53 protein-coding genes and 1 pseudogene (1 of these 54 only partly in view) are annotated in these 56,775 nt (G+C 65.5%); 33 read left to right on the top strand and 21 right to left on the bottom strand.

The features are described from left to right. The 9 genes from gcvP to purU form a co-directional block, all read left to right on the top strand. Positions 1-1,333, top strand: the final stretch of a protein-coding gene (gcvP, locus tag AC1DXI_RS11195; protein ID WP_476938672.1) for an aminomethyl-transferring glycine dehydrogenase. 1,532 nt of this gene lie to the left of the window's left edge; only the last 1,333 of its 2,865 coding nucleotides appear in the window; the start codon falls outside the window, past its left edge; its stop codon occupies positions 1,331-1,333. 9 nt (positions 1,334-1,342) lie between these two features. After that, on the top strand, positions 1,343-2,479 hold the full coding sequence (gene gcvT, locus AC1DXI_RS11190; RefSeq protein ID WP_476938671.1) for a glycine cleavage system aminomethyltransferase GcvT: 1,137 nt from the start codon (positions 1,343-1,345) through the stop codon (positions 2,477-2,479). Between the two features lie 57 nt (positions 2,480-2,536). Further along, positions 2,537-2,920, top strand: a complete 384-nt coding sequence (gcvH, locus tag AC1DXI_RS11185) for a glycine cleavage system protein GcvH (RefSeq protein ID WP_476874398.1) — start codon at positions 2,537-2,539, stop codon at positions 2,918-2,920. Next, entirely contained in the window at positions 2,917-4,239 is a 1,323-nt protein-coding gene (gene glyA / locus AC1DXI_RS11180; protein WP_476938670.1) for a serine hydroxymethyltransferase, read from the top strand. The genes gcvH and glyA overlap by 4 nt, the downstream gene beginning before the upstream one ends. 117 nt (positions 4,240-4,356) lie before the next feature. Next, the gene (locus tag AC1DXI_RS11175) at positions 4,357-5,769 is read left to right on the top strand and encodes an L-serine ammonia-lyase (protein WP_476938669.1); all 1,413 of its coding nucleotides are present in this window, start codon (positions 4,357-4,359) and stop codon (positions 5,767-5,769) included. Between the two features lie 14 nt (positions 5,770-5,783). Next, positions 5,784-6,791, top strand: a complete 1,008-nt coding sequence (gene lipA / locus AC1DXI_RS11170) for a lipoyl synthase (protein WP_476938668.1) — start codon at positions 5,784-5,786, stop codon at positions 6,789-6,791. Positions 6,792-6,853: 62 nt separating this feature from the next. Beyond that, positions 6,854-7,690, top strand: coding sequence for a methylenetetrahydrofolate reductase (locus AC1DXI_RS11165; RefSeq protein WP_476938667.1), 837 nt, complete (start codon positions 6,854-6,856; stop codon positions 7,688-7,690). Further along, on the top strand, positions 7,680-9,146 hold the full coding sequence (gene cycA / locus AC1DXI_RS11160; RefSeq protein WP_476938666.1) for a D-serine/D-alanine/glycine transporter: 1,467 nt from the start codon (positions 7,680-7,682) through the stop codon (positions 9,144-9,146). Before AC1DXI_RS11165 ends, cycA begins: the two co-directional genes overlap by 11 nt. Next, complete coding sequence (gene purU, locus AC1DXI_RS11155) at positions 9,143-10,072, top strand: formyltetrahydrofolate deformylase (RefSeq protein ID WP_476938665.1); 930 nt, start codon at positions 9,143-9,145, stop codon at positions 10,070-10,072. Before cycA ends, purU begins: the two co-directional genes overlap by 4 nt. A gap of 342 nt (positions 10,073-10,414) precedes the next feature. On the opposite strand, the gene AC1DXI_RS11150 is transcribed toward purU, so the two are convergent. The 3 genes from AC1DXI_RS11150 to AC1DXI_RS11140 all read right to left on the bottom strand — a co-directional run bounded on the left by AC1DXI_RS11150 (position 10,415) and on the right by AC1DXI_RS11140 (position 12,575). Beyond that, entirely contained in the window at positions 10,415-10,984 is a 570-nt protein-coding gene (locus AC1DXI_RS11150; protein WP_476938664.1) for an amidohydrolase family protein, read from the bottom strand. Between the two features lie 163 nt (positions 10,985-11,147). Next, positions 11,148-11,849, bottom strand: a complete 702-nt coding sequence (locus AC1DXI_RS11145; RefSeq protein WP_476938663.1) for an SCO1664 family protein — start codon at positions 11,847-11,849, stop codon at positions 11,148-11,150. A 42-nt stretch (positions 11,850-11,891) separates the two neighbouring features. After that, positions 11,892-12,575, bottom strand: coding sequence for an MSMEG_4193 family putative phosphomutase (locus AC1DXI_RS11140; RefSeq protein WP_476938662.1), 684 nt, complete (start codon positions 12,573-12,575; stop codon positions 11,892-11,894). Between the two features lie 87 nt (positions 12,576-12,662). Between AC1DXI_RS11140 and AC1DXI_RS11135 the strand changes: the two genes are divergently transcribed. From AC1DXI_RS11135 to AC1DXI_RS11125, 3 genes are read left to right on the top strand one after another with little or no spacing between them, the layout of a single operon-like run. Further along, a complete protein-coding gene (locus AC1DXI_RS11135; protein WP_476938661.1) occupies positions 12,663-14,051 on the top strand; it encodes a sigma 54-interacting transcriptional regulator in 1,389 nt (462 codons plus the stop codon). A gap of 25 nt (positions 14,052-14,076) precedes the next feature. After that, positions 14,077-16,080 (top strand): vWA domain-containing protein, encoded by a 2,004-nt coding sequence (locus AC1DXI_RS11130; RefSeq protein ID WP_476938660.1) that lies wholly within the window; start codon positions 14,077-14,079, stop codon positions 16,078-16,080. Between the two features lie 32 nt (positions 16,081-16,112). After that, on the top strand, positions 16,113-17,516 hold the full coding sequence (locus AC1DXI_RS11125) for an MFS transporter (protein WP_476938659.1): 1,404 nt from the start codon (positions 16,113-16,115) through the stop codon (positions 17,514-17,516). Here the strand turns inward: AC1DXI_RS11125 and AC1DXI_RS11120 are convergent. After that, positions 17,480-18,166 carry a DUF2848 domain-containing protein gene (locus tag AC1DXI_RS11120; protein WP_476938658.1) on the bottom strand — a complete coding sequence of 229 codons (687 nt, stop codon included), beginning with the start codon at positions 18,164-18,166 and terminating at the stop codon, positions 17,480-17,482. The two genes, AC1DXI_RS11125 and AC1DXI_RS11120, sit on opposite strands and share 37 nt — an antisense overlap. A 148-nt stretch (positions 18,167-18,314) precedes the next feature. Between AC1DXI_RS11120 and AC1DXI_RS11115 the strand changes: the two genes are divergently transcribed. Continuing rightward, positions 18,315-19,721 carry an MFS transporter gene (locus AC1DXI_RS11115; RefSeq protein WP_476938657.1) on the top strand — a complete coding sequence of 469 codons (1,407 nt, stop codon included), beginning with the start codon at positions 18,315-18,317 and terminating at the stop codon, positions 19,719-19,721. Here AC1DXI_RS11115 and AC1DXI_RS11110 read toward each other — a convergent pair. Continuing rightward, entirely contained in the window at positions 19,718-20,374 is a 657-nt protein-coding gene (locus AC1DXI_RS11110; RefSeq protein WP_476938656.1) for a GntR family transcriptional regulator, read from the bottom strand. The genes AC1DXI_RS11115 and AC1DXI_RS11110 overlap by 4 nt on opposite strands. A gap of 32 nt (positions 20,375-20,406) precedes the next feature. On the opposite strand from AC1DXI_RS11110, the gene AC1DXI_RS11105 reads away from it, so the two are divergent. After that, positions 20,407-21,201 (top strand): carbon-nitrogen hydrolase family protein, encoded by a 795-nt coding sequence (locus tag AC1DXI_RS11105; protein ID WP_476938655.1) that lies wholly within the window; start codon positions 20,407-20,409, stop codon positions 21,199-21,201. Positions 21,202-21,307: 106 nt separating this feature from the next. Here AC1DXI_RS11105 and AC1DXI_RS11100 read toward each other — a convergent pair whose 3' ends face one another. From AC1DXI_RS11100 to AC1DXI_RS11075, 6 genes are all read right to left on the bottom strand, one after another. Next, positions 21,308-22,315 carry a DUF6454 family protein gene (locus AC1DXI_RS11100; protein WP_476938654.1) on the bottom strand — a complete coding sequence of 336 codons (1,008 nt, stop codon included), beginning with the start codon at positions 22,313-22,315 and terminating at the stop codon, positions 21,308-21,310. A gap of 166 nt (positions 22,316-22,481) precedes the next feature. Next, on the bottom strand, positions 22,482-24,023 hold the full coding sequence (locus AC1DXI_RS11095; protein WP_476938653.1) for a glycoside hydrolase family 32 protein: 1,542 nt from the start codon (positions 24,021-24,023) through the stop codon (positions 22,482-22,484). Between the two features lie 36 nt (positions 24,024-24,059). After that, entirely contained in the window at positions 24,060-24,947 is an 888-nt protein-coding gene (locus AC1DXI_RS11090; RefSeq protein WP_476938652.1) for a carbohydrate ABC transporter permease, read from the bottom strand. 1 nt (position 24,948) lies between these two features. Continuing rightward, positions 24,949-25,908: a carbohydrate ABC transporter permease gene (locus AC1DXI_RS11085; RefSeq protein ID WP_476938651.1), complete on the bottom strand. Its 960-nt coding sequence runs from the start codon at positions 25,906-25,908 to the stop codon at positions 24,949-24,951. Between the two features lie 84 nt (positions 25,909-25,992). Next, positions 25,993-27,288 (bottom strand): sugar ABC transporter substrate-binding protein, encoded by a 1,296-nt coding sequence (locus AC1DXI_RS11080; RefSeq protein ID WP_476938650.1) that lies wholly within the window; start codon positions 27,286-27,288, stop codon positions 25,993-25,995. Between the two features lie 160 nt (positions 27,289-27,448). Beyond that, positions 27,449-28,471 carry a LacI family DNA-binding transcriptional regulator gene (locus AC1DXI_RS11075; RefSeq protein WP_476938649.1) on the bottom strand — a complete coding sequence of 341 codons (1,023 nt, stop codon included), beginning with the start codon at positions 28,469-28,471 and terminating at the stop codon, positions 27,449-27,451. A gap of 226 nt (positions 28,472-28,697) precedes the next feature. Here AC1DXI_RS11075 and AC1DXI_RS11070 point away from each other — a divergent pair, with 226 nt between their 5' ends. From AC1DXI_RS11070 to AC1DXI_RS11060, 3 genes are all read left to right on the top strand, one after another. Further along, positions 28,698-29,474: an electron transfer flavoprotein subunit beta/FixA family protein gene (locus AC1DXI_RS11070; protein WP_476938648.1), complete on the top strand. Its 777-nt coding sequence runs from the start codon at positions 28,698-28,700 to the stop codon at positions 29,472-29,474. An 11-nt stretch (positions 29,475-29,485) separates the two neighbouring features. Further along, a complete protein-coding gene (locus AC1DXI_RS11065; protein WP_476938647.1) occupies positions 29,486-30,469 on the top strand; it encodes an electron transfer flavoprotein subunit alpha/FixB family protein in 984 nt (327 codons plus the stop codon). A 731-nt stretch (positions 30,470-31,200) separates the two neighbouring features. Beyond that, positions 31,201-32,340: a cytochrome b/b6 domain-containing protein gene (locus AC1DXI_RS11060; RefSeq protein WP_476938646.1), complete on the top strand. Its 1,140-nt coding sequence runs from the start codon at positions 31,201-31,203 to the stop codon at positions 32,338-32,340. 16 nt (positions 32,341-32,356) lie between these two features. On the opposite strand, the gene AC1DXI_RS11055 is transcribed toward AC1DXI_RS11060, so the two are convergent. Next, complete coding sequence (locus AC1DXI_RS11055) at positions 32,357-33,025, bottom strand: alpha/beta fold hydrolase (protein ID WP_476938645.1); 669 nt, start codon at positions 33,023-33,025, stop codon at positions 32,357-32,359. Positions 33,026-33,127: 102 nt separating this feature from the next. Further along, positions 33,128-33,745 (bottom strand): TetR family transcriptional regulator, encoded by a 618-nt coding sequence (locus AC1DXI_RS11050; protein ID WP_476938644.1) that lies wholly within the window; start codon positions 33,743-33,745, stop codon positions 33,128-33,130. 83 nt (positions 33,746-33,828) lie between these two features. On the opposite strand from AC1DXI_RS11050, the gene AC1DXI_RS11045 reads away from it, so the two are divergent. Together AC1DXI_RS11045 and AC1DXI_RS11040 are read left to right on the top strand one after the other, a co-directional pair. Next, positions 33,829-34,608, top strand: coding sequence for an SDR family NAD(P)-dependent oxidoreductase (locus AC1DXI_RS11045; RefSeq protein WP_476938837.1), 780 nt, complete (start codon positions 33,829-33,831; stop codon positions 34,606-34,608). 73 nt (positions 34,609-34,681) lie between these two features. Then, positions 34,682-34,861, top strand: a pseudogene (locus tag AC1DXI_RS11040) (ABC transporter ATP-binding protein); the annotation flags it as partial. Positions 34,862-34,890: 29 nt separating this feature from the next. On the opposite strand, the gene AC1DXI_RS11035 reads toward AC1DXI_RS11040, so the two are convergent. Further along, positions 34,891-35,646 (bottom strand): DeoR/GlpR family DNA-binding transcription regulator, encoded by a 756-nt coding sequence (locus AC1DXI_RS11035; protein WP_476938643.1) that lies wholly within the window; start codon positions 35,644-35,646, stop codon positions 34,891-34,893. A 191-nt stretch (positions 35,647-35,837) separates the two neighbouring features. On the opposite strand from AC1DXI_RS11035, the gene AC1DXI_RS11030 reads away from it, so the two are divergent. From AC1DXI_RS11030 to AC1DXI_RS10985, 10 genes are all read left to right on the top strand, one after another. Next, positions 35,838-36,878, top strand: a complete 1,041-nt coding sequence (locus tag AC1DXI_RS11030) for a substrate-binding domain-containing protein (protein WP_476938642.1) — start codon at positions 35,838-35,840, stop codon at positions 36,876-36,878. A gap of 59 nt (positions 36,879-36,937) precedes the next feature. After that, entirely contained in the window at positions 36,938-38,452 is a 1,515-nt protein-coding gene (locus AC1DXI_RS11025) for a sugar ABC transporter ATP-binding protein (protein WP_476938641.1), read from the top strand. Next, positions 38,449-39,504, top strand: a complete 1,056-nt coding sequence (locus AC1DXI_RS11020) for an ABC transporter permease (RefSeq protein WP_476938640.1) — start codon at positions 38,449-38,451, stop codon at positions 39,502-39,504. Before AC1DXI_RS11025 ends, AC1DXI_RS11020 begins: the two co-directional genes overlap by 4 nt. Further along, positions 39,501-40,574 carry an ABC transporter permease gene (locus AC1DXI_RS11015; protein ID WP_476938639.1) on the top strand — a complete coding sequence of 358 codons (1,074 nt, stop codon included), beginning with the start codon at positions 39,501-39,503 and terminating at the stop codon, positions 40,572-40,574. The genes AC1DXI_RS11020 and AC1DXI_RS11015 overlap by 4 nt, the downstream gene beginning before the upstream one ends. Positions 40,575-40,655: 81 nt before the next feature. Then, the gene (locus AC1DXI_RS11010; RefSeq protein WP_476938638.1) at positions 40,656-41,657 is read left to right on the top strand and encodes a dihydroxyacetone kinase subunit DhaK; all 1,002 of its coding nucleotides are present in this window, start codon (positions 40,656-40,658) and stop codon (positions 41,655-41,657) included. A gap of 3 nt (positions 41,658-41,660) precedes the next feature. Further along, positions 41,661-42,287 (top strand): dihydroxyacetone kinase subunit L, encoded by a 627-nt coding sequence (locus AC1DXI_RS11005; RefSeq protein ID WP_476938637.1) that lies wholly within the window; start codon positions 41,661-41,663, stop codon positions 42,285-42,287. Positions 42,288-42,427: 140 nt separating this feature from the next. Beyond that, a complete protein-coding gene (locus AC1DXI_RS11000) occupies positions 42,428-43,312 on the top strand; it encodes an NAD-dependent epimerase/dehydratase family protein (RefSeq protein WP_476938636.1) in 885 nt (294 codons plus the stop codon). A 105-nt stretch (positions 43,313-43,417) separates the two neighbouring features. Continuing rightward, entirely contained in the window at positions 43,418-44,893 is a 1,476-nt protein-coding gene (locus AC1DXI_RS10995) for an FGGY-family carbohydrate kinase (RefSeq protein ID WP_476938635.1), read from the top strand. 229 nt (positions 44,894-45,122) lie between these two features. Beyond that, complete coding sequence (locus AC1DXI_RS10990) at positions 45,123-46,025, top strand: aminoglycoside phosphotransferase family protein (protein WP_476938634.1); 903 nt, start codon at positions 45,123-45,125, stop codon at positions 46,023-46,025. Between the two features lie 76 nt (positions 46,026-46,101). Further along, entirely contained in the window at positions 46,102-47,544 is a 1,443-nt protein-coding gene (locus AC1DXI_RS10985) for an HNH endonuclease signature motif containing protein (protein ID WP_476938836.1), read from the top strand. Here the strand turns inward: AC1DXI_RS10985 and AC1DXI_RS10980 are convergent. Together AC1DXI_RS10980 and AC1DXI_RS10975 are read right to left on the bottom strand one after the other, a co-directional pair. Then, complete coding sequence (locus tag AC1DXI_RS10980; RefSeq protein WP_476938633.1) at positions 47,531-48,454, bottom strand: RNA polymerase sigma-70 factor; 924 nt, start codon at positions 48,452-48,454, stop codon at positions 47,531-47,533. The two genes, AC1DXI_RS10985 and AC1DXI_RS10980, sit on opposite strands and share 14 nt — an antisense overlap. 4 nt (positions 48,455-48,458) lie before the next feature. Then, positions 48,459-49,694 (bottom strand): NAD(P)/FAD-dependent oxidoreductase, encoded by a 1,236-nt coding sequence (locus AC1DXI_RS10975; RefSeq protein WP_476938835.1) that lies wholly within the window; start codon positions 49,692-49,694, stop codon positions 48,459-48,461. 238 nt (positions 49,695-49,932) lie between these two features. On the opposite strand from AC1DXI_RS10975, the gene AC1DXI_RS10970 reads away from it, so the two are divergent. The 4 genes from AC1DXI_RS10970 (at position 49,933) to AC1DXI_RS10955 (ending at position 52,714) form a co-directional block, all read left to right on the top strand. Further along, entirely contained in the window at positions 49,933-50,898 is a 966-nt protein-coding gene (locus tag AC1DXI_RS10970) for a phosphatidylinositol-specific phospholipase C/glycerophosphodiester phosphodiesterase family protein (protein ID WP_476938632.1), read from the top strand. Further along, positions 50,895-51,686: a GOLPH3/VPS74 family protein gene (locus AC1DXI_RS10965; RefSeq protein ID WP_476938631.1), complete on the top strand. Its 792-nt coding sequence runs from the start codon at positions 50,895-50,897 to the stop codon at positions 51,684-51,686. Before AC1DXI_RS10970 ends, AC1DXI_RS10965 begins: the two co-directional genes overlap by 4 nt. Positions 51,687-51,884: 198 nt before the next feature. Then, entirely contained in the window at positions 51,885-52,367 is a 483-nt protein-coding gene (locus AC1DXI_RS10960) for a hypothetical protein (RefSeq protein ID WP_476938630.1), read from the top strand. Between the two features lie 32 nt (positions 52,368-52,399). Next, a complete protein-coding gene (locus tag AC1DXI_RS10955; protein WP_476938629.1) occupies positions 52,400-52,714 on the top strand; it encodes a hypothetical protein in 315 nt (104 codons plus the stop codon). Between the two features lie 81 nt (positions 52,715-52,795). Here the strand turns inward: AC1DXI_RS10955 and AC1DXI_RS10950 are convergent, their stop codons facing one another. The 5 genes from AC1DXI_RS10950 to AC1DXI_RS10930 all read right to left on the bottom strand — a co-directional run. After that, complete coding sequence (locus AC1DXI_RS10950) at positions 52,796-52,945, bottom strand: VOC family protein (protein ID WP_476938628.1); 150 nt, start codon at positions 52,943-52,945, stop codon at positions 52,796-52,798. Positions 52,946-53,041: 96 nt separating this feature from the next. Then, entirely contained in the window at positions 53,042-54,304 is a 1,263-nt protein-coding gene (locus AC1DXI_RS10945; protein ID WP_476938627.1) for an NYN domain-containing protein, read from the bottom strand. A gap of 129 nt (positions 54,305-54,433) precedes the next feature. After that, positions 54,434-54,853: a DUF3040 domain-containing protein gene (locus AC1DXI_RS10940; RefSeq protein WP_476938626.1), complete on the bottom strand. Its 420-nt coding sequence runs from the start codon at positions 54,851-54,853 to the stop codon at positions 54,434-54,436. Between the two features lie 218 nt (positions 54,854-55,071). Further along, complete coding sequence (locus tag AC1DXI_RS10935) at positions 55,072-56,508, bottom strand: dihydrolipoyl dehydrogenase family protein (protein ID WP_476938625.1); 1,437 nt, start codon at positions 56,506-56,508, stop codon at positions 55,072-55,074. Continuing rightward, a partial coding sequence (locus tag AC1DXI_RS10930; protein ID WP_476938624.1) for a VOC family protein occupies positions 56,505-56,775 on the bottom strand: 271 nt, incomplete at its 5' end. The genes AC1DXI_RS10930 and AC1DXI_RS10935, both read right to left, overlap by 4 nt.

Here is a 56,775-nt window from a genome sequence, read left to right as displayed (position 1 = left end):
GATGGAAGCCATCTCCTGGCCGGAGTTCGCCTCGATCCACCCGTTCGCCCCGGAATCCCAGACCGAGGGCTGGCGGGAACTCATCGGCGGTCTCGAGGCTGACCTCGCCGAAATCACGGGCTACGACCAGGTCTCCATCCAGCCCAACGCCGGCTCGCAGGGCGAGCTCGCCGGCCTGCTGGCGATCCGCGGCTACCACCTCTCCCGCGGGGACGCCCAGCGCAACGTCTGCCTCATCCCGGCTTCGGCCCACGGCACCAACGCGGCCTCAGCGGTGCTGGCCGGCATGAAGGTGGTTGTGGTGGCCACCGCCTCCGACGGCACGATCGACCACGCCGATCTTCAGGCGAAGATCGAGGCCAACAAGGACGCCCTGTCCTGCATCATGATCACCTACCCGTCTACCCACGGGGTGTACGACGCCGACGTCCGCGAGGTCTGCGACTCCGTGCATGCGGCCGGCGGGCAGGTCTACGTCGACGGCGCCAACCTCAACGCCCTCGTCGGGCTGGCCCAGCCGGGCAAGTTCGGCGGCGACGTTTCGCACCTGAACCTGCACAAGACCTTCTGCATCCCGCACGGTGGCGGCGGACCGGGCGTCGGCCCGGTTGCCGCTAAAGCGCACCTGGCGCCGTTTATGCCGGGGGACGCGAACAAGGCGCACGACGCCGGCGCTATCGAACCAGGAACTGGAGTTGCGATCTCCGCTTCACGTTACGGCTCGGCCGGCGTCTTGCCGATCTCCTGGGCCTACGTGAAGCTCATGGGCGGCCAGGGCCTCACCGAGGCCACCAAGTCCGCGCTGCTGGCGGCGAACTACATCGCATCCCGGCTGGATGAGCACTTCCCGGTGCTCTACACGGGGGAGAGCGGTCTGGTGGCCCACGAATGCATCCTGGATTTGCGGGGACTCACCGCCAGGACCGGCGTCACCGCCGAGGACGTGGCCAAGCGCCTCATCGACTTCGGCTTCCACGCCCCCACGCTGTCCTTCCCCGTGGCGGGCACCCTGATGGTGGAGCCCACCGAGTCCGAGGACCTGGCGGAGATCGACCGCTTCATCGAGGCGATGATCAGCATCCGCCGGGAGATCGACCAGGTCGCCCACGGCGATTTCACGGTGGAGAACTCCCCGCTGCGCAACGCACCCCACACGGCCGCCGCCGTCGTATCTTCCGACTGGGAGCGGGAGTACCCGCGCGAGCAGGCCGCATTCCCGGTCCACACACTCAGGCAGGACAAGTACTTCCCGCCGGTCGGGCGCATCGACGGCGCCGCCGGGGACCGCAACCTGGTCTGCTCCTGCCCGCCGCTTTCCGAATTCGAGAACTAAGGATCCCTGATGAGTGAGAATTACACCGCTCTCTACGAGCAGCACAAAAAAGCCGGCGCCTCCTTCACGGACTTCGGCGGCTGGCAGATGCCGCTCAAGTACGAATCGGAACTGGCCGAGCACCACGCCGTCCGCAACGCCGCGGGCCTGTTCGACCTCTCCCACATGGGCGAAGTCTGGGTCAGCGGCCCGGATGCCGCAGCGTTCCTGGACTACGCCCTGGCCGGGAAGCTCTCGGCGGTGGCCATAGGCAAAGCGAAGTACTCGCTGATCTGCCACGAGGACGGCGGCATCATCGATGACCTCATCTCTTACCGCCGTGGCGAGGACAAGTACCTCGTGGTCCCCAACGCCGGCAACGCTGCGGTGGTTACCGCGGCGCTGGCCGAACGGGCCGGTTCTGCCCAAGAAGGCCGGTTCGACGTGACGGTGGAGGATGTTTCCGCCGCGACCTCGCTGATCGCCGTCCAGGGCCCGAACGCAGAGGCCATTCTGCTGACCCTTGTCCCAGCCGAGCAACACTCGCTGGTCACCGAACTGAAGTACTACGCTGCGGTTGAAGTGCAGATCAACGGACAGGACCTGCTCCTCGCCCGCACCGGCTACACCGGCGAGGACGGCTTCGAAATTTACATTCCCAACGGGGACGCCGCCAGCCTCTGGGAAGCACTGCTGGAAACCGGCGCCAGCCACGGGCTCATCCCCGCCGGCCTGGCCTGCCGTGACTCGCTGCGTCTGGAAGCCGGCATGCCGCTCTATGGCAACGAACTCTCCCGCGAAGGCAACCCGTACGCGGCAGGCCTGGGCCCGGTCGTCTCGCTCGCCAAGGAGTCGGACTTCGTCGGCAAGGCCGCCCTGAGCGAGCTCAAGGCAGCCGGCGCAGGCTCCACGACGGGCCGCAAGCTCGTCGGGCTCAAGGGCCTGGGCCGCCGCGCCGCCCGCAGCCACTACCCGGTCCTCAAGGACGGCAACGTGGTGGGCGAAGTGACCTCCGGACAGCCCTCACCCACTTTGGGCTACCCCGTCGCCATGGCCTATGTCGACGTCGAACACGCCGCACCGGGCACAGCCCTGGACATTGACCTCCGCGGCAAGGCGGAGCCGTTCGAAGTCGTCGCGCTGCCGTTCTACAAGCGCCAAAAGTAGCCGGTCGCTGCTGGCTGAGCCTGCCGAAACCACATACGAACTTAAGGATTGAGATCAATGAGCAAAGTTGTAGCCGAACTGAAGTACTCCGCTGAACACGAGTGGGTTGCTGCCGACGGATCGGGCCCTGCAGGAATTGGGATTTCGGCCGTGGCCGCCGACGCCCTGGGCGACATCGTCTACGTGGACCTGCCCGAGGTCGGCTCCGCGGTGACCGCGGGGGAGACCTGCGGTGAGGTCGAATCGACCAAGTCCGTCTCGGACCTCTACGCCCCCGTCACCGGCGAGGTGGTGGAGATCAATGACGCCGTCGTTTCCGATCCGGCGCTGATCAACAGCGACCCGTACGGGGCCGGCTGGCTGTTCAAGGTCGCCGTGACCGAAGAAGGCCCACTGATGTCGGCCCAGGAGTACGCGTCCAAGAACGGCGGCGAACTGTGAGCGCCGCGACGGGTACCGTCGCGTTTGAGCAGGTCGTCTCCGCGAGCCTGGACGCGGACCTGTCCGCCCTGGATCCGGAGATCGCCGCGAAGATCGACGCCGAACTCACCCGGCAGCGGGACGGTTTGGAGATGATCGCCTCGGAGAACCACACCGCCAAAGCCGTGATGCAGGCGCAGGGTTCGGTGCTGACGAATAAGTACGCCGAGGGTTACCCGGGCAAGCGCTACTACGGCGGCTGTGAGCATGTTGACGTGGTGGAGCAGCTCGCGATCGACCGGGTCAAGGCCCTGTTCGGCGCGGAGTACGCCAACGTGCAGCCGCACTCGGGCGCGCAGGCGAACGCTTCGGTGATGCATGCCCTGATCCGGCCCGGGGACACCATCATGGGCCTGAACCTGGCGCACGGCGGGCACCTCACCCACGGGATGCGGATCAACTTCTCCGGCCGGCTCTACAACGTCATCCCGTACCAGGTCCGCGAGGAGGACCACCGGATCGACATGGCCGAGGTCGAGCGCCTGGCCCAGGAGCACAAGCCGGCGCTGATCGTTGCCGGCTGGTCCGCCTACGCCCGCCAGCTCGACTTCGCCGAGTTCCGCCGGATCGCGGACTCCGTCGGCGCGTACCTGATGGTGGACATGGCGCACTTCGCCGGCCTCGTCGCGGCCGGGCTGCACCCGTCCCCGGTCCCGCACGCCCACGTCACCACCTCCACCACGCACAAGACCCTCGCCGGTCCGCGCGGCGGCATCATCCTCTCCAACGACGCCGACATCGCCAAGAAGATCAACTCGGCGGTGTTCCCCGGGCAGCAGGGCGGCCCGCTGGAGCACGTGATCGCCGGCAAGGCCGTGGCCTTCAAGATCGCCGCGTCCGAAGAGTTCAAGGAGCGCCAGGAGCGGGTGCTGGCCGGCGCCCGGATCCTGGCCGAGCGGCTGGTCCAGCCGGATGTGACCGCGAAGGGGATCAACGTGATCTCCGGCGGCACCGACGTGCACCTGGTCCTGGTGGACCTGCGCAACTGCGAGCTCAACGGGCAGGAAGCCGAGGACCGCCTCGCGGAAATCGACATCACGGTCAACCGCAACGCCGTCCCGTTCGATCCGCGCCCGCCGATGGTCACCTCCGGGTTGCGGATCGGCACCCCGGCGCTGGCCACCCGCGGCTTCGGCGAGGCCGCCTTCGCCGAGGTGGCGGACATCATTGCTGAGGCTTTGACCGCCGACGCCGGCGCGGACCTGTCCGGGCTCCGCTCCCGGGTGGAGGCCCTCGCCGCCGCCCACCCGCTCTACCCCTCGGTTGCTAACCTCGCCTAGCGCTCAATGGGCGCATCATCGCACCGGTCCAGGGTCATTGGGGGGCCGGGACCGGTGCGGTGAGCCCCGCCTCTAGTCATTGACCATCATTCTCTTTCTCCGCGGAAGGTACGCATCATGGCAGTTGGAGTCTTCGACCTCTTTTCCATCGGGATAGGGCCGTCCAGTTCGCACACCGTTGGCCCCATGCGGGCCGCCGCCGTGTTTGCTGAAGAACTCAAGTCCCTCGGCAGGCTGGCGGAGGTGGCGTCGCTGCGGGTGGACCTTTACGGCTCGCTCGCTGCCACGGGCCACGGCCACGGCACGATGACCGCGATCCTGCTGGGCCTGGAGGGCTTCCACCCCGAGCAGATCCTCCCCGAGGAAGTGGAGGAGCGGCTGGCCGCGATCGCCGGGACCGGCACGCTGCAGTTGGGCGGGGCTGTGTCCCTGCCGTATGGGGTGAAGGACATCGTCCTGCGGCCGCTGACCATCCTGCCCCGGCACACCAACGGCATGACGTTCACGGTTTCCGGTGCCGACGGCGAGGCGCTGCACCAGGCCACGTTCTTCTCCGTCGGCGGCGGCTTCATTGTCCGTGAAGGCGAGGAGGACGCGGCGCAGCAGGAGCTCGACGAATCCAAGAAGGAACTGCCGTTGCCGTTCCGCACGGCCGCCGAACTGCTGGAACACTGCCGGAAGACCTCGCTGAGCATCAGCGAGGTGATGCGGATCAACGAAGAGGACAGCCGGACCGAGGCGGAGATCCGGGAAGGGCTGCTGCACATCTACTCGGTGATGGAAGGCTGCGTCGAGGTCAGCCTCAAACGTGAAGGGCTGCTGCCCGGCGGGCTCAAGGTCCGCCGCCGCGCCCCGGACTGGCACAAACGGCTCATGAAGGAAACCCTCGGCCAGGACCCCGACTACCGGGACCCGAAGTACTGGCAGGAATGGGTCAACCTGATCGCGCTGGCCGTGAACGAGGAAAACGCCTCGGGCGGGCGCGTGGTCACCGCCCCCACCAACGGCGCCGCCGGCATCATCCCGGCCGTGCTCTACTACGCGCTGCACTTCGCCCCCGGCATGGACAAGGCCACCCAGGCCGACCGCGACGAGACGATCGTCAAGTTCCTGTTGACCGCCGGCGCGATCGGGGTGCTGTACAAGGAGCAGGCCTCGATTTCCGGTGCGGAGGTCGGCTGCCAGGGCGAGGTCGGCTCGGCGTCCTCGATGGCCGCCGCGGCCCTGGCCGAAGTCATGGGCGGCACGCCCCAGCAGGTGGAGAACGCCGCGGAAATCGCGATGGAGCACAACCTGGGCCTGACCTGCGATCCGATTGGCGGGCTCGTCCAGGTCCCGTGCATCGAACGCAACGCGATCGCCGCCGCCAAAGCCATCAACGCCGCCAAAATGGCCCTCTGGGGCGACGGCACGCACCGGGTCTCCCTCGACGAGGTCATCGTGACCATGCGCGAAACCGGCAAGGACATGAGCTCCAAATACAAGGAAACGGCCATGGGCGGCCTCGCCGTCAACGTCGTCGAATGCTGAAGGAAAGAGAACTAATGACACTGGCACCAGAAGGCCGGAAGATGCTGCGCATTGAGCAGCGAAACGCGGCCACACCGGTGGAACGGAAGCCGGAATGGATCAAGGCCAAGGTCCAGATGGGCCCCGAGTTCGTCCAGCTCAAGAACCTCGTCAAGAAGGAGGGCCTCCACACGGTGTGTGAGGAGGCCGGCTGCCCGAACATCTTCGAATGCTGGGAGGACAAGGAAGCCACGTTCCTGATCGGCGGCTCCGAATGCACCCGGCGCTGCGACTTCTGCCAGATCGACACCGGCAAGCCCTCCCCCGTGGACATGTTCGAGCCCACCAAGGTGGCCCGCTCGGTCCAGGCCATGGCCCTGCGCTACGCCACCGTCACCGGCGTGGCCCGCGACGACCTCGCCGATGAGGGCGTCTGGCTCTACGCCGAGACGGTCCGCAAGATCCACGAACTGAACCCGGGCACCGGCGTCGAACTGCTGATCCCGGACTTCTCCGGCAAGCCCGAGCACATCGAGGCGATCTGCGACTCCAGGCCCGAGGTCTTCGCCCACAACGTCGAAACCGTGCCCCGGATCTTCAAGCGGATCCGCCCGGCGTTCCGTTACGACCGCTCCCTGGACGTCATCACCCAGGGCCGCAAGCTCGGCATGGTGACCAAGTCCAACCTGATCCTGGGCATGGGCGAGACCCGCGAGGAAATCTCCGAGGCGCTGCGGGACCTGCACGAGGCCGGCTGCGACCTGATCACCATCACCCAGTACCTGCGCCCCTCCGAACGGCACCTGCCGGTGGACCGCTGGGTCAAGCCGCAGGAATTCGTGGACCTGCAGAACGAAGCGGACCAGATCGGCTTCCTCGGCGTCATGTCCGGACCCCTGGTCCGTTCCTCCTACCGCGCCGGCCGGCTCTGGGCCACCGCGATGCGTAAGAAAGGCCGGGAAATCCCGGCCCAGCTCGCGCACATCGAAAGCTCCGGAAGCACCCGCCAGGAAGCCAGCACCCTGCTCGCGGCTACGGCCTGAACAACCCAACCCTGATGCCCAAAAACCTGATGCCCAAAAAATCTGATGTTCAGAGAGGACCAATGATGTTCCCCATCAGAATAGAAATCATCCCTTCCGCGGGGATCGTTGAGCGCGTCACGGACCTGGTGCCGTTGACCACGACGCTCACGGTGACGTGCCTGCCCCATCACGGCATCGAGCGGACCATGCGCACTGCCGTGCAGCTTGGTGTGCTGGGCTACACCGTCATCCCGCATCTCGCCGCGCGGACCCTGCATGACCGGGCCGAGCTGACCGGAATCCTCCGCGACTGCGATGCCGCCGGCATCCGCGAGGTGTTTGTCATCGGCGGGGACCGGAAGCAGCCGGCCGGCCCGTATGAGTCCGCCCTTCCTCTGCTGGAGGACATCGCGCAGTACTCCGGCGGGTTGATGCGGGCAGGCATTGCGGGCTACCCGGAGGGCCACCCCTTCGCCGGGCCCGTGGACGTGCTGGATGCGCTCCTGGCAAAGCAGCACCTGGCCTCGCACGTTGTGACCCAGATGTGCTTCGCTCCGGAGAAAATCCTTGATTATGCGGCGCTCCTGCGCCGCGAAGGCGTTGAGCTGCCCGTCTGGGCTGGGGTGGCAGGGTCCGTGCCCCGGACCAAGCTGGTCTCCCTGGCGACGCAGATCGGCGTCGGAAGTTCCCTGAAGTTCCTGAGCCGGAAGGGTCCGCTGGCCCGCAAACTCCTGAGCGGCGACCTCTACTCGCCGCAAAGCCTGGTGTCCAGGCTGGAAAGCCAGCCTGGCAACCTCGCGGGCATCCATCTCTACAGCTTCAACAGCCTTGACTCTGTTCCCGGCGGACCGGGTCAGGCGCCCACCTCAGCAGCACTCCAGACAGCATTGATTCGAGGAGCAGCACGTGACAACTGAAACCGTAACTTCCCACCAGGAACCGCATCTTGAGCGGCAGCTCAGCAACAGGCACATCCAGCTGATCGCCATTGGCGGCGCCATCGGCACCGGCCTGTTCATGGGCTCGGGCAAAACCATCTCCGCGGCCGGACCCTCCGTCATCTTCGTCTACATGATCATCGGCTTCATGCTGTTCTTCGTGATGCGGGCCATGGGCGAGCTCCTGCTGAGCAACCTGAACTACAAATCCTTCAGCGACTTCGCAGCGGACCTCCTCGGGCCCTGGGCCGGCTTCTTCACCGGATGGACGTACTGGTTCTGCTGGGTGATCACGGGAATCGCGGACGTCATCGCCATTGCCGGCTACTCCAAGGAACTCTGGCCGGGACTGCCGCTGTGGATCCCGGGCCTGGCCACCGTGGCCATCCTCCTGCTCCTGAACCTCACCACGGTGAAGGCGTTCGGCGAGACGGAGTTCTGGTTCGCGCTGATCAAGATCGTCGCTATCGTGGCGCTGATCGTGGTGGGCCTGTTCATGATCTTCAGCGGCTTCCAGTCCGACGCCGGCCCTGCCAGCTTCACGAATCTGTGGAGCCACGGCGGTTTCTTCCCGAACGAGTTCATGGGTTTTGTGGCCGGCTTCCAGATCGCAGTGTTCGCCTTTGTGGGCATTGAGCTGGTGGGCACCACCGCCGCGGAGGCCAAGGACCCGGACAAGAGCCTGCCGAAGGCCATCAACTCCATCCCCATCCGCGTGCTGCTCTTCTACGTGGGCGCACTGATCATCCTGATGTCTGTCACTCCCTGGACCCAGTTCCAGGCTGGCCACAGCCCGTTCATCGCCATGTTCTCCCTGGCAGGGCTCGGAGCTGCGGCAACGATCGTGAACCTCGTGGTGCTCAGCTCGGCCATGTCCTCGGCCAACTCCGGCATTTACTCCACGTCGCGCATGGTCTACGGGCTGGCCCAGGAGGGCGACGCGCCGTCAGTGTTCAGCAGCCTGTCCCGGCGTAAGGTCCCGCAGAACGCGCTGTTCCTGTCCTGCGTTCTCCTGCTCTCCGGCGTGGTGCTGATGTACGCGGGACAGGACATCGGCAAGGCCTTCGACATGGTGACCACCGTGTCGGCCGTCTGCTTCGTGTTCGTGTGGTCCATCATCCTGGCCAGTTACCTGGCCTTCCGCCGTCGCCGCCCGCACCTGCATGACGCGTCCAAGTTCCAGATGCCCGGCGGAATCCCCATGGTCTGCGTGGTCTTCGCGTTCTTCGCCTTCGTCCTCTGGGCGTTGACCACGCAGCCGGACACACTTCTGGCACTCCTGGTCACGCCGGTCTGGTTCATCCTGCTCGGCGCCGCGTGGTTCGTGCTGCGCCGGCGCCCCGCGCACCTGGCCCGTTATTCACGGTTCCAGGCTGAGCTCGCGCAGGAAGAGGCATCAGCTGTTGCGCGAGAGTTTGAGAAGGTGAAGAAATGACCGCAGAGACCCCAAACAGCTCCGAGCCTGCAGCTGTGGAAACCGGTGCCACGGCAGAGCATGTACTGACCGTCGACTGTGCGGAGTCGCCGGGCATCGTCCACGCGGTCTCGGGATTCTTGCTCGACCACGGCTCCGACATCCTGGACATCAAGCAGTACGGGGACAAGGGGCAACGGCACTTCTTTATGCGCGTCCACTTTTCCTCGGGTTCCTCCTCCGACTCCTCCTCAGGGCAGGATTCCTTCAGCACCGAGGACCTGCGCCGCGACTTCACGCCTGTGGCCGAAAAGTGGGAGATGAATTGGCAGCTGGAACCGCACGGCCGCAAACGCCGTGTCCTGGTGATGGTGTCCAAAATGGGCCACTGCCTCAACGATCTACTCTTCCGGGCACGCACCGGCGACATTCCGGTGGAAATCGTGGCGGTGGTGTCCAACCACCGCGACCAGGAGGGCCTGGTCCAGTGGCACGGCATCCCGTTCTTCCACCTGCCAGTCACCAAGGACACCAAGCCCGAGGCGGAGGCCCGGCTAATGGAGCTGGTGGACGCCTTCGACGTGGAACTCGTGGTCCTGGCCCGTTACATGCAGGTCCTGAGCGATGAGCTCTCGGCTCAGCTGGCAGGAAGGACCATCAACATCCACCACTCGTTCCTGCCCAGCTTCAAAGGCGCAAAGCCGTACCACCAGGCCTACGACCGCGGCGTCAAGACCGTGGGCGCCACGGCTCACTACGTCAACGCCGAACTCGACGAGGGCCCGATCATTTCCCAGCAGGTCATCGATGTGGACCACACGTACACCGCTGATGACCTGGTGGCGGTGGGCCGGGATGCCGAATGCGCGGCCCTCCGCAACGCCGTCCGCTGGCATTGTGAAGGCAGGATCCTGCTGCTCGGCAACCGCACCGTCATCTTGCGGTAGGCCATGAAACCGACAAATGTGCCACGCGGGCGCCGCGTGTCTTGGAACGCCTTGCCCGTCGGACAATCAGTGAGGCTCTCGAAGCCCCGGAAGCGCGCTGATCGGCGGTTGCGCAGGGAAACCTGGGCTGTCATTCTCGCGGCCGGTGCCCTGTTGGCAGTGATCCTGTGGCAGGCACTGTCCTATGGAAACTGACAAAACGCCAGCGGACGACGCCGACTGGGCTCCATAGAAGGTCAAGACGACGGCATCAGAGTCCGTCGAATTCAGACTGGTTCGATTTTGCTGGGCCGGGGTTCAACATGATGTCCGTTTTGTTTGCTCGGGATCTCGGGCCGGCGCTCAGGGGACCGCGTACACACGGCGGGCGTTGTCGCGTGCGACGAGTTGCACGATCCTGCGGGCATCCGCCTCGGAACAGTTGTCGTCGTCGATCCATCCGCCGACTACCTTGGTGATGGCGTTGCGCCACAGTCTCGCTCCGAGGTAGTGGAGTTCGGCCGGGCCGAATGCGTCGGAGGAGTAAAGAATCTTCGTGAAGGGAGCCAGTTCGAATGAGCGGGCCACCAGATCACGGCTCCGCGACCCGGTGGAGTTCACGGCAAGGCCCACATCGATGTAGACGTTTTCAAAGGCGTGGGCCAAATAGCCGGCTTCGCGCTCGAACGGATAGCAGTGAAGCAGCATGATTGGTATGTCCCGGACATCGGGGGACCGGAGAAAGTCCAAGAGGTACAGGGGATTGGTTTTGTGGAGGTCCAGGTCGCGGTCACCGAATCCAACATGGAACTGCAGCGGAAGGCTCATCGACACCGCCGTATGAATCCCGTGGGCAATGAGAGTCACGTCGGTGAGCTTCGCGTTGGTGTCGGTGCGGGGGTTCTCCTGCCAGCGGCGGGCTGCTTCAACCACCGCAGTCGGGGTGGGCCGACGCCAAATTCCTACTGGACGGCCAACGAGTCACCGCGTGAGATCTGTGAGACATCCGAAGACCCGGGTCTTTGCGGGTCCTGCGAGACGGGAAGGCAGCCCGTGGACGGCACCAAAGCAAGCGGACACCCGAACGAGTGGGCTCCTACACGAGCGGCCACGGGTAACGCATGCCGGTGCGGTCAACCGGCAGCACCCGTGCGCGCAGCAAGCGCTGCACGCGGTGCTGCAGGGCGGTGACCTCGTCGTCGTCGAGGAGCTCCGCCACCTCGGCAGGCGCGGCCTCGGCGAGCGGTGCGATGTCCTCAAGCAGCGCGTCGGGGATGGGGTCGCCGGCGAAGTCCCAGATCACGGTGCGCAGCTTGAAAGGCGCCGAGAAGCACAGCCCGTGGTCGATGCCCCACACCCGTCCGTCGTCGCCGCGAAGCACATGCCCGCTTTTGCGGTCGGTGTTGTTGGCGACGTAGTCGAACAGGGCGATCCGCGCCAGCTCGCGGTGGGTCTCGGGGGCGTTCTCGTGCAGTGTGAAGTAATGCTCTTGGAAGTCGCATTCGATGAACCATTGCAGCGAACCGATTCCCAACGGGGCGTCATCGCGAATGACCGTCAGAGGCACCAGTCCCCAGCCCAGGGACTCGCTGAGCAGGTAGGCGGCGCGTTCCCGCCGGTAGAGCCCGGGCTCGAAATCAGACAGCGGCCGTTCCCCGGCCTCCGGCTTGTAGACCGCATACGCTGACTCGTCCCCGCAGGAGACACTGACCAGGAACGTCTCGTTGCTGCTGCCCGGGATACGTCCGAGCAGTTCGACGCTGCCCTCGGTGAGCAGGGTCAGCTCCCGGCCGGACACCGTCTGCCCCGTTTCACCGTTTGTCCCACCGTAAGTCCCCGCTCACTGCGCCCTCAGCCCACTGAGCGGCTCTGACGTCGAATTCACCATGAGCACCGCTGGGTCCTGGCCCTCCACAAACGAGATGGCCGACACCGAACCCGGGCTGATGAGAATGCGCTGGAACAGGTCCAGATGCGTGCCCAGGGCGTGGGCGACGGCGGCCTTAATGGGGTCGGCGTGGGAGAAGCACACGATGACGCCCCCGGCGTGGGCTGTTCGCAACACTTCCAGTGCTCCGACGATCCGCGCCTGCATTTCCGTGAAGCTCTCGCCGCTCGGGAAGCGGAACGCTGACGGGCTGTGCTGTACCGTCTGCCACTCCGGCAGGGCCGCCAGGTCGGCGATCGCGGCGCCGGTCCACTCGCCGAAGTCGCACTCGAGCAGCCCGTCGTCGTGTTTCACGGCCAGCCCCGTGCGGGCCGCCGTCGGCTCTGCCGTTTCGCAGGCGCGCTCCAGCGGGGACGAATAGAGGGCGTCGACCGATAGACCAGAGAGCCGTTCCGCGACCCGTTCGGCCTGGGCCCCGCCACGGGCGGACAGATGCAGTCCCGGGGCCCGCCCGGGCAGCACCATGCCCGTCGTCGGCGTCTCCCCGTGGCGCACCAGAAGCAGGAGCGTGCCCTGCCGCTCAGGTGAAGTCGCGGGTGCCGGCGATGCCGGCGGCGGTGCTGCAGTCATCAGCATCCAGCGTATGACGCACTCGACCCCAAAGCGCAGGGAATCTGAACAAATCCCTCGATTCCCCGCACGGTAGAGGTCTACGGTGGAGGAGTGAGTGATCGCCCCGATATCTTCACTGTTGGTGAACTGCGTGCCTCCGGCCACGTCCACAAAGACCTGCGCCGCGAAATCCGCGACAACCTGCTCGCCGCGCTCGCCGCTGGACGCGATCCCTGGCCCGGGATGTACGGGTTCAGCCGGACCGTGCTGCCCCAGCTCGAGCGGGCCCTGCTCGCCGGGCACGACGTCGTCCTGCTCGGCGAACGCGGACAGGGCAAGACCCGGCTCCTGCGCACCCTGGCCGGGCTGCTGGACGAATGGTCGCCGGTGATCGAGGACTCGGAACTGAACGAACACCCGTACGACCCCATCACCGAACACTCCCGCGCCCTGGCCCTCACCGAGGGGGACCGGCTGCGGGTGGCGTGGCGGCACCGCTCGGAACGGTACGTCGAAAAGCTCGCGACGCCGGACACCTCCGTCGCGGACCTGATCGGCGACGTCGACCCGATGCGGGTGGCCGAGGGCCGCCGTCTCGGGGACCCGGAAACCATCCACTACGGCCTGGTCCCGCGCTCCAACCGCGGCATCATCGCCATCAACGAGTTGCCCGACCTCGCCGAGCGGATCCAGGTCTCGATGCTCAACGTGATGGAGGAACGCGACATCCAGATCCGCGGGTATGTGCTGCGGCTGCCCCTGGACGTCCTGGTGGTCGCGTCCGCCAACCCGGAGGACTACACGAACCGCGGCCGGATCATCACCCCGCTGCGGGACCGCTTCGGCGCCGAGATCCGCACCCACTACCCGATCGAGCTCGACGACGAGGTGGCCGTCATCCGGCAGGAGGGGCAGCTGGTGGCCGGCGTCCCGCCCGTTATCCTCGAGATCCTGGCCCGCTACACCCGGGCACTGCGGCAGTCGCCGGCGGTCAACCAGACCTCCGGGGTTTCCGCGCGGTTCGCCATCGCCGGTGCCGAAACCGTCGCCGCGGCGGCCCTGCGCCGGGCCAGCGTGCGCGGCGAGGACGAGGCCGTCGCCCGGATCATCGACCTGGACGCCGCCGTGGACGTCCTGGCCGGGAAGATCGAGTTCGAATCCGGTGAGGAAGGCCGGGAACAGGACGTCCTGGACCACCTCCTGCGCATGGCCACCGCGGAAGCCGTGCGGGCGCACTTCCACGGCCTCGACATGGGTCCGCTCGTGGCCGCGCTCGACGGCCACGCCACGGTGACCACCGGGGAACTGGTCACCGCGCGGGAGTTCCTCCACAACCTCCCGTCCCTCAACGGATCCAGCCTCTACGACGACATCAGTGAGCGCCTGGGCGCGACAAACGACGGGCAGCGCGCCGCCGCCGTCGAACTTGCACTGGAAGGGCTCTACCTCGCCCGGCGGATCTCCAAGGAGTCCGACGACGAGGAGACGATCTACGGGTAGGCAGCTTTACGGCTAAGGAGGCCTCATGACCGCTCACAACCGGTCCAGGTACGGCCGGTACACGGGAGGACCGGATCCGCTCACCCCGCCGGTGGACCTGGCGGAGGCGCTGGACGCCGTCGCCGAGGACGTCATGGCCGGCTACTCGCCCCGGCACGCCCTGCAGGAGTTCCTGCGGCGCGGCGGCCGGAGCCGGGAAGGGCTCGACGACCTCGCCGGCCGCGTCCAGCAGCGGCGCAGTGAACTGCTGGGCCGGCACAACCTGGACGGCACCCTCAGCGAAGTCCAGAAACTGCTAGACACCGCGGTGCTGGAGGAGCGCAAGCAACTCGCCCGCGACGCCATGATGGACAACACCGACCGCGCCTTCCGGGAGATGCAGCTGCAGAACCTGCCGCGCTCCACGGCGGCAGCGGTCAACGAGCTCGCCTCCTATGACTGGCAGTCCAGCACCGCCCGGGAGGCCTACGAGCGGATCAAGGACCTGCTGGGCCGCGAAATCCTGGACCAGCGGTTCGCCGGCATGAAGGAGGCGCTCGAGGGCGCCACCGAAGAGGACCGTGCCGCCGTGGCCGAGATGCTGCAGGACCTCAACGAACTCCTCGGCAAACACCGGCGCGGCGAGGACCCCGCCGCGGACTTCCAGGAATTCATGGCCAAGCACGGCCAGTTCTTCCCGGAGAACCCGCAATCGGTCGAGGAGCTGGTGGACGCGCTCGCCCAGCGCGCGGCCGCCGCCCAGCGGCTGCTGCAATCCATGTCCGCCGAGCAGCGCGAGGAGCTGATGCGGCTCTCCGCCCAGGCGTTCGGCTCGCCCGAGCTTATGGCACAGCTGGGCCAACTCGATTCCAACCTGCAGGCCTTGCGTCCCGGCGAGGACTGGGCCGGTTCCGAACGCTTCGAGGGCGAGGAAGGGTTGGGGCTCGGCGACGGCACCGGCGTGCTCCAGGACATCGCCGAACTGGACGAGCTGGCCGAACAGCTCTCCCAGGCCTACAGCGGGTCACGCCTCGATGACCTGGACCTGGACGCCCTCGCCCGCCAGCTGGGACAGAATGCCGCCGTGTCGGCCCGCACCCTCGCGGAGATCGAGCGGGCCATGCAGGACGGCGGCTTCCTCCAGCGCGGGGCCGACGGCGATCTCCGGCTGTCCCCGCAGGCCATGCGGCGGCTTGGCAGGTCGCTGCTGCGGGACACCGCCAAGCAACTCTCCGGCCGGCAGGGGCGCCGGGACACGCGCGTCGCCGGGGCGGCCGGGGAGCAGACCGGCTCCAGCCGGCAGTGGGAGTTCGGCGACGCCGAACCGTGGGACGTCACCCGCACCATCACCAACGCGATCCGCCGCACGATCGCCGACGGCGGTGACCCGGGCCGCGGACTGCGCCTCGCCGTGGGCGACATCGAAGTCACGGAGACGGAGGCGCGCACGCAGGCCGCCGTCGTCCTGCTCGCGGACGTGTCCTTCTCGATGGCCGCCGAGGGGCGCTGGGTGCCCATGAAACGCACCGCCCTCGCCCTGCACCACCTCGTCTCAACCCGGTTTCGCGGCGACCGGCTGCAGCTGATCACGTTCGGCCGCTACGCGCAGACCATGGACATTGGCGAGCTCACGGCCCTGCCGGCCCTCCGGGAGCAGGGAACCAACCTGCACCACGGCCTGCTGCTGGCCGGCCGGTTCTTCCGCCAGCACCCGTCGATGCAGCCCGTCCTCCTCGTGGTGACCGACGGCGAACCCACCGCGCACCTGCTGGCCGACGGCGAGTCGTGGTTCTGCTGGCCGCCGGACCCGGAGACCATCCGCGTGACGGTCGCCGAACTGGACCGCCTTGCCCGGGCCGGCACGCAGGCCACGTTCTTCCGGCTCGGCGACGACCCGTCCCTGGAACGCTTCGTCCAGCGGATGGCCCGCCGCATCGACGGCCGGGTGGTGGCGCCCGAAGCCGGGGACCTGGGCGCCGCCGTGGTGGGCGAATACCTCCGCGCCCACTTCCGCGGACGCCCCTACGACGACGCCGACTGGGCCCAATAGACGCTGCTCAATAGACCATCGCACCGGGAGTGATGCACGTGACCACCATGCCTGCCGAGGGAGTCGGTTTCCGCTCCAAACGCGGACCTGTCCTCATCGCCCTGATGCTCTCCACCGGCCTGGTGGCGATCGACGCGACCGTGGTGGCGACAGCCGTGCCTGCGATCGTGCATGACATTGGCGGGTTCACGTCGTTCCCCTGGCTGTTCTCCGCCTATCTGCTGGCGCAGGCCGTGTCCGTCCCGGTCTACGCGAAGCTCTCCGACACCATCGGCCGCAAGCCGATCATGCTGATCGGAATCGGCCTGTTCCTGCTCGGCTCGATCCTGTGCGGACTCGCCTGGAGCATGCCGGTCCTCATCGCCTTCCGCGTGGTGCAGGGCCTGGGCGCCGGCGCGGTCCAGCCGATGGCCATCACCATCGCCGGCGATATCTACACCCTGGCCGAACGGGCAAAAGTGCAGGGCTACCTGGCGAGCGTGTGGGCGGTTTCCTCGGTGGTGGGCCCGACGCTCGGGGGAGTGTTTGCCTCACTCGGCATCTGGCGCGGCATCTTCCTCGTGAACATCCCGCTGTGCCTGGTGGCAGGCTGGATGCTGGTCCGGTCGTTCCACGAAAACATCGAGCCCGTAAAGCACCGGGTCGACTATCTGGGCGCGGGGCTGCTCACGGTCTCGCTCACCCTGCTCATTCTCGGGGCCCTCGAGGGCGGCCAGGCCTGGGCCTGGGACTCCGCCATCAGCGACGCAGTGTTCGCCGGCGGCGCCCTCCTGTTCGTCGCGTTCATCCTCGTCGAACGGAGGGCGGCGGAGCCGGTCCTGCCGCCGTGGGTGGTGTCCCGGCGGCTGCTGGCGACGACGGCGATGGTCGCCTTCGGTGTGGGAGCGGTCATGCTGGGCATCACTTCGTACGTTCCGACGTTCCTGGTCGGAGCCCTCTCGACCTCCCCGATCGTGGCCGGGCTCGCCCTGGCGGCGCTGACCATCGGCTGGCCGATCAGTGCGTCCCAGTCGGGGCGCCTGTATCTGCGCATCGGGTTCCGGAACACTGCCCTGATCGGCATCACGGTCACCGTCATCGGCACGGCGGTCCTGGCCGTCACCGCCTCCGTCCCCAACGTGGCGCTGGTCGCCGTCAGCTGCTTCATCGTCGGGCTCGGACTCGGGCTGGTCGCGACGCCCACCCTGATCGCCGCCCAGACGAGCGTCGAATGGAACGAGCGCGGCGTGGTCACCGGAACCAACCTTTTCGCCCGATCGATCGGCAGCTCCATCGGCGTCGCCGTCTTCGGCGCGATAGCGAACGCTGTCTACGCCGGCACCCCGCACGGCGACACGGATCCCCACACAGGGCATCCGCGATCGCCGCATCCGCGGATGCCCCACCCGACTGGCGGCGCTCAGCCGATGGGTTCCGCCATTTTTTCCACGACGTAGGCCGCATCGATCGAGTGGCCGGTCACGGGATCCGCCATCTCCACCTTCCAGCTGCGGGCAAACTGGTCCACGCCGCTGGTCATGGCCACCGTGCCGGAGATCAGGACGGTGCCGGGCTGGTTCAGACCGCGCTCCGAAAGGACTTCCAGCCAGTAATCCGGGGTCAGCAAGGCCCCCAGGGTGCTGTCCTGGATCAGGGTGTCAGCTTCATCCCCCTCGCCGACCCACCCCTTCAGCGTGATCCGGTCCAGGTGGTCGCGGACGTCATCAAGCCGCCATGCCTTGCGGCCCAGCACGTCCGGGCTGGCATTCTTGCTCCAGGCCACGCCGTGCACCTCGAGGTCGCGGTCCGTGTGGTCGCAGGCGACTGTCAGCAGCACGCCGTCGTCGGTGATCACCATCGCCCACTCTGCCTCGCCCGAGGTCTTTCCGTGCTGCACCCGCACCTCCGAGGCCTGCTGCGCAAGATACGGTGACACCGGATACAGCGCCGGGGTCGTGGCGGGTCCGGGGACGCCCAGCAGGGCAAGTTCCTCGATGTGGGCCTGCACTTCATCCTGCTCGCGGCCTGCGTAGCCGGCATTGAGCAGGTGGGTGACCTCCACGTTTCGGGTGCTGCCGTCGGGGAGTTCGAAGCTCAGCGTAGCCATGTGAGTACATCCTTCGTGTGGTGGATCTGGGGAAAATTTACAAACCGGAAACCGTAAACGGTGGCCGATGTACATCCAGTATGCGTAATGTATACATTTAACGCCAGCGTGACAGGCGTCACCCGCAAAGATCTCGTGGAGGAACAATATGGCCAACGCCCCCGTACAGGCACCCGGCGCGGCAGCGCGCCCGGATGCGCCGATCCGGCCCCAAGGCCTATACAAGGCCTTTGCCGCCAGCCTCACCGGCACGGCGCTCGAATGGTACGACTTCGCGGTCTACTCGGCCGCGGCCGCCGTCGTTTTCCCGATCGTTTTCTTCCCGTCGTCGGATCCCATGACGGGGACGATCCTGGCGTTCTCGACCTACGCCGTGGGCTACATCTCCCGCCCCGTGGGTGGAATTGTCTTCGGCCGTCTCGGCGACCGCATCGGACGCAAGAAAGTCCTTGTCGCGACCCTGATGATCATCGGCGTCGCCACCGTCCTGATCGGCGTGCTGCCGGGCTACGCCACCATCGGCATCGCGGCCCCGATCATCCTGGTGCTGCTCCGCTTCGCACAGGGCGTGGGCGTCGGCGGCGAATGGGGCGGGGCCGTCCTGCTCTCCAGCGAATACGGCGACCCGCATCGCCGCGGTTTCTGGGCGTCTGCCGCCCAGGTGGGTCCGCCCGCCGGCAACCTGCTGGCCAACGGCGCCCTCGCCGTCCTGACCCTGGCGCTCACCGAGGAACAGTTCCTCAGCTTTGGCTGGCGCCTCGCATTCCTGCTGTCGGCGCTGCTCGTGGGCTTCGGCCTGTGGATCCGCCTCAAGCTTGAGGACACCCCGGTCTTCAAGGCCATCGAAGCGCACGGCCAGCAGCCTGATGCCCCCATCCGGGAGGTCTTCAGCACGGAGCTGCGCCCGCTGATCGCCGCCGTCCTGTGCCGCGTGGGACCCGACGTCCTCTACGCGCTGTTCACCGTCTTCACCCTCACCTACGGCATCCAGGTCCTCGGCTACCAGCGGAACCAGGTGCTCACCGCGGTCCTTATCGGATCCGCCTTCCAGCTGTTCATGATTCCCCTGGCCGGCGCGGTCTCGGACCGGATCAACCGCCGGCTGGTCTATGGCACCGCCGCCGTGGTGGGGGCCGTGTGGACCTTCGTATTCTTCGGGATCCTGGGCGGCAAGAACGAGCCCATGCTGATCATCGGCATCGTGTTCGGCCTGATGGCGCACTCGTTCATGTACGGCCCGCAGGCGGCCTTCATTGTGGAGCAGTTCTCGCCCCGGCTGCGCTCCACCGGCAGCTCGCTGGCCTACACCTTCGCCGGTGTGATCGGCGGCGCCATCGCCCCGCTGATGTTCACCCTGCTGCTGGCCCAGTTCGGCACCTGGGTGCCGGTGGCGATCTACGTCGCCGTCGCCGCCGTCGTAACGCTGATCGGGCTGGCCCTGGGCCGGAACTCCAACACCACCGAAGACGACGACTACAAGCTGCTCCTCGAAGGCGCCACCGGCGAACGCCCGGCCGCCGTCGTTGGTGGAGACAAGATCAGTGCCAACAGCTAACTGCGGAGCAGGATGTCCCGCGTGACAGCCAGATGATGTTCGATTGCCTGCTCCGCTCTCGCGGCGTCGCCGGACACCAGGGCATCCAGGATGCCCTGGTGTTCGGCGCAGACGTCGTGGCGGCGCCCGGTTGTACCGAACAAGGCGGAGATTCCTACCAGGATCTGCCGGACGTGAAGCTTGCTGTACGTCCGGGAGATCAGCGCATTGCCCGCGGCGTCGATTAGCTGCTGGTGGAACAGCGTGTCCAGCCGGATGAACTCCCTGGCGGACTCGGGTGCGAGGGTGTCCGGCAGGGCAACCTGAAGGGCCAGGGTCTCCTGCATCTGCGCGGCCGGCACCCGTCCCTCGGCAATGACCAGCCGGGCCGCGTGGCGCTCAAGGACGCCGCGGAGCTCCATCAGTTCGGAGACCTCGCGGCCGGTGACCAGCGGCACGTAGGCCCCGCGCTGGGGGATCAGCTCCACCAGGCCGTCGGCGACCAGCAACAGCAGCGCCTCGCGCACCGGCGTGCGGGAGACCCCGATGTCCGCCGCGAGTTCCTGTTCGTTGAGGAACTTGCCCTGCACGTCCGGGTCGGTCAGAACGTTCTCACGCAAATACGCGTAGGCCTTTTCCCGGCCTGAAGCGGCCGGCCCCGAAATTTTTCGCATACATTATGTATACAACACACTGGAGTAAACCCATGCGCATAGCAGTCGCCCAAATCATCACCGGCGCCGATCCGGCGGCCAACCTTGAGCTGATCCGAGACTACGCCACCCGTGCCCAGGCCGCGGGCGCCGATCTTGTCGTGTTCCCGGAAGCCGCCATGCGGGCCTTCGGGAATCCCCTGGCCGACATTGCCGAGCCGCTCGATGGCCCGTGGGCCGCCGCCGTCCGTGGAATCGCCGCGGAGCTGGGCCTCACGATTGTGGCCGGTATGTTCACCCCGGGGCGGGACGGCCGGGTGCGGAACACCTTGCTGGTGACCGGCCCGGGCACCGACACCTCCTACGACAAGATCCACCTCTTTGACGCCTTCGGGTTCGCGGAGTCGGATTCGGTCGACGCCGGCACGTCCCCCGTGACGTTCGAGGTGAACGGGACGGTCATCGGCCTGGCCACCTGCTACGACGTGCGCTTCCCCGCCCTGTTCAGCGCCAACGCCAGGGCCGGGGCGCAGATCAACATCGTCTGCGCGTCCTGGGGATCCGGTGAAGGAAAGGCGGAGCAGTGGGATCTCCTGGTCCGCGCCCGCGCAGTGGACAGCACCACCTTCGTGGTGGCGTGCGGGCAGGGAGATCCCTCCAGCATCGGCCAGGAGCCGGCGGGTTCAGCCCCCACCGGGATCGGCCACAGCGCCGTGGTGTCACCCCTCGGCACGCCACTCGTCACCCTCGGCCGCGAACCGGAACTGGTGATGATCGACGTCGACCCTTCCGAAGTAGCGGCTGTCCGCGCCAAACTGCCGGTGCTGGCCAACGCGCGGGCCCTGTAGCCGGGTTCCCGGAACGGCGGTGTCCGGGGTGCACGGCAGCTGACTGAGAAGGCCACCACGAGGGGAGCCCCGGGGCTCCCCTCGTGGCGCCTGCGGCAGGCCGGCGTTACTTGGCGGGCGTGACCGTTGCCTCGTAGGTGAGGATTTCGGTGCCGTTGCCTTCCTCACCGTTGTCGGGGGCCACCTTCATGGTGAGGTGCCCGCCGTCGGCCGTCATTTTGAACGGGTTGCGCGTGGCCACATGGCCTGCGGTGGACCACTGCTGGAACGGGACATCGCGGATTACGCTGCGGGATTTGAGGTCAATCATCGCCATGCCGCCGAGTTCGTAGGTGGCGCCGGTGCCGCCGGCCGCCGGGGTCTGCGGGAGGTTGGTGATCCCGCTGCAGAGCATCTTGGAGTTGGGCACGTACTGGCAGTCCTGGTAGTCGATAAAGTAGTTCGGGTTCTGCCAGGTCGAGAGCTGCTTGCCCTGCAGGTCCCATTCGGCGAAGCGGCGCGAGCCCCAGGTGTTGCCGACCAGGTGGCCGGTCTGCTTGTCCATCACGATGCCGCCGAAGTGGTCCTTCACCTCGAACTGTTTATCCACGTCCAGGGTGGTCGCGTCGACTCGGTAGATGATGGCGCTGCTGTCCGGCCGGTACTGGGCCACGGGGATCCAGACGTTGGTGCCGTCGAAGTCGATGCCGCCGGGGTGGTACATGTCGCCCTCTCCCAGGACGATGTCCTTTTGCAGGGCGCCGGCCTTGTCCATGACGAACAGGTGGCCGACGCCCTTGCCGGGGGTGCGGTCGAAGCCGTTTTGCGGGGTCGGGAACTTCACGGTCGGTTCGATGATCTGAACGGCCGAGAGGAAGATGTGGTCCTGGCTGTAGGCGATTCCCTCCGTGTGGTACGTCGGGAAGTTCAGCTTCAGCTTGGACGTCTGCTGCCAGTTCGTGTTCCGGTCCACGCCGTTGAAGGCGTCGGCCAGAGCCGTGTTCCTGTCACCGTGGTTGCCGGCACCGGTGGGGTTGTCTGCGGCCTGGGCGGCCGCGGTGATGCCGATTGCCGACGCGGCCAGGACGATTGCTGCGGCGGCCGTGAGGATGCCTCGGGTGTGAGTCGTGCTCATTCGGGAGCCTCTCAAAGGTTGGATCTCAACAAGAGATCGCCACGTTACTTCCCGGTAATTAATCCCCGATACTGGCAGATGAACGGCAGATGGCCGGCAGCGGTCCGGCGGACCGGCTTCGTTTCAACGCGGATCTGCTCCCCCCGGTTTGGACCCTTCCAGCCGGTCAGGCGAGGACGGCCAGGCCCGCCAGGGTGCCGCCCTCGCCCTCGGCCAGCAGCCCGACGGCGGTGCAGGAGTTCGCGGGAAAGACCAGATCGGTGATGGTTGCCAGGCCGTCCTGCGCGAAGACCTCCACCGAGCAGCGGTCCAGGAACACCCGGAGCCTGAGCCGGCCGTCCTCCAAAGACACGGAAACGCGCTCCACTGACGGGAACGACTCGTGGAACCCCACATTGCCGGATTCGGTCCGGTCCAGGCTGAGCTCCGCCGTGCGGCAGTCGTAGGCCAGGACAGTGCGCGCCCCGACTCCGGGCCCGGACCTGGAGCCGGATTCCCCGCCCGGTTCGCTGCCGGCCCGGAGCACGAGGCCTACCCTGCCGGCGGCGCCGGGCTCGAATTCCGCATCGATTCGCAGCACGTCACCGCAGGCCTCGGCCGGAAGCCAGGTCACCCCGTCCGCCAACGGCTGCCGGTCCAGCGCGAACACCTCTGCACCCTGGCTGTGGAACGGGTCCACCGCTTCCTGCACCAGCACCGGGCGCCCGCCGCGGGACACCAGCCTGACCTCACGGACGAGGGACATCGCGCTGCGCCAGCCGTCCGAGGGCGTTGAGGCGGCGTACTGCCAGTTGTTCATCCAGCCGATCATGAGCCTCCGTCCGTCCGGGGCGTTGCTGAAGGACACGGCCGCGTAGTAGTCCCGGCCCCAGTCGAGCCAGCCGTAGTCGGCCATCCGGCTGTCGTCGGCCTGCACGCCGTCGGTGATCGTGCTTTCGGAACGGAACGTCACGCCGTCGAAAGTTCCGATGAAGTACTGGCCGCCCGAGCCGCCGGCGATGCCGCCGGGGCTCAGGTTGACCACCAGGACCCACCGGGTGTTGGAGGCATCGCCGTCCACCGGCAGTTCGAACAGGTCCGGGCATTCCCACACCCCTCCCGTGGCGTTCGCCGGGCCGAAGGTGCTCAGGTACTCCCAGGTCAGCAGGTCCGCCGACTTGTAGAGCACCACCTCGTGGTGGACCGCCTCGACGGCGACCATCACCCAGTAGCTGCCGGCGGCGCCGTCGTGCCAAAAGACCTTGGGGTCGCGGAAGTCCGCGGAGGCCCGGTCCAGTACCGGGTTCCCGGCGTACTTGGTCCAGGTGGCGCCGTCGTCCGTGCTGTAGGCGAGGGACTGCGCCTGCCGTCCGGCGAGTGGCGATGCGGGCGAGTACGCGCTGGTGTAGATGGCCACCAGCGGGGGCACGCCTCCGACGCCGAAGCTGCTGGTGTTGTGGACATCGACCACTGCGGAGCCGGAGAAGATGGCCTCCTGCTCATCGCACGCGATGGCAACGGGTTGTTCGTCCCAGTGCTGCAGGTCGGTGGAGGTGGCGTGGCCCCAGGACATGTTGCCCCACTCCTCGCCGTGCGGGTTGTGCTGGTAGAAGAGGTGGTAGGTGCCGTTGGCGTAGACCAGACCGTTGGGGTCGTTGAGCCAGTTGCGCTCCGCCGAGTAGTGCCACTTTGGCCGGTACTGGCAGTCGAGTTCGGTGAGTGTTTTCATGAGGGTTCTTTGTAGGCTTTCGCGTGAGGAGGCTGGTCAGCCCTTGACGCCGCTGGAGGCGATGCTGTTGATGAAGGATCGCTGGAACGCGACGAACAGGACCACCACGGGAATGGTGATGAGGGACGCGTAAGCCATCACCTCGCCCCAGGAGACGTTGAGCTGGAAGAAGTACTGGATGCCGATCATCACCGGGCGGAGCTCCTCGGACTGGACCACCATGAGCGGCCAGAGGTAGGAGTTCCAGGCGGGCAGGAAGGTCAGGATGGCCACGGTGGCGGTGGCCGGTCCCGCGAGCGGCATGACCACCTTGCGGTAGATGGTGAACCAGCCGGCGCCGTCGATCCGGGCGGCCTCGTCCAGTTCCTTCGGGATGGACTCGAAGTACTGGTGGAACAGGTAGATGGAGAACGCGTTGGCGATGAACGGGATGATCTGGACCTGGTAGGTGTCCAGCCAGCCCTTCGAGATCTCCAGGCTGAACCCGTTGAGCTCAAAGTACGGCAGCTGGTTGACCCACCACACCAGCGGCAGCGCCAGCGTCTGGAAGGGCACGATGAGGGTGGCGAGGATCGCGGTGAACACCACGCGCTTGCCGCGAACCTCCATACGGGACAGGGCAAACGCGCAGAGGCTGTTGATGAAGATGCCGAGCACCACCGTGACGGCGGAAATGCCGATGGAGTTGATCAGGAAGCGGGCGGCCGGGACCCGGTCGAACACGGCCGCGTAGTTGTCCAGTGAAATGTTGCCGATCGGCAGGAACGCAGCCACCGAGGACATGTCGCCGAAGATCTGCTGGTCCGGCTTGAGCGAGGACACCATCATGAACACGATGGGGAAGGCGGCGACGGCGGCGAACAGGAGGCGGACCGCCGTGGTCGCGGCGCTGCCGAGACCCTTGGAATTGAGTGTCTGTTTCACGTCAGTCCTTCTCTCGGGTCAAGTAGCGCTGCACTGCAGAGATCAGCAGCACGAGCACGAAGAACACGAGCGAGATGGCCGAGGCGTAGGAGGTCTCCTGCTGCTTGAAGCCGGAGCGCACCGCCTCGTAGATGATGGTGGTGGTGGAATCGAGGGGCCCGCCCTGGGTCATGACGCTGACCTGGTCGAAGAGCCCGAGCGCCTGGATCGTGATGGTTACCAGGACCAGGGTGCGGGTGTGGGTGAGGCCGGGCCAGGTCACGTAGCGGAACTGGTGCCAGCGGCTGGCCCCGTCGAGCTGGGCGGCCTCGTACAGTTCCCCGGAGATGCTTTGCAGGCCTGCGAGCCAGATGATCATGTGGAACCCTGCGGCCTGCCAGATGGACAGGGCGATGATGGCCGGCATGGCGGTGGCGGGATCGTTGAGCCAGTCCGGGCCGCTGATGAGGCCGAAACTGGCCGCCGACAGCAACTCGTTGATCAGGCCGTCCTTGCGGTACATGAACATCCACAGCAGGGACACCACCACCATGGACGTCACCACGGGAAGGAAGTAGATGGTGCGGAAGAAGTTCACGCCGCGGAACTTCTTGTTGATCAGGAGTGCCATGGCCAGGGCGAGTCCGGACTGGACGGGCACGACCACGACGGCGAAGTAGCTGACGTTCAGCAGCGAGCGCCAGAACACCGGATCCGCGAAGAGTCGCGCGAAGTTGTCTGTGCCGACGAACTCGACGGGCCGCGGGGAAACAAGCCGGGCGTTGGTAAACGCCAGCCCGAAGCCCAGGATTGCCGGGAGGAAGACGAAGGCGAGCAGGAGGACCGCGGCCGGGGCGATCATTCCCCAGCCGCTGATCTGTTCGCGCAGGTGGCGTGGGCGGCGGCGCGGTTTGCTGGGCGGTGCGGCCGGGGCCGGATCCGCCAGACGGCGGCCGGGGGAGGGGAGCTGGGTGGTTGTCATGGGTTTCTCCGTCGACAGTCAGGGCCGGAGGTACGACGACGGCGGCGGTTGCGCACCGCCGTCGTCGTACCGCTCGGCAGCCGGCTAGTTTTTGTAGCCGCCGTTGGACTTGATGTTGGCGTCGATGGCCTTGACCGACTTGTCCAGCGCCGTCTTGGGGTCGGCGCCGGCGAGGATGTCCTGAACCGCCTTGCCGTATTCGGTGGCGATGAAGGGATAGGCCGGGGTTTCAGGACGCATCACCGCGGAGTTGCGGGAAAGTTCCATGAAGATCCGGTTTGCGCCGCCCTTGGCGTACGCGGGGATCAGCGCGGCGGCTTCGTCGGTGGCCGGGATCGTGCCCGTTGCCTTCGCCACCGCGGCCAGGTTTTCCGGCTTCAGTGAATAGGAGAGGTAATCCATGGCTGCCGCGGAGTTGTTGCAGCCGCTGGTCACGCCCCACTGCCAGGAGGCGCCGCCGATCTTGGGGCCGTTGCCGAGGTCCACGGACGGCATGACCACGAGGTCCTTACCCACCGCTGCGCGTGCCTTGTCCGCGGCCCAGGAGCCGGTGTAGAGAAGGCCGCTCTTGTTGTTGAGGAAGTCCTGGGTGGAGTCCTTGCCGCTCTTCTTCGCCATGAAGCCCTGGTCGGCAAGGCCGCGGAACCACTGGGCCCATTCGATGGCCTTGTCGCCATTGAGGACGCCGTCTGCCGACTGGAACCCGTCGCGGTTGATCAGGTCCCCGCCGAAGGACTGCAGGAACGGCGAGTAGGCGTAGGGCAGCCACTCGCCGGTTCCGGCGGTACCCATGTCCAGCGGGTATTCCCACTTGCCCAGGGCCTTGAGTTTGGTCAGCGCGTCCTGGAACTCGTCCTTGGTCCACGGCTTCTCCACAGTGGCGACGCGGACGCCAGCTGCCTTGAGGTCGGAGGCGCGGGCGAGCATCGCCAGTGCGACGTCATAGGTGCCCACGGCGTAGGTCTCACCCTCCCACTTGGCCACCGTGCTCGGCAGATTCTTGGACACGTCGGCGTCGAGCTTCAGGGGTGTCAGATACTTCGCCCAGGCCCAGTTGGGAACATTGGGGCCATCGATGTCAACAATGCAGGGGAGCTTCCCGGCGGCCGCGGCCGCGACCACGGAGTCGTTGTAGGAGTCCTGCGGGAACGCCTGGACCTTGATCTTGGCCTTGGCGCCGGCGCTCTTGTTGTAGGAGTCGACGATGTTTTCGACCGCCTTGAGTTCGTCGGCATTGCCCGCGTTGTGGGTCCACATGGTGATCTCGTTGGAGCCGGCGGACGGGGCCGAGGCGCTGCCCTTGCCGCAGGCGCCCAGGGAGCCGACAAGTGCCGCCGCAGCTACACTGGTGGCGAGGATCCGGGTGAATCGCTTGTTCATGATGGTCAATCTTTCTGCTGAATGTGGGCGTGGGAGATTGCCCCGGGTCCTTCGGGACGCGGCCGGTGCAACGGCTGCGTCCCTTCTTTTGCGGCCCCGGGCAGTGGAGCTGTGGAGCGGTGGAACGATGTGGTGATGCCGGCTTGGTGCCGGCAAACAGCTAACGTGGCGGCGGGCCGAGGGACCCCCGCTCAATCAGGGGGCAGTCCAGTTGCGTCTGGACTGCGCGTGCGCCGGGATTTTCGATGTCGTCCAGGATTCGGTGGACCGCCCAACTGCCCATTTCGTAGTGGGGAAGGGCGACGGTGGTGAGCCCCGGCCACAGGGCGTCTGCGATGATTTCGAGATTGTCGATCCCCACAATGGACACGTCCTCCGGAATGCGCAGCCCCAATGCGGTGGCCGCCTGGTAGGCGCCCATGGCAACCCTGTCACTGAAGCAGAACAGGGCTGTGGGGCGGTCGGGCTGACCGAGCAGGCCCAGCGCGGCCTCGCGGCCTCCCGCGGTTTCGGGCTGGGCGATCACGAGGTGGCGGGGGTCGTGCTGCAGGCCGTGCCGCCGGAGGGTGTTGAGGAAGCCCTCCCTGCGGCCGTGCGTGGCGGGGATGTCGTCGATGTTGTTGATCATCCCGATCCGGGTGTGGCCCGCCTGGATGATTGCTTCAACGGCCGTTTCGGCGGCGCCCACCTCGTCGGGGATAACCGAGGAAATGGACGTGTCGTCGGTGACGGAATCCAGCAGCACGGTGGGGAGGCCCTCCAGTTCCGCGGGGACCTGCACGCTTTGGTGGTACATCCTGGCGTAGACCACCCCGTCCACCTGGTGCTGCCGCAGCATGTTGATTTCACGGTTTTCCAGCTCGCTGTCCAGGCCCGAGTTGACCACCATCACCACGTAGCCGCGGTCGTAGGCGGCGTCCTGCGCCCCGCGGATCATGGCCCCTGCAAAGGGGGTGGTGGTGATTTCGTCACTGACCAGGCCAAGGATCTGGGAGCGCTGGTTGCGCAGTCCGCTGGCCATCTTGTTCGGGGCATACCCAAGATCCCTGGCCACGTCCCGGACGAGTTGCTGCGTGGCGGCCTTCACCCGGAAGCTCGTGGCGTCGTTGAGGGCATGCGACACCGTGGTGACGGAGACTCCCGCGGCCTTGGCCACGTCGCGTATTCCCACTCTTGTCGTCATTGACTTCCCTTTGCAAAACGTTTTGTATCTGGTGTGAGACACGTTACACAAAACGTTTTGCAGTTGTCAACGGAACGTCCAGCTTTACGGCGCTGCCGGTCCCAAGACGACGCACTTCACTTCACGACACGGGCTCTGTCAACCAGAAGGGGCCCTAGTTTCGTAGACTCGATGGGTTCGACATTGTCTCCGCTCCAGGGACAAGCCGCCACAGGAAGAGCCATCGATGAAGATTATCGTCCTAGTAAAGGAGGTCCCCGACACGTACGGGGACCGAAAACTGAACCTTGAAACGGGCCTCGCCGATCGAGGAGCCAGCGAGGCAGTCATTGATGAGATCGGTGAGCGGGCCCTGGAGCTGGCACTGACGTACGCCGACGCGAACGAGGGCACTGAGGTCGCAATCCTTTCCCTCGCCCCCGAGAGTGCAACGGCAACAATTCGCAAGGGGCTCGCGATGGGCGCGGGAAGCGCCACCCATGTCTGTGACGAGGCGCTCCGGGGTGCGGACCTGGGACTTACCGCTGAAACCCTCGCCGCAGCGATCCACCGCAGTGGGTTTGACCTGGTGATTACCGGCAACGTCTCCACCGACGGATCCGGCGGCATGATTCCCGCGATGCTTGCCGAATTGCTTGACGTACCGCATGCCACCGGCCTCAGCTCCGTCGAGATCAGCGACGGCGCGGTGTCGGGTTCCAGGGCCGTTGACACTGGCGTGCAGAAGGTCTCAGCGAACCTGCCCGCGGTGATTTCCATTACCGAGGCACTTCCGGAGGCGCGCTTCCCGAACTTCAAGGGCATTATGGCCGCGAAGAAGAAGCCCCTTGAGGTCCTGACCCTCGCGGACCTCGGGATCACGGCCGACAACCCGGAGGCGGCGCGTTCGATCATGCTGACCGTTGCGGAGAGGCCCCCGCGCGCGGCGGGCGTGAAGATCATCGACGAGGGTGATGCCGGCGAAAAGCTCGCTGAGTTCCTGATCGAAAACCGACTGGCCTAAGGATCAACGACATGACTGAATTCCCTCGTGACGCAATCCTCGTCGTCGTCGAAACCCGGGCATCCGGTGAACTCGAGCAGGCCGCGGCCGGGCTCTTCGGTGCCGCCGCTGCCGTTGGCACCCCGGTTGCATTGGTACTTGCCTCACCCGGCGCCGGGAGCGCCGCCGCCGCGGAGGCCGCGGACCTTGGTGCCGCGCACGCCCTCATCGCGGAGACTCCGGATCCTTCCGCGCTCGGGGTGCCGGGCGTTGACGCGCTTGCCGCCGCCGTGGAGCAGGTGCAGCCGGACGCGATCCTGATTTCGCATTCCCTGAACGGGCGCGACCTCGCCGGCCGTTACGCTGCCCGTTCGCGTGCGGCGATTTCTGCCGATGCGGTCGGTGTGTCCCGTGATGACGAGGGCGTCGTGGCACACCACTCCATCTACGGCGGCGCCTACAACGTGACGTCATCGTCCACGTTTGGGGCGCCGGTGATTACGGTCCGCCAGGGTTCCATCGAGGCGCGGGCCGAGGCTCAGCCGCAAGCGTCGGAGACCTTGGCCGTGACGAGCTCCGCGAAACCGGCCGCGCGGATCGACTCCTTCGAGGATGCGACTGCCGCCACCTCGCGGCCGGAGCTGCGTGGTGCCGCAAAGGTTGTCGCCGGTGGCCGTGGCCTCGGCTCGGAAGAACAGTTCGCACTCGTTGGACAGCTCGCCGATACCCTCGGTGCCGCCGTTGGTGCGTCGCGCGCCGCGGTGGATGCCGGCTACGTCCCCACAGCGCATCAGGTCGGCCAGACCGGAGTTTCCGTGTCACCGCAGCTGTATGTCGCGCTGGGCATTTCCGGCGCGATTCAGCACCGGGCCGGCATGCAGACCGCGAAGATGATCGTCGCCATCAACAAGGACGGCGACGCGCCGATCTTCGAGGTTGCGGACTACGGTGTGGTCGGCGACGTCTTCAAGGTTGTTCCCCAGCTCATTAGCGCACTTGAGGCCCGGAAGAAGTAGCGATGGCAACTCTGTCTCGGTCCATTCGGCGGGGCCTGCCGCGCGTCGAAGGTGGTGAACCCTGGCCTCCAGCAGGCCAGGCGCCCGCCCGCATAGTCACGGCAGAAGCGCCAGAAGCGCCAGAAGCGCCAGAAGCGCCAGAAGCGCCAGAAGCGCCAGAAGCGCCAGAAGCGGCAGAAGCGGCAGAAACAGCCGATATGGCGGTGTCTGTTTCCGGGACAGCGCCGGCCGCCGCCGGGCCAGTGGACGCCGGGCCGTCCGCCCCCGCTGCTGTCCAGGAAACGGTGCCGGCGGCGGCAGTGTCCGCGCCGGTCCCTGCAGTGAACCCAGGCGCTGCGGAGGCGCGGCAGCTTCGCCGCGGCCTGCCGCGCGTGCCGGGAGGCGAACCTTGGCCGCCCGCAGGCGAGGCTCCGATATCAAAGGCGGCTCTGTCCGGGGCTCCGGCCGCAGGCGCCACGGCGGCATCTGCCGTAGATGCAGCCGCAGATGCTGCCGTAGCTGTTGCTGCTGAGAAAGCAGCGGTGCCGGCAGCGGCGGTGACTTCAGCTGCTCCGGCAGCCGCGCCCGCCACACGGACGACGGGAACCACCTCGCTTCGTCGCGGGCTTCCCCGTGTCCCCGGCGGAGAACCCTGGCCGCCGGCTGGGCTTGCTCCGGTAGTCGCTGCCGCCCCTGCGGTGCAGGCAGGTCCCCAACATATTGCCGACGCCGCCCCTGCCCCGACTCCCAGCGTGGTGAAGGCCGACGCCGGGGCGGAGCCCTCGGCGTCGAGTGCACCCGCGGCCACCACCGCCCCGGCGCCGGTGGCACAGCCAGTCGTCCCGGCACCCGCGGCGCGGCCAGTCGTCCCGGCACCCGCGGCGCGGCCAGCCGCAGCGGCACCCGCGGCGCGGCCAGCCGCAGCGGCCCCGGCGCCGGTGGCACAGCCCGCCGCCGTCGAAAAGCCCGTGAAGCCAAAGGCTGAGGCAAGGCTCTACGGCTCACGTACCCTGGGCCAGTGGATCAAGCTCGTCGTGCTCTTCGCCGTCGGCGGAGTGGCCGCCGCAGCGATTCTTGTGCTCGCCGCGCGCGGCGTGACGACGCTGCCGGGCGTGCCCGAGTTCCTCGAGAGATACCCCGGCGCGTATGACCTGCCCGATACGGTAGAGCCCGGCTTCCCGTGGTGGGCGCAGTGGGCTCACTTCCTGAACATCTTCCTGATGGTGCTCATCATTCGCTCCGGCTATCAGGTGCGGACGCAGCAGAAGCCGCCGGCGTTTTGGACGCCAAAGCGCGGTGGCAAGAAGATCAGCATCAACCTGTGGCTGCACCAGACGTTGGACATTTTGTGGCTGGCCAACGGACTCATCTTCGTGGTGCTGCTGTTTGCCTCTGGCCGCTGGATGAGGATCGTGCCGAGCAGTTGGGAGGCTTTCCCGAACGCGCTCTCCGCGCTCCTGCAGTACATGACACTGGACTGGCCCGTTGAGTCCGGTTGGGTGAACTACAACAGCCTGCAGCAGATCATGTACTTCGTGGTGGTGTTCATCGCGGCCCCGGTCGCGGCGATCACGGGTGTGCGCATGAGCGAGTTCTGGCCGAAGAACGCGAAAACACTGAACAAGATCTACCCGTTGGAGGTTGCGCGCGCGGTGCACTTCCCGACCATGCTGTTTTTCGTGCTGTTCATCCTCATCCACGTGTTCCTCGTGTTCGCGACCGGTGCGCTGCGCAACCTGAACCACATGTTCAGCGGAACCGACGTGGTCAACTGGGTCGGGTTCTGGCTCTTCGCGGCCGCAATCGCCATCACGGCGGCCGGGTGGTACGCCGCCCGGCCGCTGGTGCTCGCGCCCATCGCGAAGCTGTTCGGCCAGGTGAGCAGCCGCTAGGCCGGAATTCCCACGTTCAGCGGCGCAGCAGGTAATCAGCCACACCGTCCGGGTTTGCCAGGGCGAGGAGATGGCCGCCGGGCAGGACGTCGGGCTCCATGCCGAGGCGTTCGCGGGCGACCCGTTGTTGGAAGTCCAGTGGAAAGAAGCGGTCTCCCTTTCCGGCCACGACGCGGGTCGGGATCCGGGGCCAGGCCGTGAAGGTGCAGGCCGATTCAAAGACCGCGTCTGCTTCGGGGCGTTGGTGCGGTTCGCCTTCCGCGGCGACTTCCGGCGGCACGTCGTGCAGGAAGTAGGTGTCCGTGTCGAACTCGGCACTGTACCCGTGGGCCTGGGCCGCGCTTTGCTGCGCCGCAGCCCAGCCCGTGTTGTCCCACCATGCACCGGCGGTCTCGCCCGGTACAGGGATCATCGCATTCACCAGGACAAGCCCGGCGACGGGGGCTTTTTCGCACACGAGCGGGGCGGTGAAGCCACCCAGCGACTGCGCAACGAGCACCACGTCCTGGCGTCCACCGATGGCCTCAAGAACCAGACGCGCGTACTCGGGCAATCCGGCGCTTTCATCGTCGCCGGGCAGATCGACCGAGACGGCCTCGTGGCCGGCCCCCTGCAGCAACGGAACGACGCGGCTCCAGTACCAGGCCGTACCGCCCGCTCCGGGGATCAGGACGAAGGTACTCACCGCAGCACCAGCCAAACCACGACGGCGGGACCCCGGTTCCGGACCGGCAGGCGGCGGCCGTTGGGCCGGCTTCGTTTCAACACGGAGCTCATCTCCCCATTGTCACCCCGCCCGCGTCGACTCGGGCACCCGCAGCACCCCCACCGCCGCCACCAAATACGGCACCGGATTCGGGTCCGTCCCGGCGGCCCACTGCATCCACGCCTCGAACGTCGCGCCGATCAACGCGGCACACAGATACCCGGCCACGTCCTCGGGGACGCCGGCGGACATCAGGTACGCCCGGGTCCGCTCGCGCTGCGGCGCCAGGGATTCGTAGCTGCGGCTGGCCAGTTCGGGGTGTTCGGCGATCAGTCGCAGCCGGCCGCGCGTGACCGCGAGGTCGGGCAGAACGGCAACCCCGGCGACCGCCGCATCGCGCAGCCGGGCCAGGACGCCGCCGTCGGCCAAGCCGGCAGTGCTGGCGGAGTCCAGCACCCGGCCCGACGCTTCGACCACCGGTTCCATGCCGCCCCAGACGAGCTCGGCCTTGCTGGCGAAGTAGCGGTACAGACTCTTGCGCCCGATCCCCGCCTCGCGCGCGATGTCCTCCATTGAGGTCTGCTCGTAGCCGCGCTCGGCGAACAGCCGCAGCGCAATGACGGCCACGGCGTCGGGATCAATCGTCACCGGGCGCCCGGTGGAGCGCGGGACGGCGGTGGTCACAGCATCCGAAGGCATCCCACCAGTATTCACCCTTACATAATGACACAGAGTGTCATAAGGTGGACCGCATCACCGTCAGCAACGTCTGGAAGGACATCATGGGCAACGAAGCTTCATGGCAGGAAGCCACCACCACCGGCCGGTTCGCCGGCAAGACCGTCATCGTCACCGGCGCGGCCTCCGGCATCGGCCAGGCCACCGCGCTGCGGATTGCCAAGGAAGGCGGCCGCGTCATCGCCGCCGACATCAGCAAGGAACGCCTGGATGATCTGGTGGCCGAGAACGCCGGGCTGGACCTGGTCCCCGTCGCCGGCGACATCTCCACCGAAGAGACCGTGGCCGCCGTCGTCGCTGCCGCCGGCGGACGCATCGACGCCCTGGCGAACGTTGCCGGCATCATGGACAACTTCGCCCCGATCCACGAGGTGGACGACGACMYCTGGGACCGCGTSTTCCGGATCRACGTCACSGCCCTCATGCGCCTCACCCGCGCCGTGGTGCCGCTGATGCTGGACGCCGGCACAGGCTCCGTGGTCAACGTCGCCTCCGAGGCCGGCCTGCGCGGTTCCGCCGCCGGCGCCGCGTACACCGCGTCCAAGCACGCCGTCGTCGGCCTGACCAAGAACTCGGCCGTGATGTACGGGCCGAAGGGCCTGCGCTTCAACGCCGTCGCCCCCGGCCCCACCATCACCAACATCGTGGCCACCTGGGGATCCCGGCTCGCGGCCGAACGCCTCGGCCCGCTGATGCAGGCCACCGTCCCCACGCCCGCCACGGCCGCGCAGCTCGCCGCGTCCATCACGTTCCTGCTCAGCGACGACGGCACCAACGTCAACGGYGCCATCCTCGCCTCCGACGGCGGYTGGTCGGCCCTGTAGGGGCGGCACTAAACGCAAGCGGACGACGGCGGGAGGCACCGCCGTCGTCCACTTGGGGTGAACTTAGTTGACGCGCAACGAACAGTGGTTGCGAATGGGCCTTGTGCTGCACGTTTACTGGCTGCTCGGCGGGACCATCCGGGACAACATTGCTTACGGCCGGCCTGCCCCTTCGGAAGCCGAGATATTGGAGGCCGCCCGTGCGACGTGCGTGGACCGGTTTGTCCGGTCCCTGCCGGAGGGCTACGACACTGCGGACCTCAGGCGGTACTCCGAAAGTCCTTACGCACCATTTAGCAAGTTGGGCGCTAAGGGCGCCCGAATAAGCGGAATCGGCCAACGCGCGGCCCTGATCGGGTCGATCCCCTCGTCGGTGATCCCTGCAGTGAAGTCTTCGAACCCGAAGACTTTGAAGAGTGCTTCGCGGCCGAATTTCGAGCTGTCTGCGACGAAAAAAGCTTCGCCTGTCACGGAGCGCATCTTGCGTTTGAGCTCGATCGAATAGCTCGAGCTGGCGTAGATTCCGTCGTCCATCACAGCGCCCGCTCCAAAAACGGCTACGTTTACCCGCATGTTTTCGAGTTGCTGCAATGACGCCGGCCCCCACATGGACGTGGTGCCAGGAAGGAGTTCACCGCCAATGAACACCAGGTTGATGCGAGGTTTGCGCGAAATCTCGATGCCAACCAGCAGGTCGTGGGTAACCACTGTCAGCCGCGAGTGGTTGAGGTGCTTTGCCACTTCCAGGCAGGTTGTCCCGCTGTCCAAGAGCACCGTCTGGTTTTCTAGAATCCTGTCAGCGGTGGCGGCGCCGATCGCCTCCTTTTCGCGTGACTGAAGTTCGGCTGCGCGGGTGGGGGCGGCGGGTTCCGCCGGCGCGGCACCGCCGTGGGTGCGCCGGATCTTTTTCTCCTCGGCGAGACGCTCCAGATCCCGCCGAATTGTGGATGCATCCACTGCATACTTCCGGGCAAGCGTGTTGACGCTCTGAAAGCCGTGCTCCTCTATCAGCTCGACGATCTCCTGGCGGCGCGACATCGGGCCCCTTTCTTAGGTATGTGCTAAAGGTTAGACGGATGCACGATTTCGCGCAATGTTCGCGCGTATATTGGCAAAATTGCGCGAATCCCTCGACACCTGCGCGAAAATGACTTAGCGTATGCACAGATCGGAGAAACCGATGCGCGGATTCAGGCATCCGCATTGCGTGATCACAAAGGAGTGAATTGATGAAGCTTTTGCGTACATCAGCTTTTTTTGCCGCAGGACTCTCAGCTGTTCTCATGACGGGGTGCGGGTCAGTCAATGACGGTGCCGCCGCCACAGCCGCACCGGCCGCGGATAGCAAAGCATCAGACATGACCATGGTGACCGTGGTGAAGCTCAAGGGCATCGCGTGGTTCGACCGCATGGACGAAGGTGTGCAGGCATATGGCAAGCGCACCGGCATCGACACCCGCACCGAAGGCGGCGATGACGTCAGCCCCGAAAAGCAGATCAAGATCATCCAGGACCTCGTGGCACAGAAGCCGACAGCCATCACTGTTGTGCCGAACTCGCCGGAGGCCGTTGCCAACGTTCTTGCCCAGGCCAAGGCCAAGGGAATCATCACGGTGGCGCATGAGGCTACTGGAATTAAGAACGTCGATATCGACATCGAAGCCTTCGACAACAAGGTCTACGGCCAGAAGATCATGAAGAGCTTGGGTACGTGCATGGAGGGCAAGGGCGACTACGTTCAGTTCGTTGGTGGCCTCACGGCTAAGACGCACATGGAGTGGGTCGGCGCCGCTTACGACTACCAGGGGTCGAATTTCCCGAACATGAAGCGCGTCGAGGATCCGATCGAAAGCACGGACAACGAGGCTGCGGCTTACCAAAAGGCCAAGGAGATCCTCGCCAAGCACCCGAATATCAAGGGATTTGAAGGTTCCGCAGGCAACGACGTACCCGGAATCGCACGTGCTGTCGAGGAAGCCGGAAAAGCCAAGGACATCTGCGTTATGGGAACCTCGATTCCCTCCGCGGCGAGCAAGTACCTCGCCACCGGCGGCATCGACAAGATCTTCTTCTGGGATCCGGCGCTGGCTGGAGAGGCTCAGCTGGAGATCGCCCGCATTCTTGCCACCGGTGGCAAGGTCGAAGCCGGCACCGATCTGGGCATCAAGGGCTATAACAGCCTGAAGAAGCTCGATGGCTACGACAACGTCTTCCTGGGCGACGCGTCGATCGAAGCGGATGCTGAATCCGCCAAGCAGTACAACTTCTGATAGTCCGGGGCGTGGGGCGGACATCATGGTGCCCCACGCCCTCCAGAAAGGGTTCCGATATGACAAGTACTGCCCTCGATGGGCCGCCCTCGCCTGTGCTGGAGGTGCGGCACATTGTCAAGACATTTGGCGGGGTCGCCGCATTGAGCGACGTCTCGCTGGAACTGCTGTCCGGCGAAGTGCTCTGCCTCGCAGGCGAGAACGGATGCGGGAAGTCCACGCTGATCAAGATCATCTCCGGTGCCGAGACGCCGGACTCCGGCGAGATCATCGTAGCCGGCACCACCTATTCTTCGATGGACCCAACCACGGCCATCAAGGGCGGGATCCAGGTCATCTATCAGGACTTCTCATTGTTCCCGAATCTCACCGTTGCCGAGAACATTGTGCTGACCTCCGCAGTGGCAAGCCGCCGTCGACTCCACAGTGCTCGGCGCTCACGTCCGGCAGCGCAGGCCATCGTCGACGATCTGGGCTTGAATCTTGACCTCGACGCCGACGTGGAGAAGCTCTCAGTCGCCGACAAGCAACTGACCGCGATCTGCCGCGCACTCGTCAGCGATGCCCGAGTGCTGATCATGGACGAGCCCACGACGGCGCTGACGCACTCCGAGGTAGACAGGCTCTTCGTAATCGTAGAGCGATTGCGTTCCAAGGGCGTGGCGCTCATTTTCGTTTCTCACAAGCTGGATGAGGTCCTAAAGATCTCACAGCGGGTTGCGATCCTGCGTTCCGGCCGGAACGTTGTCACGAGCTCTGCATCAACTTTGGATCCTGCAACCATCGCCCTCCACATGACAGGGCGCGAACTCGATGAAACGCGCCACGTTAGCCAGCTGGATCCGGGATCGGACGTTGTCCTGGAAATCGAGGGGCTCGGACTGCGGGGGGCTTACAGGGACGTCTCATTTAGCCTTCGCCGCGGCGAGATCCTTGGCGTGACCGGCCTCCTCGGCTCGGGACGTACCGAAATCGCTGAATCACTTTTCGGAGCGGTACCGCATGACTCCGGCACCGTAAAAATCAACGGCAAAGAGGTGCGCATCCGCTCCATCCAGGACGCAATCGAGGCGGGCATCGGATATGTACCCGAAGACCGCCTGACTCAAGGCCTCTTCATGGATAAGTCGATTGCCGACAACATAATCGCCGGCTCCCCGGCTGAGCACACGACGCGCATGGGAACTCTGGACCTTCGCGCAGTAAAGCAGACTATCCAACGCCTCTTCGACCGGCTGCGTGTCAAAGCTCCAAACGTTCAATCCCCGGTCCGAACCCTCTCCGGCGGAAACGCGCAACGCGTAGTGCTGGCAAAATGGCTGGCGCGCCGGCCGCGCATCCTTATGCTGAACGGTCCGACTGTTGGCGTTGACATTGGATCAAAGGCCGAGATCCTCAGTATTCTCCGCGCCGAAGCAGCCGACGGCATGGGCATCATCGTCATTTCAGATGACGCGCCTGAGCTGGTGGCCTGCTGCCATCGCGTGCTTGTGGTCCGTCACGGCAGGGTTGTTGAAGTCCTCGAAGGCAATGATGTTGCCGTGGACATTATCCGAGAGAAGGTAGCTGCATGAGCGGCACCAGGCTGGATACTCCGGCGCGGCTCCGGCTCCTTCGCGGCCCGAACAACGAAGGCGTCCTCGCCGTCGTCCTTCTGGCCCTCGTTGTGGCCATGTCTGTCGCCAATCCCGTGTTCTTCACACTGCCGACGGCTTTCAGCATCCTTCGCAGCTCGATCGTGCCGCTGATCTTTGCCCTCGGTGTCCTGATGGTGATCATTTCCGGCGGCATTGACGTCTCATTTGCCGCTATTGCCGTTTTTGCGGCATACACCACGGTGCGGGCACTCGAGACCGGAATGCCGGATTTCGGGCTTGTCGGAGTTTTCGTTCTCGCACTGCTGATCGGTGCGTCGCTGGGTGCCATCAACGGCTTCCTAATAGCGAAGTTCAGGTTGCCGACGCTCATCGTCACGCTTGGTACCCAGGGCATCTTCAAGGGTGTGCTGTTGACCTACGTCGGCTCACGCTACATCGCGGACCTGCCGGAGTCGATGGCCCAGATCTCCACATCGAACCTCTTCGAAGTCGATACATCCAGCGGAAGCGCCTATCTACACGTCATGGTGGTCCCTGCCGTGCTTCTGGCAATGGGCCTCGCATGGGTTCTCAGGAGCACGATGTTCGGGCGAAGCATCTTCGCCATCGGCGGGGACGTTGAGGCCGCCCGCCGTGCCGGAATCCGGGTGGTTCGCACACAGATGATCGTCTACGTCCTTGCGGGAACCATGGCAGCGGCGGGCGGATTGATCTACGTCATCATGGGCCGCAGCGCCAGCCCACAAATCCTCGTCGGCAGCGAACTGGACATCATTGCCGCAGTTGTACTCGGCGGAGCGTCGATCTTCGGCGGCCGGGGCTCAGTTCTCGGGACCACGTTGGGCGTCCTGCTGGTCCAGGTGATCTACAACAGTCTCATCCTGGCAGGGGTCCCCAGCGCATGGCAGCGGACCGCCGTGGGCGTTCTCCTGCTTGTGGGTGTGGGCATTCAGGCCCTGGCCTCCCGCCGGACAACCCCATCCCGCATCCTCGATGAGGTCCCCCAAAAGCAGGAGGTTGCAGCATGAAGAACGCAGATCCCGAAGTGAAGCCCCTGGGCCGCCTTAACGACTCAGTCGACTCTGCCTGGACCCGCCTGCTGGGAAGCCTGAACCTGCAAGGCGGCGTCAAGCGGATGCTGGTTCTGGTGCTCATTGCGTTTGCCATCTTCGCAGTGCTAAAGCCGTCCGTCTTCCTCAGTGGCACCAATCTGCGTAACCTCGCACTGAATTCACCCGAAATCGGGGTGCTCGCGATTGCCATGATGCTTGCGATGCTCACCGGAGGGATCGACCTGTCGCTTGTGGCGACGGCCAACCTCGCGGCCATCACCATGTCGACGATCTATACAGCCGTTTCAGCCAGCAATCCGGCCCTTGCTGAGCAGTTGTTTCCGCTTATTGTCCTCGCCGGTATCGCCGTCGGCGCGGCGGCCGGTTGCATCAACGGACTGCTGATCTCCGTTGTGGGGATCACCCCGATTCTCGCGACCCTCGGCACCCTGCAGATCTTCAATGGGATTGCTGTGGCCTGGACCGGCGGTAAGACTTTGGACGGGACGCCGGCCGCACTGACAGCCATTGGAGCGTCGACGCTGGGCGGGATTCCTACCCTGTTTTTCGTGTTCATCCTTCTGGCTGTTGCAATTGGCGTCATCATCAATCGCACCCCCCTCGGGCTAAGAATTCAGCTCCAGGGCGCGAACCCGACGGCGGCACTTTACTCAGGCATCGGTAGGCAGAAGACCCTCATGAGCACGTACGTTCTGACGGGTCTGCTCAGCGGCATCGCCGGCGTGTTCTTCATCGCCCGCAACCCCACCGCCTCAGCCGATTACGGCGCTTCCTACGTACTTCTGGTCATCGTGATCGCCGTTCTCGGTGGAACAAACCCGAACGGCGGGTTCGCGACCGTCTTCGGCGTCGTACTGGCAACGCTAACCCTGCAGATTGTTTCCAGCGGATTCACCGCGCTAAGGCTCTCCTCCTACCAGTACGCGATCGCCCAGGGCGTCATCCTTGTGGCGGCCATGGCTTTTGAACAAGTCCGCTGGCGCAGGCGCCGGCGCCAGCCACAACCTGCAGTCCAGCCCGCATAGTCCCCCGGCCCGCGGCCGCCAATTGGGCCCACGCCGCTGTCCGCATCAACAACCTCCGACGCGTCAACAGAAAGATAAACCGTGAAGAAGATCATTAATAAGCCAGAGGACTTCGTCAACGAGATGATCGAAGGAATCCTCCTCGCGCACCCTGACAAGCTGAAGAACCCCGGCGATGACTCGAGAATTCTCGTCCGTGCAGATGCACCAGTCGCAGGCAAGGTCGGCATCGTCACCGGAGGAGGTTCCGGGCATCTGCCGCTGTTCAAGGGCTACGTCGGCCAAGGGTTGTGCTCCGGGGTGGCGATAGGCAATGTCTTCAGCTCGCCCAGCTCGCAGCAATGTTTCGAGGCAACCAAAGCCGTCAGCGGCGGCGCCGGCGTGCTGTACCTGTACGGGAACTATGGCGGGGATGTCTTCAACTTCGACCTCGCTGCCGATCTAGCGGAACTTGAAGACATCGAGACGCGGACCGTTGTGGGACGTGACGACGTCGCCAGCCAGCCCAAGGACAACCGACTTGAACGCCGGGGCGTAGCCGGCTTAATCTTCGCCTACAAGGCCGCGGGCGCGGCAGCCGAGCGCGGAGACAGTCTCGACGAAGTGGCCGCGGTCGCCGAGGACATCGTCGACAACACGGCAACGATGGGAATCGGATTGTCGCCCACCATCCTTCCGACCACAGGTTCCCTGAGCTTCGACCTGCCCGACGGAGAAATGGAAATCGGAATCGGGATCCACGGCGAGCCCGGCATCCACCGCGGTCCACTTGAGCCCGCGGACGCCATCACGGACCGCCTGGTTGAGGCTCTGGTTGAGGATCTAGGCCTCGCCGAGGGTGACCGAGTCGCCGTTCTCGTGAACGGGATGGGCGCAACGCCTTTGGAAGAGCTCTATGTCATGTACCGCCGTGTTCACCAGATCCTCTCCGGCCATGGCGTTTCGATCAGCAAGAACTACATCGGTGAATACGCCACCAGCCTGGAAATGGCTGGCGCCTCCATCTCGCTACTTAAACTCAACGACGAACGGCTCGCGCTGCTGGAAGCACCTGCCGCCTCACCTTTCTTCCTGGAGGTTTGACCCATGCACTCCACCCAGCTCATTGAACAGATCCAGGGAAGCCTCAAAGAGGTCGTTAAGTACGCGGACGAACTGCGCGACCTCGACCAGGCGCTGGGAGACGGCGATTTAGGTATCACCATCACCCTCGGCGCCAGCGCCGTCATCGACGTCCTCGGGGAACTTCCGGAGAGTGCCAGCCCTTCGGAGATCGCCCGCGCCTGCGCCAAGGCCTTCGCCAACGCCAACCCATCCACCATGGCAGCGCTTGTGGCCGGAGGATTGCTCGCAGGGTCCAAGGTCTGGAAGGACGTTGAGGACGTGGACCTCGCAGCGGCGGCGCGCTTTGTTCGAGCCGCCGGGGACAATATCGCACAGCGCGGTAAGACCCAGCTGGGGGACAAGACGATCGTCGATGCCATCATGCCTGCCGCCGACGCCCTCGACGCCGGCCAGGGCGGAGTCAGCGGGCTGGATGCTGCGATCGCCGCAGCAGAAAAAGCCGTGGTTGACACACGTTCATTGCGGTCACGGCGTGGCCGTGCGGCGTGGCTCCAGGAACGCAGCATCGGACTTCAGGATCCAGGAGCGACTGCAATGTGGCGTTTTCTGGAAGCATGGCGCACCGCCAGCGTCCCCGCCCACTCATAAATTTTCCCGGAGGCTACCTCACAGCTGTCAGCTTCAAACGGTCTGTTGAACGGGACGACACGCAGCAGCTGGCCCGACCAGCTATCGGGCCCTGAGCGGCCCACGACCGCGGCAGGGCCGCAAAACAAAGGAGGAGCAAGATGAAAGTTCTCGTAACAGGTTCCCGCGGCAAAGTCGGAACCGCTGTTGTTCGTGCCCTCATCTCGGCCGGGCACGATGTCACCGGCTCGGATCTTGGACGCCATGCTTTTGACCGGATTCTTCCCGGTGAGCCCGACTACCAGCAAGCTGACCTGACGGACGCCGGTCAGGTCTACGGGATGGTTCGAGGCTTCGACGCTGTGGTCCATGCCGGCGCGATTCCGGAACCCACACACAACCCTCCGCACGTTGTCTTCCAGAACAACATCATGGGTACCTTCAACATGATTGAGGCGTCCGTGCGGGCCGGCGTCAAGGTATTCGTCAACATCTCCAGCGAGACCGTCCCCGGTTTCTTCTTCCCCGAGCGCCCGGTCCTTCCGGACTACGCACCTGTCGACGAGAACCACCCGATCCAACCGCAGGACCCGTATGCGCTGTCCAAACTTTTCGGTGAGGAACTTTGCGACGCGGCTGTTCGCCGGAGCGACATGCGCTGCATTTCCATCCGACCAAGTCACGTGCAGCACCCCGGCAACTATGAACGGAACCTCGGCGCCCAAGTCCGCGATGCCGGGAAACTGAGCCCTAACCTCTGGAGTTACGTCGACTCTGAGGATCTCGCGGACGCAATTGTGCTGGCTGTGGCATCGGATATCCCCGGCCACGAGGTCTTCTACATCGCCAATCCCGACAACGTCGGCGGGCGCGACTTCGCCGCCGTACTAAAGGAGTACTACGGGGACCAGATCGAGCTGCGAGAACTGGGCCGCGTCGATTCCTCTGGTATCTCATGTGCGAAGGCCGAACGCATGCTCGGCTGGAAAGCAAAGCGGTCCTGGCGCGATCACCTGGACACCGAGGGACACGCCCTCGAACGATAGCCCCGAGCGCGCCCGCCCGCCAAGGCKCGGCGGGCGGGCTTCTGCCAAAGTTGAACTAATAGCCGGCCTGCCCTCCCAAGGGCGGGCCTCGGACGGTAGGGAAAGATGCGGGAAGTTGTCCTGGGCATCGATATCGGTACATCCAGCAGCAAGGGTGTGCTGGTCGATTTCGGCGGCCGGATTCATGCAACTGCGGTACGTGACCATGACGTGAACAGGCCATCGCCCGGGCAGGTGGAAATGGACTCTGCCATCTGGTGGCAGGAATTCATTGAAATTTCGCGGGAGCTGACAGCAACGGACAACGTCCGCGTAGTCGGCGTCGGAGTCAGCGGCATGGGCCCGTGCGTCCTAATTGCGGACGAGCACGCCAAGGCGCTGCGTCCCGCGATCCTCTACGGAATCGACGCCCGGGCCCTAGAGCAGATCGACTACCTGAACCAATCGTTCGGCGAGCAATCGATCGTGAAACGGTGCGGATCAGCGCTGTCGACTCAGGCCGTCGGGCCCAAGCTCGCGTGGCTTACCGTGCACGAACCGGAAGTCGCGGCCAGAGCCCGCATGCTCTTTATGCCGAGTTCCTGGCTTGCCTATCAGCTGACGGGTGAATACGTTCTGGACCATCACTCGGCAAGCCAGTGCACGCCCATGTATGACACATCAGCGCACGACTGGTATCCGCCGTACGCAGAACCCCTGATCCAATCCATCGACCTGCCCCGCCTGGTCTGGCCCGGCGACATTGCCGGCTACGTGAACGAGGAAGCAGCGTACAAGACAGGCATTCCAAAAGGTGTTCCCGTCATCGGCGGAACAATCGACGCCTGGTCGGAAGCCGTGAGTGTAGGCGCCCAAGGCCCAGGCGACTTGATGCTGATGTACGGCACAACGATGTTCCTGATAAATACCCTCCAGGACAGAGCGACATCGTCCTCGTTATGGGGCACAGTCGGCGTCCTGCCGGGCACCTATAACCTCGCGGGCGGCATGGCAACGTCCGGTGCCATCACAGCCTGGCTGCGGAAGCTGGTTGGTTCCCCCGAATTTTCAACCCTGCTGGAAGAGGCAAACAAATCGGGCCCGGGGGCGAACGGGTTGCTCATGCTCCCGTATTTCGCCGGAGAACGCACGCCCGTAGCAGACCCGAACGCCCGCGGACTCCTTGCAGGACTGACGTTGAACCATAGTCGTGGCGACCTGTACCGAGCCGCACTGGAGGCAACCGCATTCGGTGTCCGACACAACGTTCAGGAGTTGGAAAATAGGGGAGGCGCCGTGCGACGCACGATTTCTGTTGGTGGCGGCACACAAGGCGGCCTATGGACCCAGATCGTTTCAGACGTCACCGGCCTGGAACAGCAAACACCCTTAGTGACCATCGGGGCCAGCTTCGGGTCGGCCTACTTGGCCGCCGCCGCCCTCGACACCATTTCAATCCACGACTGGAATCCAATCGTCTCGGTTACCAAGCCTCGCGAAGAATTGGCGGCAAGATACGAAGCGCTTTACGGCCTCTACAGGGAACTTTACGAATCCACGGCGTCGGTCACCCACCGACTCGTCAAACTTGCCTCGACGTGAAGCGGGAAACTCGCTACACCGGGTCCGGCAGGTCGTACACGCTCTCATCGTCACCGGGCCGCTTCCGGGATCGGCCAGGCCAACGCCCTGCGCGTCGCCAAGGAAGGCGGACGCGTCACGGCCGCCGGCGGACGCGTCTGTACCCCGTCCGCTCTTGGGATCTGAACTATATTCGGACAAGGGGGAGTGTCGGACTGCATTGCAGGCAGAAGGAAGGCGGGGTTTCTGAATGGCGGAAATGCCGCCAGCCACGGTGGAAGTGACTAACGCGGTGGTCCAGCGCCTCGTCCGGGACCAGCGGCCCGACCTCGGCGATTGTCCGATAGCGCGGGTTGCGAACGGCTGGGACAACGCGACCTTCCGGCTCGGAGACAGCCTGGCCGTCCGGCTGCCGCGCAGGGCGGAGGCCGTGCCGCTGATACTTCACGAGCAGCGCTACCTTCCTGACATAGCTCGCCGCTCCCCGGTTGCTGTTCCTGTCCCCGTCCATGCCGGCAGGCCGACGTCGGACTTTCCATGGCCGTGGAGCATCGTGCCGTGGGTCCCCGGAGCCGCTGCGGCCGACGTCGGCCCGGCAAGCCGCGGACCGGCGGCTAAAGGCCTGGCCGATTTCCTGCTGTCCCTTCACGTGCCCGCCGAAACTGACGTCCCGGTGAATCCATTCCGAGGCGTGCCGCTAGCGGACCGTGACGCTGTGCTGGTGGAACGGCTCGGGGACCACGAACGCTACCCGCAGGCGGCAGCGCTGAGAGCAGTGTGGGCGCAGGCCTGTGCCGCCAAAGCCTGGGATGGTCCGGCGATGATGCTCCACGGGGACCTCCACCCTGGCAACATCCTGCTGGCGGGCGACGGCTCCCTGGCCGGCGTCATCGATTTCGGCGACGTCGGGGCAGGGGACCCGGCTGTCGATCTTGCGGTGGGGTGGCTGATGTTCGACGCCGGCACTCGCCGCCGCTTCATGGGCGCCTTTGGCTCCGCAGTCGACGGGGACGCCTGGATGAGGGCGCGCGGTTGGGCCCTCATCCTGTCCACCGCCATGTTGAGCAACTCCGACGATAATCCGCGGATGTTCGCCGTAGGAAAGTTCGGGATCAGGCAGATCCTGGCTGACGGTTTTCGCCTGCAACTCTGACGCCGGCGTTATTGTCAGTGGCTCCTGCCATGCTGTGAGTGTGGAAGGCAGAGCAGCTGTGGAGACGTTGGAGGCCATGCAGGCCTCCCTTGCTGCGTTGGCTGCATTTGCCAGTCGTGGAGCCGGGAACGTGGACTCGACTAGCGCTGACCATCTGCGGGACGAAGCGGACGCGTGCCTGGACGGCATGGCTGAGGTAGGCCGCCTGGAAGCCAGGCTTGCCGCGCTGAAAGTGCACTTCGCCGCAGGATATGCCCGCGCTGCCGCCGCCATGGCGGCCCCGGCCGTTTCCCCGCAGGAGCGCACCGCCCAGGAATTGGCGCTTACAGCAGAAGTGGCCTGTGTCCTGACCGTGAGTGAAAGATCGGCGGCGGCGCTCCTGGCGGAGTCAGCTACCCTGACCACCGGGTTGCCCCTCACGCTGTCTGCGCTACAGGCAGGAAGCATTTCATGGCAACACGCACGGGTGATGTGTGACGAAACGTCCGGCCTGGACCCGGCCGCGGCAGCTGCTTTGGAGGCTCATTTCCTGAACCCGGAAGCTGCCTTCGCCGCGCACGGCTGCCCGGCGGGGGAGCTGGTACCGGGCAGGTTCCGGGCCAAAGCGCGCAGATGGCGTGAGCTGCACCATCCCGTAAGCATCGAAACGCGCCATCGCAAGGGTGTGGAGGACCGTCGGCTGGAATATGTGCCGGACCGGGACGGCATGGCCTGGCTCTCGGCCTATGTGACCGCGGACGTGGCGGTGGCTGGGTGGTCCCGTGCCACGGAAGCGGCCCGTGCCCTGCAAGGGCCGAATGAATCCCGGACCCTGACCCAGCTCCGTGCGGACATCGCCGCAGACTGGCTGCTGGCGGGGGTGGCGGAAGGAACTCCGTCACCCAAGGCGCAGGTCCTGGTGACCGTGCCGGTGCTGTCTCTTTTGGGCGCCGTGACGGAACCGGCCATGCTGGACGGGTATGGTCCCGTTCCGCCGAGCATGGGCCGCCGGCTTGTGGGGGATGGCGCCGGATCGTTCCTGCGTGTGCTGACCGATCCGCGCAATGGAGCGCCGCTGGAGATCGGACGGACCAGCTACCGGGTTCCGAAGGCGATGCGCCAGTGGTTGCGGCTTCGGGATGGCCGGTGCCCTTTCCCGGGCTGCAATAACCATTCCCTGGATAACGAAGCGGACCACGTGTTGGCTTGGTCCGAGGGAGGCGGCACCGGCATCACCAACCTGGGCCAGCCATGCCGGCGGCACCACCGACTCAGACACACCACAGCATGGAGGCCGGTTGACGCGACCCGGGACCAGCCACCCGGCTGGATCTCACCTGCGGGACGCTCCTATCCCAGCGAGCAACAAGACTGGGAACCCCCACACTGGCCGCAGCAAGTCGGCCACGCGGGTGAAGGCCGGGAGTTGGAACCGCCCGACTTGCCCGACGTACTTGCCGGCGCCGTCGGCCCCGGAGAGACAGGACCGCCATTACCGGTGGATCCCTTTCCTGACTGGGCACTGTTCATCGCGGCGTAGGGCCCTCGCCAATGACGGGTTCGCGATGAGGCAAGCGCGTGCGGAAGCTTCGGGCTTTGGTGGTCGCGCCGAGTTTGTCCGGATTTCGTACGAGGTAGATGCCCGTAACCTGTTCGTTGCTTGATTCAACAAGGGCCACAAGGTCAACCCTGTCTCCGCTGTAAATGATGAGGGCCGGCATCCCGTTCAAAGATGATGATTCAACCCGCAGGTCAGGGAGCGGGTTTTTTGCGATGCCGGTGAGGAAGCGCACGATGTTGTCCGCGCCAATAACGGGTTTGCGGGCCGCTGTGACTTTTCCGCCTCCATCGGAGAGGAGGACGGCTCCGGGGGCGAGTACATCCATGAGGGACTGCATATCGCCCCCGAGTAGAGCCGTGAGGAACCGGTCAGCGACTGCTCGTTTCTGTCGTGCATCCACCTCAAAGCGCGGTTGACGCGCGCGCACGTGCGCCTTTGCCCTGCTTGCTATTTGACGGACGGCCGCCAGCGACTTGTCTGTGGCTTCGGCGATCTCCGCGTATGGGAAATCGAAAACTTCGCGGAGGACGAAAACTGCCCGCTCATCGGGGGACAGGGTCTCGAGCACCACGAGCATCGCAAATGACAGTGATTCACTCAGTACAGCATTCTCCGCGACATCCGGGGCCGTGACCACAGGCTCCGGGAGCCACGGACCAATGTAGTCTTCCCGACGGCGTTGAGCTGCCCTAAGCGAGTTCAACGCTTGACGCGTCACCGTCTTAGCCAGGTAGGCTCGCGGATTTTGGACAGCTTCTGCATCAACACCGGACCATCGCAGAAAGCTCTCCTGAACGACGTCCTCGGCATCCGTAACTGTTCCCGTGATTTCGTAGGCAATGGTGAAAAGCAGGGAACGGTGTTCCTCGAAAACTCCTGCGGTTCCCACAGCCTTACTTGGCTTCTGCCGGCCGGGGCCCCTTGGGCCAGCTGTACGAGCCGTTCCGGCGAAGCTCGCCTCTGATCCAGGAAAGCGTCATTTGGCACATCTGCGCTTTCACCGTTGCCGCGAGACGACCCCGAAGGACGAACCGGCGCGGCTGGTCGTCGGCGCGCACGGTCTGAACGAGTCCGGACTTGCGTCCCAGGCTGATGCACCTGAGCATGTATCCCACTGAAAGCGGGGCCGGAGCTCGTTTATCGAGGCGGGCTATGATGCTGTCGGCCGCGTGAGCACCAAGCGGCAGGGCCGTCGCGCAGCTCATGCGCAGGTGACCGGCGACGCTTTGGGGGGCTTGTATGGCATCGCCCGCACCGAAGATGTCGGGGAACCGCGGGCACGACAGTGACTCGTTGACCATGAGCCGCCCGAGGGCATCGGTTGGCAGTCCGCTGTCACGTGCCAGGTTCGGTGCGCTGAATCCTGCGGTCCAGATCGTGCAGTCAGACCGCAGGGTGTCACCACCCGACGTTATGACCGAGGAATCGTCGCACCCTTGCACATCGGTATTCTCTATCATTTCGACGCCGAGCCCTGAAAGCCGCTTCATGACCGCGTGTCGGCCGGAGCCGGAGAGGCTGCCGGCAATGGCTCCCCGGGAAATGAGCTGTACCCGTAGCCGCGGATACTTTTCCGCGATTTCGGCAGTAACCTCGATGCCGGTCAGGCCAGCTCCGATGATGCTGAGGGTTGAGCCTGGATCCAGTTGCGAAAGCCGGGCCCGCAAGCGGTTTGCGTCCTCGGGATCTTTCAGAGCGTAAGCGCCCGCCGGAATCTTGCCCGAGGCCTGGATACTGCCCACGGCGTACAGCAGTACATCGTAGTCGAGCGGTTCGCGGCCGCCTGATATGTGCACGTAGTGGTTTTCAGGGTCGATGCGGGACGCAGTGCCTTCGACGAGGTCCGCACGCTCATGCAGCAGCGACCGCATAGGCACCCGGGCTGATTGCCGACTTCCTGCCGCGACCTCGTGAAGGCGAATCCTTTCCACGAAATCGGAAACCGGGTTGATGACTGTAACGCTGATGGAGTCAGACAGTCTCGGACTTCCTGCGAGCCGGTTTGCGGCCATGACTCCGGCATACCCGGCGCCGATAATAACCACACGACAACTTACTGACACGGTGACTCCTATCGCTGAACGAACGTTTGAACATAGGACACCGCAGAGGCCCGAAATGTGACACATCCAAGAAGTCCGCATGAGGCTCGTCACGCACGGCTGCGACCACCAGCTCGAGTTCCAGTTCGCCACGGATCTGCTCCTGAGGCGTCCACGGCTCAGCGTGGCCGTTCACTGCTGTTTACCGGCCCTCCATCGCGTGGCCTGTCCCTGTTAGTGCGGATCGGGGAGCCTGTTTGAGGCATCGGCGCGCCCGATCGGTCGAGCTGAACTATGCCCCCTGAACCGCACCAAGGAGAACCCCGTGCTTATCAAAAGTGCTGTCGCCGCGCTGGTGGCCCTCACATCCCTGACCGGAATCACCGTCCCCTCCTCTGCCGCCACCTCCTCCCGGGATGTTGTGCTGGGCCAGCCGCTGTTGGAGGCCCATGCGCACAACGACTACGAGCACGGCCGCCCGCTTTTTGACGCCTTGGAGCATGGGTTCACCAGCGTCGAGGCGGACGTTTGGCTGGTTGACGGCGAACTGTTGGTCGCTCACGACCGGGAGAACGCACAGTCGGGAAAGACCCTGGCGAGCCTGTACCTGGATCCGTTGGACAAACTAGTCCAGCAGGAAGGTCACAGCGTCTATCCGGGCTGGGACGGCAGCCTGCAGTTGCTGATAGACATCAAGAGCGACGGCGAGAGCACCTACGCTGCCGTTGAGCAGGAGCTGCGCAAGCACCCGGCCCTCATGACCCTTTACAGCAAGGGTAAAGTCAGCACCGGCCCGGTGACCGCCGTGATCAGCGGCAATAGGCCGCTGACCACCATGCAGGCGGAAGACAAACGCTACGGGTTTTTCGACGGGCGCTCAGCCGACCTTGCCTCCGGGATGCCCTCAGCGCTCATGCCGCTGATCAGTGATAACTGGACAAAGCTGTTTACGTGGCAGGGTGTTGGCCCGATGCCCGAGGCGGAACGCGCCAAACTCCACGCGTACGTCGCGGACGCACACGCCAAGGGATACCGGGTCCGATTCTGGGCGACTCCGGACCAGCCGGGCGAGGCACGCGAAGCCCTTTGGACCGAGCTTCACCGGGCAGGTGTTGACCACATCAACACCGACGACCTCGCAGCACTGGAACGGCGGGAAGTCCCGCCGTCGTCCGCTCACCGTGGCCGCAAACATTTGGAAGCGGGTGGCCAGCGGCAGGGCAATGTAAACGCCGACGCTTGTAAATCTTCATTGTGGCGGCTGCCCGACTACGCCACGATGTTCGTATGAACGCTGAAACACCGAAGGCGGCGGAGCTGAACCTTCCCCAGGCCTTCCTCCTTCTGGCGACGAACGACAAAGACGGCAAACCTGAAGTGCCGATGTACGCACTCAGGACCACCTTGGCAGGGGCAATATTGGCCGAGCTGGACCTGATCGGTGCAATCGGGCTGCAGGGGAAGCTCGTCAAGGCTACCGGCACTGCCCCGGAAACGAACTTCCAGCACGAGCTGGAGCTCATCCGCGGCAAATCTCGGCCCCACACTCCCAAACGGTGGGTCTCCATGCTGGAGGGCCGCGCCGAAATGCAGCGTGTCTACGAGGGGATGGCGGCACTGGGCATCGTGGAACACGTCGGCGAAAAACATCTGGGTCTGTTCCGGACGGTGCGGTACCCGGAGAAGGACCACGCTCCGGAGGCGGCGCTCCTGACAAAGATCCAGGCCGCATTCGGTGGTGCGCCGACCGATCCCGCGAAGGCTGAGGCCGGGACGCCCGCTCCCGCGACGCCTGACGCCACGGCACCTGATGCCGGGACGCCCGCTCCCGCGACGCCTGACGCCACGGCACCTGATGCCGGGACGCCCGCTCCCGCGACGCCTGACGCCACGGCACCTGATGCCCGAACCACAGCGCTGATCGCCCTGCTTCAGGCGGCCGGACTGCTCGGCAAGCTCATACCGGCAGCAGACAAAATCCGGGCAAGTGAGCTGGCGAAAGACTATTGGCCTTCCCGCGCGGTGGAGGTCGAACTCCGCATGATCAGACTGGCAGAGGAAGAAGAACCAGGCATATGAGGCTGCCTGAAATCGCTAGGCACGGGAACAACATCGTGGCCAACTGGGTCTCTCACGTACCGACCTGTAGGCAGGATTCCCGTAGGAAGGGAGCGCACCGAGGAACCCCGGCGTTCGTGATGGCTGCGGCCGGGAGGCCTGTTTCTACGGTGCCGACCGCCGTAGGCTATGGGCATCCACCACATCGAGGAGGCACTCATGCGCACGGCAACACCCAAGAACCAGGCCAACCAGGTACGCCAACTTTCAGAGAATCTCATCTCTCAGCTCACCGAGGGGAGGGAGTGGGCCACTCCCGGGGTCGAGGCGGCATTGAAAAGAGTGGTGGCCGGGCTCGATGCCGGGATTGAGTCCGCGTCTCCGAGGATCCAGACCGGACTACGGCGGCTCGCTGACGAGCTCGCCGGTGGAGTGGAAACTCTGGCTCCCCGTGTTCAAGAGGGCCTGCATCGGGTTGCACCGAGAGTTGTCACGGCACCTGCCCGGGCCAAGTCGCGGCGGACGGCGTCCGGGAAGGCCTGGGTGATTGCCGGAGTGACGGCCGTCGCGGTGACCGCGGGAGTCGCGGCCTGGCTCGCTTTTCGCCGTGCGGATAACGAGCCGGTGCCGTCCGCGGATGCGCAGCGTACCAGCGGCGTGGACCCCGACCTGCGCGCCGCCTCCACAGAGGACCAGACCTGAGGGACCCGGGCGGCATAGGCGGAGGGGGAACCATGCAATCCAAGGGGACATGGCAAATTGCAGTGGGCTTGATATTCCTGGCGGCCACGGTATTCGTCCTGCCGATGCCGCTGTTCGAGGTGTTCTCGGGCATCGCAGGGCAGGGTGCGGTGACGCTGTTCGTCCTGGGAGTCTGCCTTCTGACAGTTGGTCTCGGGTTTGTCGCGGTGGGTCTGCACAAACGATCCCGGAACCTGGGAACGGCGCGCAGTTACGACACAAGAGAGCCCACCGCGTCCGATGAGGACAGGCCCGTCAATCCTCATGCGCTGCCAAATACTTATGGCGCTATTCCCCCAGCGGGTTAGCTAAAAGATCGTGGGTTCCGCGGCGCGGGAGCGTCCGACGGCGGCAAGTCCCGCCGTCGTCCGTTTTGTGTGAAACTGCCGCTATTCGCCGGCGGGCTGGAACAACTCGACCACGTTCCCGGACGGATCCTCCAGCAGGATCTGCTGTCCGCCCGGGCCGGTGACAATGTCGTTCCGGAACGTGACGCCCGCGCCGCGCAGCCGCTTCACTTCGGCCGCGATATCGCCCACGATGAGATGTATGCGGTTCCATCCTCCCGGCGCGGGCACCATGCCGTCGGGGGGAGGTTCGCAGCCGATCCTTGGGCCTCGAACTCGCGAGTATCGCTACGCCCGGGAGCCGCCGGGGCCGGGCTCCAGGAGCCCGCCGCCGGCCCAGCGCCTGAGCGCGAGCTTTTCGGCGTCGTCGAACTCCATGAGGGCCAGCCGGCACAGCTCTTCCACGTTTCTGGTCCACGCGGCGGCGAGTTCTGCCGCTGACATCTCCTCTGCGAGGGAGCCGCCGGCGTACACCACGCCCTGGATCACGAAGTTGACGGCCGAGCGGGACACCGGCTGCCCGGCCGCAACACAGTCGTCCCGGACAAGGCGGGACAGCTCGCTTCGATTGACCGGCTGCTCCCGGAGCCTGGCGGCCATGGCCTCGATGAGTTGACGGAACTGGGCCGCGGAGAGCGCGGGCACGTCAGTGACCCGGGCGACCCGTTCCGCGATGCCCGGCTCAATCTCACCTCCGGCTGGCAAATCGTCGTCGGAGAACCTCTTCGCATCCCAGACCCAGCCGCCCCGCGCAGCTGAGTATTCAACACCGTGGCCAATCTGGGCCACCCACGTCCCGAACTTGCCACAGCCGCCCCAGTCCGTCTTCAGGGAGGGATCGGCCGCGAGTGCCCGGTGAGCCACCATGGCCCCGACCACCGGACCCGGGGCCGTCCGGACAAAGTCGCGGACCTCTTTGGCGGCGCCGGAAAGTGTCGTCGCCGTGGACTTCGCCTTCCCTGCCCCTTCTGCCCGCGGCGTCTGGACAGATGCCACCGCGTGGATGGACTCGGCCGCGGTCCCGTTGAGGATTGCCACGAAGTCGTGGGACTCCACCACGCTGTCGGCCATCTCGCGGTACGCGAACGCCACGGCGCCGGCAGCGATGACGGTGGTCATCCGGTCCGCCGCCCGGAACCGCTGGACCAGCGAGGTGAAGTCCGCATCCGCCGACGCGACGAAGAACTCCTCAATATGTGCCGCGCCGGACAGGGCATCCATTGCGTCCAGCACCAGGTTGATGTCGGTGCTGGACTTGCCCCGCTGGGTCAGGGAGGGGCAGTCGATCACGCGGAAGCCCGCGCGCGTCCAGTACGGCCGGTACTTGGAGTAGATCACCGGATTGAGATAGCAGTTGCGGATCAGGAAACGCCGGGACTCTTCGCCGGTGCCGCCGTCGGCCAGCGCCTCCGTCCAGTGCTTGGGGTCCTCGGCGAATCTCTTCGCGGCCGCCGGGTCCAAGGCCATCAGGCCCGTATAGACGTTGTCGAAGTCCACGAACATCGCGGCACGGATGCCAGGCCGCCGGGACTGGGAGAGGGGATCGCTCATCGGCTCAGTGTGCCAGCAAGAGTGCGGGACATACCAGATGTGACCTTCAACGTGGTCCCGCGACCTTGGGCGCGCATCCGGTCCTCCTCAGCCCTCGCAATGGCATCGCGTATTGTCGCCGGTTCAGCTTTACACCCACCAAAACAGGCTCCACAACGCCCAGTCTCCGAAGGCGTCCTTGAAGGGTCGCCGTTCCTTCCCTGCTCTCTGAGTTCCGGCCGGTTCCACGTTGTCAGCGGCGGGCGCAGGTGCGCCAATTTTGGGTACCCCAGTGTGCCTCACGGCGAGTAACGCTCCGAGGATCATCACGGCAAAACCGAGGACACCGACGAAAATGTTCGGAACGGGGCCCTGAAGTGCTGCGCCCAGCAGCAGGAGCAGAAAGCCCGCCACGACAGTAGCTGCCCCAGCGACAATGTGGAGGGCGGAGGGGGTAGGGGCCGGTTCTTGTTCCATGGTCTTGGCGAAGAGGGGGTCGTCCGCTTTGAACTGTTGCTCGAGCTGATCCAGCAAACTTTTTTCGTGTTCCGAGAGGGGGCTGTGTGACATGGAGTGCCGATCGTTTGATAGGGACTTAGTGGTCAGAGGAAACGCAGAGATCCGTAAAGTCGTCTATTCCAACGACGCGGACAGGGCCGACGACGGCGGTGTCGTCTCCGCCAGATCGGGAGACGACACCGTTGCCAGGGTGTCGGGACAAACGCACTGTCGTGGCGTCCGGGGCGAGCCGGAGATGGCTCGCAAGCGACAGCCCCGGGGCCAGTCCGTTACCGGGACGGACGCCCGTATTCTTCGAGAAGCCGGAGCCAGACCTCATTGACCGTGGGGTAGGCCGGTACGGCATGCCACAATCGGTCCAGCGGTACTTCTGAGACGACCGCGATTGTCGCGGCCTGCAGCAGTTCGCTCACGTCCGGACCGACGAAGGTCACTCCAAGTACGACTTTTCGCTCTTCGTCGACGACCATCCGGGCGGTGCCCGTGTAGCCGTCGGCCCGCACACCGGCACCGGCGACGTGCCCAATCTCGTAATCGACCACCTTAATGTCATAGCCGCTCTTACGTGCGGCCGCGGCGGTGAGCCCCACGGCCGCGATCTCGGGGTCGGTGAACGTGACCTGCGGCACCGCCTGGTGGTCGGCCGTCGCCACATGGGTTCCCCACGGCGCGTCCGATACTGCTGCTCCGGCTGCGCGGGCGGCGATGACGTCACCGGCTGCGCGGGCCTGGTATTTCCCCTGGTGAGTGAGCAGGGCCCGGTTCGTCACGTCCCCGGCGGCGTAGAGCCAGTCGAACCCGGGAACCAGCATGGTGTCGTCAGTCTCGATCCACGCCCCGGGCTTGAGCCCGATCGAATCGAGGCCGATATCTCCGGTGCGGGGTGTACGGCCGGTCGCGACGAGCACTTCCTGGGCGGAGATGGTCCTGCCGTCTCCGGTTTCGAGGGTGACGCCGCTGTCGTCCCGGGTGACGCGGGTCGTTTTCGTCTCGAGGATTACGGTGACACCCTGCGCACGGAGGGCTTTCGCGACCAGAACTCCGGCGAACGGCTCCATGGCTGAGAGCAGCCCGCTGCGGGAGATCAGGGTTACTGCCGTGCCAAAGGCGGCGAAAGCCGTCGCCATCTCGGTGGCAACGACGCCGCCGCCGATGATCGCAAGGCTTTCAGGGACAGTCTTGATGCTGGTGGCCTCCCGGCTCGTCCACGGCCGGGCATCAGCGAGTCCGTCGATGTCGGGCAGGAACGCATCTGATCCCGTGGCGACGGAGACGGCATGGCGGGCGGTGAGCACCGTCGTAGAACCGTCCGTGGCCGTGACGGTGACTTCCTTGGGACCGGTGAGCCGGCCCTGACCGCGCACCAGGGCAATGCCGGCGCTTTCGAGCCACCTCACCTGGCCGCTGTCGGACCAGTTGCTGGCGAAGGAGTCCCGGCGTGCCAGCACGGCCTGCACGTCGAGTTCACCGGTCACGGCCTGCGCGGCCCCGGGAACCTGACGGGCTGCCCGCAGCACCTGGGCGGAGCGCAGCAGCGCCTTTGATGGCATGCATGCCCAGTAGGAGCATTCGCCACCTACAAGCTCGCTTTCGACAATCATGGCGGTCAGGCCGCCCTGGACGGCGCGGTCGGCGATGTTCTCTCCCACGGCGCCGCCGCCGAGCACGATCAGGTCATATTCTGCTGAACCGTTGTGAGTGCTCAACGTCCGGGCGCCCGGGTGTTGATTTCCTGGAGAAGCCAGCTGTTGCCGTCCGGGTCGCTGAAGGAGGCAAAGGACTGGTAGTCGGCGCGTTCCGGGTGCGGGCCGGCAATGCGGTGCCGGTTGTCGAGGTTGAAGATGAATCCCTTCGCGTAGTGGAATACCTCGGAGACGTCGACGCCTTTTTCGGCCAGGTCGGCCCGGGTCGCGAGGATGTCCTTCACGGCGAAAATCTGATTTTGGAGTGATCCGGGTGCGGCAGCGGTGATG

The sequence above is a fragment of the Arthrobacter sp. P1_H7 genome, assembly GCF_056405215.1.
The sequence above is the reverse complement of the archived record's forward strand: the minus strand, read 5'-3'. Positions and strand labels throughout refer to the sequence as shown.

Excerpts from the sequence above, each read along its gene's own strand:
- gcvT (WP_476938671.1), top strand. The coding sequence starts at position 1,343 with ATGAGTGAGAATTACACCGCTCTCTACGAGCAGCACAAAAAAGCCGGC.
- gcvH (WP_476874398.1), top strand. The coding sequence starts at position 2,537 with ATGAGCAAAGTTGTAGCCGAACTGAAGTACTCCGCTGAACACGAGTGG.
- AC1DXI_RS11175 (WP_476938669.1), top strand. The coding sequence starts at position 4,357 with ATGGCAGTTGGAGTCTTCGACCTCTTTTCCATCGGGATAGGGCCGTCC.
- lipA (WP_476938668.1), top strand. The coding sequence starts at position 5,784 with ATGACACTGGCACCAGAAGGCCGGAAGATGCTGCGCATTGAGCAGCGA.
- AC1DXI_RS11165 (WP_476938667.1), top strand. The coding sequence starts at position 6,854 with ATGATGTTCCCCATCAGAATAGAAATCATCCCTTCCGCGGGGATCGTT.
- purU (WP_476938665.1), top strand. The coding sequence starts at position 9,143 with ATGACCGCAGAGACCCCAAACAGCTCCGAGCCTGCAGCTGTGGAAACC.
- AC1DXI_RS11140 (WP_476938662.1), bottom strand. The coding sequence starts at position 12,575 with ATGCTGATGACTGCAGCACCGCCGCCGGCATCGCCGGCACCCGCGACT.
- AC1DXI_RS11130 (WP_476938660.1), top strand. The coding sequence starts at position 14,077 with ATGACCGCTCACAACCGGTCCAGGTACGGCCGGTACACGGGAGGACCG.
- AC1DXI_RS11125 (WP_476938659.1), top strand. The coding sequence starts at position 16,113 with ATGCACGTGACCACCATGCCTGCCGAGGGAGTCGGTTTCCGCTCCAAA.
- AC1DXI_RS11120 (WP_476938658.1), bottom strand. The coding sequence starts at position 18,166 with ATGGCTACGCTGAGCTTCGAACTCCCCGACGGCAGCACCCGAAACGTG.
- AC1DXI_RS11115 (WP_476938657.1), top strand. The coding sequence starts at position 18,315 with ATGGCCAACGCCCCCGTACAGGCACCCGGCGCGGCAGCGCGCCCGGAT.
- AC1DXI_RS11110 (WP_476938656.1), bottom strand. The coding sequence starts at position 20,374 with ATGCGAAAAATTTCGGGGCCGGCCGCTTCAGGCCGGGAAAAGGCCTAC.
- AC1DXI_RS11105 (WP_476938655.1), top strand. The coding sequence starts at position 20,407 with ATGCGCATAGCAGTCGCCCAAATCATCACCGGCGCCGATCCGGCGGCC.
- AC1DXI_RS11100 (WP_476938654.1), bottom strand. The coding sequence starts at position 22,315 with ATGAGCACGACTCACACCCGAGGCATCCTCACGGCCGCCGCAGCAATC.
- AC1DXI_RS11095 (WP_476938653.1), bottom strand. The coding sequence starts at position 24,023 with ATGAAAACACTCACCGAACTCGACTGCCAGTACCGGCCAAAGTGGCAC.
- AC1DXI_RS11085 (WP_476938651.1), bottom strand. The coding sequence starts at position 25,908 with ATGACAACCACCCAGCTCCCCTCCCCCGGCCGCCGTCTGGCGGATCCG.
- AC1DXI_RS11080 (WP_476938650.1), bottom strand. The coding sequence starts at position 27,288 with ATGAACAAGCGATTCACCCGGATCCTCGCCACCAGTGTAGCTGCGGCG.
- AC1DXI_RS11075 (WP_476938649.1), bottom strand. The coding sequence starts at position 28,471 with ATGACGACAAGAGTGGGAATACGCGACGTGGCCAAGGCCGCGGGAGTC.
- AC1DXI_RS11070 (WP_476938648.1), top strand. The coding sequence starts at position 28,698 with ATGAAGATTATCGTCCTAGTAAAGGAGGTCCCCGACACGTACGGGGAC.
- AC1DXI_RS11065 (WP_476938647.1), top strand. The coding sequence starts at position 29,486 with ATGACTGAATTCCCTCGTGACGCAATCCTCGTCGTCGTCGAAACCCGG.
- AC1DXI_RS11050 (WP_476938644.1), bottom strand. The coding sequence starts at position 33,745 with ATGCCTTCGGATGCTGTGACCACCGCCGTCCCGCGCTCCACCGGGCGC.
- AC1DXI_RS11035 (WP_476938643.1), bottom strand. The coding sequence starts at position 35,646 with ATGTCGCGCCGCCAGGAGATCGTCGAGCTGATAGAGGAGCACGGCTTT.
- AC1DXI_RS11030 (WP_476938642.1), top strand. The coding sequence starts at position 35,838 with ATGAAGCTTTTGCGTACATCAGCTTTTTTTGCCGCAGGACTCTCAGCT.
- AC1DXI_RS11025 (WP_476938641.1), top strand. The coding sequence starts at position 36,938 with ATGACAAGTACTGCCCTCGATGGGCCGCCCTCGCCTGTGCTGGAGGTG.
- AC1DXI_RS11020 (WP_476938640.1), top strand. The coding sequence starts at position 38,449 with ATGAGCGGCACCAGGCTGGATACTCCGGCGCGGCTCCGGCTCCTTCGC.
- AC1DXI_RS11015 (WP_476938639.1), top strand. The coding sequence starts at position 39,501 with ATGAAGAACGCAGATCCCGAAGTGAAGCCCCTGGGCCGCCTTAACGAC.
- AC1DXI_RS11005 (WP_476938637.1), top strand. The coding sequence starts at position 41,661 with ATGCACTCCACCCAGCTCATTGAACAGATCCAGGGAAGCCTCAAAGAG.
- AC1DXI_RS11000 (WP_476938636.1), top strand. The coding sequence starts at position 42,428 with ATGAAAGTTCTCGTAACAGGTTCCCGCGGCAAAGTCGGAACCGCTGTT.
- AC1DXI_RS10995 (WP_476938635.1), top strand. The coding sequence starts at position 43,418 with ATGCGGGAAGTTGTCCTGGGCATCGATATCGGTACATCCAGCAGCAAG.
- AC1DXI_RS10990 (WP_476938634.1), top strand. The coding sequence starts at position 45,123 with ATGGCGGAAATGCCGCCAGCCACGGTGGAAGTGACTAACGCGGTGGTC.
- AC1DXI_RS10985 (WP_476938836.1), top strand. The coding sequence starts at position 46,102 with ATGCAGGCCTCCCTTGCTGCGTTGGCTGCATTTGCCAGTCGTGGAGCC.
- AC1DXI_RS10975 (WP_476938835.1), bottom strand. The coding sequence starts at position 49,694 with ATGTGTCACATTTCGGGCCTCTGCGGTGTCCTATGTTCAAACGTTCGT.
- AC1DXI_RS10965 (WP_476938631.1), top strand. The coding sequence starts at position 50,895 with ATGAACGCTGAAACACCGAAGGCGGCGGAGCTGAACCTTCCCCAGGCC.
- AC1DXI_RS10960 (WP_476938630.1), top strand. The coding sequence starts at position 51,885 with ATGCGCACGGCAACACCCAAGAACCAGGCCAACCAGGTACGCCAACTT.
- AC1DXI_RS10955 (WP_476938629.1), top strand. The coding sequence starts at position 52,400 with ATGCAATCCAAGGGGACATGGCAAATTGCAGTGGGCTTGATATTCCTG.
- AC1DXI_RS10945 (WP_476938627.1), bottom strand. The coding sequence starts at position 54,304 with ATGAGCGATCCCCTCTCCCAGTCCCGGCGGCCTGGCATCCGTGCCGCG.
- AC1DXI_RS10940 (WP_476938626.1), bottom strand. The coding sequence starts at position 54,853 with ATGTCACACAGCCCCCTCTCGGAACACGAAAAAAGTTTGCTGGATCAG.